The 56,304-nt window shown below is 71.2% G+C and carries 49 protein-coding genes, 1 tRNA gene, 4 pseudogenes and 1 riboswitch (2 of these 55 running past the window's edge); of the genes and pseudogenes, 22 read left to right on the forward strand and 32 right to left on the reverse strand.

Annotation, left to right across the window (positions count from 1 at the left end; all coding sequences use genetic code 11):
• From ACFYO9_RS07825 to ACFYO9_RS07835, 3 genes are all read left to right on the forward strand, one after another.
• Positions 1-540, forward strand: the 3' portion of a protein-coding gene (locus tag ACFYO9_RS07825) for an ABC transporter substrate-binding protein (protein ID WP_358774217.1). 603 nt of this gene lie to the left of the window's left edge; only the last 540 of its 1,143 coding nucleotides appear in the window; its start codon lies off the left edge, out of view; it ends in the stop codon at positions 538-540.
• Between the two features lie 214 nt (positions 541-754).
• Positions 755-2,353 carry an APC family permease gene (locus tag ACFYO9_RS07830; protein ID WP_388666076.1) on the forward strand — a complete coding sequence of 533 codons (1,599 nt, stop codon included), beginning with the start codon at positions 755-757 and terminating at the stop codon, positions 2,351-2,353.
• A gap of 151 nt (positions 2,354-2,504) precedes the next feature.
• The gene (locus tag ACFYO9_RS07835; RefSeq protein ID WP_358774215.1) at positions 2,505-3,704 is read left to right on the forward strand and encodes a PP2C family protein-serine/threonine phosphatase; all 1,200 of its coding nucleotides are present in this window, start codon (positions 2,505-2,507) and stop codon (positions 3,702-3,704) included.
• A gap of 123 nt (positions 3,705-3,827) precedes the next feature.
• On the opposite strand, the gene ACFYO9_RS07840 is transcribed toward ACFYO9_RS07835, so the two are convergent.
• From ACFYO9_RS07840 to ACFYO9_RS07880, 9 genes and pseudogenes are all read right to left on the reverse strand, one after another.
• Positions 3,828-4,589 carry a DUF6193 family natural product biosynthesis protein gene (locus ACFYO9_RS07840; RefSeq protein WP_358774213.1) on the reverse strand — a complete coding sequence of 254 codons (762 nt, stop codon included), beginning with the start codon at positions 4,587-4,589 and terminating at the stop codon, positions 3,828-3,830.
• A 408-nt stretch (positions 4,590-4,997) separates the two neighbouring features.
• A complete protein-coding gene (locus ACFYO9_RS07845; protein WP_358774212.1) occupies positions 4,998-5,438 on the reverse strand; it encodes a DUF3592 domain-containing protein in 441 nt (146 codons plus the stop codon).
• Positions 5,439-6,158: 720 nt separating this feature from the next.
• Entirely contained in the window at positions 6,159-6,953 is a 795-nt protein-coding gene (locus tag ACFYO9_RS07850) for an ABC transporter ATP-binding protein (protein WP_358774210.1), read from the reverse strand.
• Between the two features lie 5 nt (positions 6,954-6,958).
• The gene (locus ACFYO9_RS07855; RefSeq protein WP_358774525.1) at positions 6,959-7,924 is read right to left on the reverse strand and encodes an iron ABC transporter permease; all 966 of its coding nucleotides are present in this window, start codon (positions 7,922-7,924) and stop codon (positions 6,959-6,961) included.
• Positions 7,894-9,027 (reverse strand): ABC transporter substrate-binding protein, encoded by a 1,134-nt coding sequence (locus tag ACFYO9_RS07860; RefSeq protein WP_358774209.1) that lies wholly within the window; start codon positions 9,025-9,027, stop codon positions 7,894-7,896. The genes ACFYO9_RS07855 and ACFYO9_RS07860 overlap by 31 nt, the downstream gene beginning before the upstream one ends.
• 369 nt (positions 9,028-9,396) lie before the next feature.
• The gene (locus ACFYO9_RS07865) at positions 9,397-9,924 is read right to left on the reverse strand and encodes a copper chaperone PCu(A)C (RefSeq protein ID WP_358774207.1); all 528 of its coding nucleotides are present in this window, start codon (positions 9,922-9,924) and stop codon (positions 9,397-9,399) included.
• Positions 9,921-10,526, reverse strand: a pseudogene (locus tag ACFYO9_RS07870) (HAD-IC family P-type ATPase); the annotation flags it as partial. The gene ACFYO9_RS07865 and the pseudogene ACFYO9_RS07870, both read right to left, overlap by 4 nt.
• 161 nt (positions 10,527-10,687) lie before the next feature.
• Entirely contained in the window at positions 10,688-11,530 is an 843-nt protein-coding gene (locus ACFYO9_RS07875; RefSeq protein ID WP_358774205.1) for a hypothetical protein, read from the reverse strand.
• Positions 11,531-11,606: 76 nt separating this feature from the next.
• Entirely contained in the window at positions 11,607-11,789 is a 183-nt protein-coding gene (locus tag ACFYO9_RS07880) for a substrate-binding domain-containing protein (protein WP_358774203.1), read from the reverse strand.
• A gap of 754 nt (positions 11,790-12,543) precedes the next feature.
• On the opposite strand from ACFYO9_RS07880, the gene ACFYO9_RS07885 reads away from it, so the two are divergent.
• Positions 12,544-13,221 (forward strand): hypothetical protein, encoded by a 678-nt coding sequence (locus tag ACFYO9_RS07885; RefSeq protein ID WP_358774202.1) that lies wholly within the window; start codon positions 12,544-12,546, stop codon positions 13,219-13,221.
• 53 nt (positions 13,222-13,274) lie between these two features.
• Here the strand turns inward: ACFYO9_RS07885 and ACFYO9_RS07890 are convergent, their stop codons facing one another.
• Entirely contained in the window at positions 13,275-13,490 is a 216-nt protein-coding gene (locus ACFYO9_RS07890; RefSeq protein ID WP_358774200.1) for a hypothetical protein, read from the reverse strand.
• A 490-nt stretch (positions 13,491-13,980) separates the two neighbouring features.
• Between ACFYO9_RS07890 and ACFYO9_RS07895 the strand changes: the two genes are divergently transcribed.
• Both ACFYO9_RS07895 and ACFYO9_RS07900 read left to right on the forward strand, forming a co-directional pair.
• Positions 13,981-14,109 (forward strand): hypothetical protein, encoded by a 129-nt coding sequence (locus ACFYO9_RS07895; RefSeq protein ID WP_358774198.1) that lies wholly within the window; start codon positions 13,981-13,983, stop codon positions 14,107-14,109.
• Between the two features lie 154 nt (positions 14,110-14,263).
• Positions 14,264-15,706 carry a DUF4157 domain-containing protein gene (locus ACFYO9_RS07900; RefSeq protein WP_388666079.1) on the forward strand — a complete coding sequence of 481 codons (1,443 nt, stop codon included), beginning with the start codon at positions 14,264-14,266 and terminating at the stop codon, positions 15,704-15,706.
• On the opposite strand, the pseudogene ACFYO9_RS07905 reads toward ACFYO9_RS07900, so the two are convergent.
• Positions 15,592-15,916 (reverse strand): annotated as a pseudogene (locus tag ACFYO9_RS07905) (hypothetical protein); the annotation flags it as partial. The gene ACFYO9_RS07900 and the pseudogene ACFYO9_RS07905 sit on opposite strands and share 115 nt — an antisense overlap.
• A 21-nt stretch (positions 15,917-15,937) precedes the next feature.
• Between ACFYO9_RS07905 and ACFYO9_RS07910 the strand changes: the two are divergent.
• A pseudogene (locus ACFYO9_RS07910) lies at positions 15,938-16,510 on the forward strand (site-specific integrase); the annotation flags it as partial.
• 149 nt (positions 16,511-16,659) lie between these two features.
• On the opposite strand, the gene ACFYO9_RS07915 reads toward ACFYO9_RS07910, so the two are convergent.
• Positions 16,660-16,733, reverse strand: a tRNA-Pro gene (locus tag ACFYO9_RS07915).
• A 107-nt stretch (positions 16,734-16,840) separates the two neighbouring features.
• Here ACFYO9_RS07915 and ACFYO9_RS07920 point away from each other — a divergent pair.
• Together ACFYO9_RS07920 and ACFYO9_RS07925 are read left to right on the forward strand one after the other, a co-directional pair.
• Complete coding sequence (locus tag ACFYO9_RS07920; protein WP_358774196.1) at positions 16,841-17,380, forward strand: DUF309 domain-containing protein; 540 nt, start codon at positions 16,841-16,843, stop codon at positions 17,378-17,380.
• 204 nt (positions 17,381-17,584) lie between these two features.
• On the forward strand, positions 17,585-19,684 hold the full coding sequence (locus ACFYO9_RS07925) for an MDR family MFS transporter (RefSeq protein ID WP_358774194.1): 2,100 nt from the start codon (positions 17,585-17,587) through the stop codon (positions 19,682-19,684).
• A gap of 21 nt (positions 19,685-19,705) precedes the next feature.
• Here ACFYO9_RS07925 and ACFYO9_RS07930 read toward each other — a convergent pair whose 3' ends face one another.
• The 7 genes from ACFYO9_RS07930 to ACFYO9_RS07960 form a co-directional block, all read right to left on the reverse strand.
• Entirely contained in the window at positions 19,706-20,203 is a 498-nt protein-coding gene (locus tag ACFYO9_RS07930) for a hypothetical protein (protein ID WP_358774192.1), read from the reverse strand.
• A 45-nt stretch (positions 20,204-20,248) separates the two neighbouring features.
• On the reverse strand, positions 20,249-21,037 hold the full coding sequence (locus ACFYO9_RS07935) for a sulfite exporter TauE/SafE family protein (protein ID WP_358774190.1): 789 nt from the start codon (positions 21,035-21,037) through the stop codon (positions 20,249-20,251).
• 10 nt (positions 21,038-21,047) lie between these two features.
• Complete coding sequence (locus ACFYO9_RS07940) at positions 21,048-22,565, reverse strand: long-chain fatty acid--CoA ligase (protein ID WP_358774188.1); 1,518 nt, start codon at positions 22,563-22,565, stop codon at positions 21,048-21,050.
• A 191-nt stretch (positions 22,566-22,756) separates the two neighbouring features.
• On the reverse strand, positions 22,757-23,944 hold the full coding sequence (locus ACFYO9_RS07945; RefSeq protein ID WP_358774186.1) for a thiolase family protein: 1,188 nt from the start codon (positions 23,942-23,944) through the stop codon (positions 22,757-22,759).
• A 241-nt stretch (positions 23,945-24,185) separates the two neighbouring features.
• A complete protein-coding gene (locus tag ACFYO9_RS07950; RefSeq protein WP_358774184.1) occupies positions 24,186-25,406 on the reverse strand; it encodes an FAD-dependent oxidoreductase in 1,221 nt (406 codons plus the stop codon).
• Complete coding sequence (locus tag ACFYO9_RS07955; protein WP_358774182.1) at positions 25,403-26,818, reverse strand: FAD-dependent oxidoreductase; 1,416 nt, start codon at positions 26,816-26,818, stop codon at positions 25,403-25,405. The genes ACFYO9_RS07950 and ACFYO9_RS07955 overlap by 4 nt, the downstream gene beginning before the upstream one ends.
• Positions 26,818-28,278, reverse strand: coding sequence for an FGGY family carbohydrate kinase (locus tag ACFYO9_RS07960; RefSeq protein WP_358774180.1), 1,461 nt, complete (start codon positions 28,276-28,278; stop codon positions 26,818-26,820). The genes ACFYO9_RS07955 and ACFYO9_RS07960 overlap by 1 nt, the downstream gene beginning before the upstream one ends.
• 237 nt (positions 28,279-28,515) lie before the next feature.
• Here ACFYO9_RS07960 and ACFYO9_RS07965 point away from each other — a divergent pair, with 237 nt between their 5' ends.
• Together ACFYO9_RS07965 and ACFYO9_RS07970 are read left to right on the forward strand one after the other, a co-directional pair.
• Positions 28,516-29,508, forward strand: a complete 993-nt coding sequence (locus ACFYO9_RS07965; RefSeq protein WP_388666081.1) for a hypothetical protein — start codon at positions 28,516-28,518, stop codon at positions 29,506-29,508.
• 58 nt (positions 29,509-29,566) lie between these two features.
• Positions 29,567-31,093: an amino acid permease gene (locus ACFYO9_RS07970; RefSeq protein WP_358774179.1), complete on the forward strand. Its 1,527-nt coding sequence runs from the start codon at positions 29,567-29,569 to the stop codon at positions 31,091-31,093.
• 29 nt (positions 31,094-31,122) lie between these two features.
• Here ACFYO9_RS07970 and ACFYO9_RS07975 read toward each other — a convergent pair whose 3' ends face one another.
• The 11 genes from ACFYO9_RS07975 to ACFYO9_RS08025 form a co-directional block, all read right to left on the reverse strand.
• Positions 31,123-31,857, reverse strand: coding sequence for an SDR family oxidoreductase (locus ACFYO9_RS07975; RefSeq protein ID WP_358774177.1), 735 nt, complete (start codon positions 31,855-31,857; stop codon positions 31,123-31,125).
• 75 nt (positions 31,858-31,932) lie between these two features.
• A complete protein-coding gene (locus ACFYO9_RS07980) occupies positions 31,933-32,295 on the reverse strand; it encodes a hypothetical protein (RefSeq protein ID WP_358774176.1) in 363 nt (120 codons plus the stop codon).
• Between the two features lie 45 nt (positions 32,296-32,340).
• Positions 32,341-32,450: riboswitch (SAM riboswitch) on the reverse strand.
• A 77-nt stretch (positions 32,451-32,527) separates the two neighbouring features.
• Positions 32,528-33,886 (reverse strand): radical SAM protein, encoded by a 1,359-nt coding sequence (locus ACFYO9_RS07985; protein WP_355806401.1) that lies wholly within the window; start codon positions 33,884-33,886, stop codon positions 32,528-32,530.
• 106 nt (positions 33,887-33,992) lie between these two features.
• Positions 33,993-34,445, reverse strand: coding sequence for a MarR family transcriptional regulator (locus ACFYO9_RS07990; RefSeq protein ID WP_355806399.1), 453 nt, complete (start codon positions 34,443-34,445; stop codon positions 33,993-33,995).
• Positions 34,445-35,899 (reverse strand): MFS transporter, encoded by a 1,455-nt coding sequence (locus tag ACFYO9_RS07995; RefSeq protein ID WP_358774174.1) that lies wholly within the window; start codon positions 35,897-35,899, stop codon positions 34,445-34,447. The genes ACFYO9_RS07990 and ACFYO9_RS07995 overlap by 1 nt, the downstream gene beginning before the upstream one ends.
• A gap of 147 nt (positions 35,900-36,046) precedes the next feature.
• On the reverse strand, positions 36,047-37,057 hold the full coding sequence (locus ACFYO9_RS08000; protein WP_358774173.1) for a Gfo/Idh/MocA family oxidoreductase: 1,011 nt from the start codon (positions 37,055-37,057) through the stop codon (positions 36,047-36,049).
• Entirely contained in the window at positions 37,054-38,085 is a 1,032-nt protein-coding gene (locus ACFYO9_RS08005; RefSeq protein ID WP_358774171.1) for a Gfo/Idh/MocA family oxidoreductase, read from the reverse strand. The genes ACFYO9_RS08000 and ACFYO9_RS08005 overlap by 4 nt, the downstream gene beginning before the upstream one ends.
• 56 nt (positions 38,086-38,141) lie before the next feature.
• The gene (locus ACFYO9_RS08010) at positions 38,142-38,996 is read right to left on the reverse strand and encodes a carbohydrate ABC transporter permease (protein WP_355806389.1); all 855 of its coding nucleotides are present in this window, start codon (positions 38,994-38,996) and stop codon (positions 38,142-38,144) included.
• Positions 38,989-39,933 carry a sugar ABC transporter permease gene (locus ACFYO9_RS08015; protein WP_355806386.1) on the reverse strand — a complete coding sequence of 315 codons (945 nt, stop codon included), beginning with the start codon at positions 39,931-39,933 and terminating at the stop codon, positions 38,989-38,991. Before ACFYO9_RS08015 ends, ACFYO9_RS08010 begins: the two co-directional genes overlap by 8 nt.
• A complete protein-coding gene (locus ACFYO9_RS08020; RefSeq protein ID WP_358774168.1) occupies positions 39,930-41,192 on the reverse strand; it encodes a sugar ABC transporter substrate-binding protein in 1,263 nt (420 codons plus the stop codon). Before ACFYO9_RS08020 ends, ACFYO9_RS08015 begins: the two co-directional genes overlap by 4 nt.
• A 67-nt stretch (positions 41,193-41,259) precedes the next feature.
• Positions 41,260-42,393 (reverse strand): ROK family protein, encoded by a 1,134-nt coding sequence (locus ACFYO9_RS08025; protein WP_355806380.1) that lies wholly within the window; start codon positions 42,391-42,393, stop codon positions 41,260-41,262.
• A gap of 410 nt (positions 42,394-42,803) precedes the next feature.
• Between ACFYO9_RS08025 and ACFYO9_RS08030 the strand changes: the two genes are divergently transcribed.
• From ACFYO9_RS08030 to ACFYO9_RS08065, 8 genes and pseudogenes are all read left to right on the forward strand, one after another.
• Complete coding sequence (locus ACFYO9_RS08030; protein WP_355806377.1) at positions 42,804-43,895, forward strand: mechanosensitive ion channel family protein; 1,092 nt, start codon at positions 42,804-42,806, stop codon at positions 43,893-43,895.
• Positions 43,896-44,024: 129 nt separating this feature from the next.
• Positions 44,025-44,951: a cation diffusion facilitator family transporter gene (locus ACFYO9_RS08035; RefSeq protein ID WP_358774167.1), complete on the forward strand. Its 927-nt coding sequence runs from the start codon at positions 44,025-44,027 to the stop codon at positions 44,949-44,951.
• Between the two features lie 213 nt (positions 44,952-45,164).
• Positions 45,165-45,605: a hypothetical protein gene (locus ACFYO9_RS08040; RefSeq protein WP_388666084.1), complete on the forward strand. Its 441-nt coding sequence runs from the start codon at positions 45,165-45,167 to the stop codon at positions 45,603-45,605.
• Positions 45,606-45,736: 131 nt separating this feature from the next.
• On the forward strand, positions 45,737-46,366 hold the full coding sequence (locus tag ACFYO9_RS08045) for a class I SAM-dependent methyltransferase (RefSeq protein WP_358774163.1): 630 nt from the start codon (positions 45,737-45,739) through the stop codon (positions 46,364-46,366).
• 53 nt (positions 46,367-46,419) lie between these two features.
• Positions 46,420-46,905: a DinB family protein gene (locus ACFYO9_RS08050; protein WP_358774161.1), complete on the forward strand. Its 486-nt coding sequence runs from the start codon at positions 46,420-46,422 to the stop codon at positions 46,903-46,905.
• Positions 46,906-46,940: 35 nt separating this feature from the next.
• Positions 46,941-47,477, forward strand: a pseudogene (locus ACFYO9_RS08055) (GNAT family N-acetyltransferase); the annotation flags it as partial.
• A gap of 354 nt (positions 47,478-47,831) precedes the next feature.
• Positions 47,832-48,680 carry an aminotransferase class V-fold PLP-dependent enzyme gene (locus ACFYO9_RS08060; RefSeq protein WP_388666180.1) on the forward strand — a complete coding sequence of 283 codons (849 nt, stop codon included), beginning with the start codon at positions 47,832-47,834 and terminating at the stop codon, positions 48,678-48,680.
• A gap of 141 nt (positions 48,681-48,821) precedes the next feature.
• Positions 48,822-49,814, forward strand: coding sequence for an alpha/beta fold hydrolase (locus ACFYO9_RS08065; protein ID WP_355806362.1), 993 nt, complete (start codon positions 48,822-48,824; stop codon positions 49,812-49,814).
• A gap of 83 nt (positions 49,815-49,897) precedes the next feature.
• On the opposite strand, the gene ACFYO9_RS08070 is transcribed toward ACFYO9_RS08065, so the two are convergent.
• On the reverse strand, positions 49,898-51,280 hold the full coding sequence (locus ACFYO9_RS08070) for a phenylacetate--CoA ligase family protein (RefSeq protein WP_358774159.1): 1,383 nt from the start codon (positions 51,278-51,280) through the stop codon (positions 49,898-49,900).
• A 999-nt stretch (positions 51,281-52,279) separates the two neighbouring features.
• Here ACFYO9_RS08070 and ACFYO9_RS08075 point away from each other — a divergent pair.
• On the forward strand, positions 52,280-53,068 hold the full coding sequence (locus tag ACFYO9_RS08075) for a thioesterase II family protein (protein ID WP_388666182.1): 789 nt from the start codon (positions 52,280-52,282) through the stop codon (positions 53,066-53,068).
• Positions 53,065-53,862, forward strand: a complete 798-nt coding sequence (locus ACFYO9_RS08080) for an AfsR/SARP family transcriptional regulator (RefSeq protein ID WP_355806353.1) — start codon at positions 53,065-53,067, stop codon at positions 53,860-53,862. The genes ACFYO9_RS08075 and ACFYO9_RS08080 overlap by 4 nt, the downstream gene beginning before the upstream one ends.
• A gap of 81 nt (positions 53,863-53,943) precedes the next feature.
• Here ACFYO9_RS08080 and ACFYO9_RS08085 read toward each other — a convergent pair whose 3' ends face one another.
• On the reverse strand, positions 53,944-55,194 hold the full coding sequence (locus tag ACFYO9_RS08085) for a cytochrome P450 (protein ID WP_355806350.1): 1,251 nt from the start codon (positions 55,192-55,194) through the stop codon (positions 53,944-53,946).
• Positions 55,195-55,466: 272 nt separating this feature from the next.
• Between ACFYO9_RS08085 and ACFYO9_RS08090 the strand changes: the two genes are divergently transcribed.
• Positions 55,467-56,304 carry the 5' portion of a type I polyketide synthase gene (locus ACFYO9_RS08090; protein ID WP_388666087.1) on the forward strand. 4,112 nt of this gene lie beyond the right edge of the window, so only the first 838 of its 4,950 coding nucleotides appear in the window; it begins with the start codon at positions 55,467-55,469; its stop codon lies beyond the right edge, outside the window.

The raw sequence follows: 56,304 nt of genomic DNA on the forward strand, positions 1-56,304 counted from the left end.
ACGTCCCCCGCGGACCTGTGCGACCAACTCGTCGACCAGAGCGCCACGGTCCTCCTGCTGCTGGCGGGCCACCCGGAGCCTGCCGTTCCGATCGTCACGTCGGTCCGCCGCGACCCCCGCCTCGCCGGCCTCCTGATCGGGGCGCCGGCCGGACAGCCGGAACTCGCCGAGTGGGAGACGCTGCTGGGGGACGACGGCACTGCGGTGCCGTTCCTGCGCTATCTGCCGGAGCGCCTGACACCGCTCGGCACGCGCGTCGAGAGCGCGTTGTACCAACGGCTGGGAGGGACACCGTCCTTCGTCGCCTTCGAGGGGTACGACACGATCGCCGTCCTGGCCGACATGTTGCGCTCTTGCGGCACCGACCGGGCGCGCGTCGCCGGGGCCTGGCCGGACGTGGCCGTCGACGGCACCCGCGGGCGGATCAGCTTCTCCCGCGAGCCGGGCATCGGCGTCTGGCAGTGGGCCGGGCCGCCGATCCAGGTCGTCGATCGCGCCCCGCAGCAACGCACCCGCTTCCGGGTCCTGCACGCCGACTGAGCGGGCCGCCCGGGGGCGGAGTCGGCGCCGTGTTCCCAACGTCGGCCCGTGTTTCTCGCCATCCGGGCCGTGTTCCCGACACCGGGCCCTGTTCCCGACACCGGGCCCTGTTCCCGACACCGGGCCCTGTTCTCGACACCGGGCCCAACGCGACCCCGGCACCACGTGACACCCTGGCCCCCGAGTGTCCGTGATCGTCGAGGAGGTGTGCCACGTGGCGCAACAGCAGCCGCGGGAGACCACCGGTGCCCCGGATGTCCGTGCCGAGGAGAGCAGGCTGCGCAAGGACCTCGGGTTCTGGGGGCTCACCGCGATCGGCTTCTCCAACATCCTCGGCTCGGGCTGGCTGTTCGCCGCCATGTACGCCGCCCAGACCGCGGGCCCCGCCGCGCTGCTCTCCTGGGTCGCGGCCGGCCTGCTCTGCGCGCTGGTGGCCCTGGTCATGGTCGAACTCGGCGCCACCAGGCCGGAAGGCGGCGGCACGGTCCGCTGGCCGCTGTACGCGAACGGCCGGCTTGTCGGCACCGTCGTCGGCTGGTCCGTCCTGCTCTCCGTGGGCGGCACCGCGGCGGAGATCAGCGCGATCATGCAGTACGCCGCGCACTACCTGCCCGGCCTCTACCGCGGCGGCACCCTCACCGCGTCGGGCCTGGGCGTCGCGGCCGCGCTGAGCGTGCTGCTCACCGCGCTGAACTGGTTCGCGGTGCGGATGTTCGCGCGCGTCAACAACCTGGTCTCGGTGTTCAAGGTCGTCGTCCCGGTGCTCACGGTGGTCGCCTTGTTCCTGTCCGGCACTCACTCGGGCCGCCTCACGGACCACGGCGGATTCGCCCCGTACGGTTACGCGGCCTGCCTCACCGCGCTGGCCGGGGGCGGCATCGTGTACTCGGTGAACGGGTTCCAGGCCCCGCTGGACTTCTCCGGGGAAGCGCGCAATCCGCGCCGCAACGTACCCGCCGCCGTCCTCACCGGAATCGGCCTCGCGGTCCTCGTCTACCTCGGGCTCCAACTCGCCTATCTGTACACGGTGCCCGACACGCTGCTCGCACACGGCTGGCAGGGCGTCAACTTCGAGTCACCGTTCGGTCAGCTCGCCCTCGTCCTCAACCTGCACTGGCTTGCCACCCTGCTCTACGCCGACGCGGTGGTCTCCCCGGGCGGCTCCGCCTACGTGGGCGTCGCGATCGACGCACGCCACACCTACGCCCTCGCGAAGAACGGCCTGCTGCCCCGCTTCTTCATGCGCATCGATCCCCGTTCCGGCATCGCGCGCCGCGCCCTGGTCCTCAACCTCGCGGTCATCATCGTGTTCATGCTGCCGTTCGGCGGGTGGCAGGACATCGTGAGCGTGATGGGGGACATGTACCTGATCGTCTACGCCACCTCGGCGGTCGCTGTGGCGTCCTTCCGGGCCCACGACCGGGAGCGCGGTGTGCTCCACGCGGACGGCCGCATGCCGGGGGTCCACTGGATCGCACCGGTCAGCTTCGCCGTGGCGACCGAGTTCGTCTACTGGTCGGGCTGGGACGACCTGCGCCTCGCTCTGCCCCTCGTCCTCGCCGGTGTCCCGCTGTTCTGGCTGCAACGGCGGAAGGCGGCGGGCAGCGCCCCGGCCGCGGAGCTGCGCCAGGGCGCCTGGCTCGTGTTCCACCTGGCGGCGCTGACCCTGCTGTCGTGGCTCGGCACGTTCGGCGGCTCCGGACGTCTGCCTGCGCCGTACGACTCCGTCGTGGTGGGCGCCGTCGCCTTCGCGGTCTTCGGATGGGCGGTGCGTTCGGGCGCCGCCCACCTCCGCACGAACCCCGCCTACTAGGTGCCCGACCGCGTCCAGGCGCCGGGGGCCGCCGCGCTGCGCCGTATGGACCCCGGGTTCGCCGCCGCCCCATGAGTCCGTCCACCCGTCGGCGGTGACGGGCGAAAACTGTGGGAAGGAGATCACGGAACGGAACTGAAGGAGGCCATCCATGGCGCACGACCGAGTTGGACTGGCCGCGATCCTCGCGGCGGCGGAGGACGCCGCACCGGCCGCGTCCCTCGATGTGGTGGCGCGGGACCTTCGGGACCGTTTCCGGGCGGAGTACGTCTCGTTCCTGTTCGTCGACATCGTCGGCCGTCAGATGGTGCGGGTCAGCGAGGAAGGCCGGGTGCCGCGTGACGACCACGCGGAACAGATCCCGCTGGCCGGCAGCGACTACGACGAGGTGCTGCGCAGCCAGAAGCTGGTGCGGTACCCCGTCGGCCCGAGCGGTCATCACGTGATCGCACCGGTCACCAACCGGGGCGACACCATCGGTGTCCTCGAGCTGTATCTCCCGCACATCTCACCGGACACCCTGGAGCAGGTGGAGGAGACCGCGCACGCCCTGGCGTACATCGTCGTCACCGACCGCCGCTTCACCGACCGCTATTTCTGGGGCCAGCGCACCATCCCGGTCAGTCTGGCGGCCGAGATCCAGCGCCAGCTCCTTCCCTCGGCACCCTCCTGCGAGGCCGCCGAGTTCACCTTGGCCGCGGCGCTGCTGCCCGCCAACCACATCGCGGGCGACACCTACGACTACGCCCTCGACCACGACACCCTGCACCTGTCCATCACCGACGCCATGGGCCACGACGTCGACGCGGCCCTCATGGCCACGCTGCTGGTCAACGCCTCCCGCGGAGCCCGCCGCACCGGTCACGACCTGGCCGAACAGGCCCGCCAGACCCATCAGGCCCTCCTCGACCACGGCCGCCGCACCCTGGCCACCGGCCAGCTGCTGCGCGTCTCCCTCGACGGCAGCGGCGCCCAACTGGTCAACGCCGGCCACCCCCGGCCGCTGCGCCTGCGCGCCGGCACCGTCGAGGAGGTCGACCTCATCACCAACCTGCCCTTCGGCGTCCCCTCCCCCACCCCGCACCGCGTCGAGAACCTCGACCTGCGCGCCGGCGACCGGCTCCTCCTCTTCACCGACGGCGTGCAGGAGCGCCAGGCCCAGAACGTCGACCTGCTGGCCCTGCTCCACGACACCGCTGGCGAACACCCCCGTGAGGTCGTACGGATGATGACGGCCGCGGTCTCCGACGCCTGCGCCGGCAACCTCGTCGACGACGCCACCCTGATGTGCCTGGACTGGCACGGCGCCCACCCCGAAGGCCGCCGCTCCCGAGCCGGCGCCAACAACTAGCACCCGGCCCCGACGGCGTGGTCGCATTCCTGGTCTCGCCGGCACGCCCTGACCTTCACCGACCCCAGCCTCCGCACCGCGATCGTCGATCGTCGATCGGCTCACCTTCATCGGCACGACCGGTCAGACGGTGCTCTCGCCCTCCGGCCAACCTCCCTCGACGGCCGGGCCGCTGCCTTCGGGAATGCTCGCCGCCACCAGCGCTGCGGCCTCGCCGGCGCTGAGGCGGGTACCGAGCACACGTGACGGTGTCTGCGCAGATCGCTCTGCGACCACATCCCACAGCCCGTCCACGGTCGGAATCACACGCGGAAGCTCATTGTGGAACGGATCGGCGGTGCTGCTGAGCAGGCTGAACCGGCCATGCGACGGCCACGGGAAGAAGACCCGCAGGGCCGGCTGGGCATAAAGAGCCTCGGCAAGTTCGGCGTCGCCAAGCCTGATCACTCGCGAGCGTTCCAAGGTCAGTCGCCAGGCGGTCGACACGACCCTTCCGGGCGGTGCCGCCTCCAGCGGGTCGTCCGCGAGGAGCGTCCACTCGCGGCGCAGCTCACCGATCGACGCGCCCTCACACCATTCGTGCAGGATGTCGGCCACCACCGCGAGGCTGTCGGTGCTGCCGAAGGCGCCCCAGAGCCATCCGGATTCCTCGGAGATCTCGATACGGAACTCACGTTCGTCGTCGTTGGTCGCATATACCGCGAACCGCGCCTTTCCCCGAACACAGCATGCGGCTACCGCCGGGGCGAACCCCTCGACAGGTCCCATGGGTTCGACAGCGCACCCGCGACGAGCCGCTTCGCGAGCCAACGCTTCTCCCAAGCCGCCTGGCTCAGCCAACTCTGGGTAGAGGTCGATCGCCACGTCGTTCGAACGTTCCTTCATGCGCATACCGTAGGCCGTGGGGTGGAGGTCCCCGTCGAGGGCGGCAGCCTTGTCTTGGCGACTGGGTCGACGGCTGTTCGCGGTAGCGGCAATGATGGGGATGACGGCGAGAGACAAGAGGCCGTCCGCGAGGGCAAGTACGGGGAAGTCGGCGGCGGAGACGACAAGGCCGGAGGCGAGCCCACCAACGGCTCCGGCGATGGCAACGGCGACGTGCCCAGGCGGCTGGTAGGGGACGGACGACGGCGGGGGCCACCGCGTTGACGGGGATGCCGTGCGGGGGTCCCCCGCAGCCGGAGGAGACGCTCCGGACCGTGAAGGCCTCCGAACCGCCCCCGTCGGCCGCCGAACTCGCTCGCTGCTTCGGCTGAGGCGAATCGCATCGGCGCTCACGACGCGAGCGGTGACTCAGATGAGGTACAGAACAGCAAAAGGCAGGATCATCACGTTGACCACCGCCAACAACATGATTCCGCGCCACAGATCACGGCGAGCCTGAGACCTGCCGCCGAACAGCTCCATTTCCGTGCGCGCCCTACCGTGCGGCGCCTTGGGGTCATAAATTATTCGCACTTCTTCCCCGTCATGCGATATGCGCCCGTCGGCCAAGGGACTTCGGTACGACGACCGATCTCCGGCCACGGTCGTGAAGGAGAAGAATTCCAGCACCCGACCCTCGTCCCAAGAGGCTCCGGTGCACGTGGCGGGAACGGTCACGCCCTTCCTTCGGAGTCGACGCTCCACCAGGAGCGGGTACGCGCCGAACGGGATCACGTAAATCACAGTCGGAAGCAGAATGATGAACGCATACAAAATCCACAGAGAATTCTGGTAGATCCATCCGGCCACGGAACCCCCAATTTTTGAAGATCACAAAGTCGACGCAAAGTACCACGCGCGGCAGATCAAGATCAAGAGCCGAACCTTCGTTGATCTTCTTATTACAGGTGCTGTGCTCCTTCTCGGCGTCCTCGAATTTCCAGTTGAGACGCTGCGGCGTTTCATGTCGCCTAATGGCAGGCCCAAGAAAGGGTCCAGCAGGACACGGGGGCGGTCGGTCAGAGCGTTCAGGCCCCCGGAAACTTCCTCCATCACTGCGGATACCTGCAGTAGGGCCAGATCGGAATAAGACATGCCGCTAGTCCAGTCCCTCAGCAGAGCCTCCGGCTCACTGAAAGGGTTCAAGACGGGAATCGACGGTGCCGGCCGCTCCGCCGACAGCCTCGGTAAGCAGGCCGTGACCGCCAACAGTGGTGTGGGGCGGATCAAGGGTTCCGCCCGGCAGTCCGCCCGGGAGCTCAAGGGAATGAAGACCGCTGCCGACCCGGCGGCGAAATCCGTAGGGAAGGTCGGCAAGGAGGCCGGGACCCACGGCAACTCTTCAAGAGGGTCGCCAGCCGCCTCTCTATCGACAGCGACCTCCTTGCCCGCGCGGTGATCTGGAGACCCTCTGCGAACAGTCCGGCAGCGCACCCGGCATCCGCTGATCAGGACCCCATTCGAGGCTCGCCTACCGGCGCGTCATGACCAGTACGAACAGCACGCCACCGCCCGTGAGCTCACCGCCGGTCAGCTCACCGCCCGAGGGGCGACGCTCAGCGGATCGGCCGCGTACGTCAGCCGGAGCACACCGTCGGCATCACGCCGCGCCGACGCAGCCACGCCGAAGACCTTCGCGAGGACGGTCGGCGTAAGGACGTCGAGTACGGCACCGGCGGCCACCGCGGCTCCCTGGTCGAGCACCACGAGGTGGTCACAGAATCGGGCCGCGAGGTCGAGATCATGCAGCACCGCGAGCGTCGTGACACCGGTGGACCGGATGAGGTGCAGCAACTCGAACCTGGCACGGATGTCGAGGTGGTTGGTCAGCTCGTCCAGCACGAGGAGGTGTGGCTGCTGGGCCAAGGCCCGGGCCAGTAGCACCCGTTGGCGCTCACCGCCGGACAGTGAGCCGTAGTCGCGATGAGCCAGGTGCCCTGCATCGCACAGGTCGATGGCGTCCTGCACCGCTTGCCGGTCGCGCGGCCCGTCACGCTCGAGCAGCCCGTGGTGGGGTGCCCGGCCCAGCGCGATGGTCTCGGTGACCGTGAGCCCTCCGGTGCTGCCGGTCCCTTCCTGGAGAACGGTGGCGGTCCGCAGCGCGGCGGCTCGGGGTGCCAGCTCCCAGATGTCGTCCCCGCCGACCCTGACCACCCCCTCGGCCGGCCGCAGGGAACGGTACACGGCGCGCAGCAGGGTCGACTTGCCGCTGCCGTTCGGCCCGACCAGACCCACGAAGTCGCCGGGGCGTGCCTCGAGGTCCACGCCGTCGAGGATCGGATGGCGGTCCAGCGTCACGTGGAGCCGGTCGACGGTGAGTCGCATCGTGTTCAGTCCAGACCCTTGTTGCGGCGCAGTAGCCACAGGAAGAAGGGGGCGCCCAGCAAGGCGGTGAGGATGCCGAGCGGGAGTTCGTTGGGGCGGTCGAGGGTGCGGGAGAGCAGGTCGACCAGGACGAGGTAGACCGCTCCGAGCAGCGCGGACAGCGGCAGCAGTCTGCGGTGGTCGGCGCCGACGGTGAGCCGGACCAGATGCGGGATCATGAGGCCGACGAATCCGATGCTGCCCGCGACCGCGATCACCACGCCGGTGAGCAGGGCGCTCAGCAGGAGCAGCAGGGTCCGCAGCCGGTTGACGTCGGTGCCCAGCGAGGTGGCGGTCTCATCGCCTGCGAGCAGCACGTTCAGTCGGCGGCCGAACAGGGTCAGCAGCACCGTGCAACCGACGACGACCGCCGTGACGGCGGGTAGTTGGTGCCATTGGGCGCCCGCCACGCTGCCGAGCATCCAGAACATCACCGTGCGCAGTTCGGTGGGTGTGGCCTGCAGTTGTACGTAGCTGGTGGCCGACAGGAACACGTACCCGACCGCCACGCCGGCCAGGATCAGGCGGGTGGGTGCCATCCGGCCACGCCGTCGTCCCAGCCAGAACACCAGTGCGCCCGCGATCACCGATCCCGCGAAGGCCGCGGCCGAAACACCGAGGCCGAGCAGAGCTGTTCCGCCGCCCAGGGTGATGACGAGAACAGCACCGAGGGTGGCGCCGTAGGAGAAGCCGAGCACGATGGGATCGGCCAGGGGGTTGGCGACCACGGTCTGCAGCACGGCGCCGGACAGCGCGAGCCCCGCCCCGGCGAGCGCCGCGAGAACGACACGCGGCGTGCGGAACTTCCACACGATCTGGTCGAGCGCGATGTCGTCGGGTGCCCGCCCGAGCCCCGTGACATGGTGCAGCACGATCCGCCACACGTCGCCCAGCGGCACGTTCACCGCGCCGATACTGACGGCCACCAGCATGACGGCGACGAGCACGAACGGCAGGACTCCCAGGGCGAGGTTCGCGCGCCGTTGGGCCGGTGTGTGCAGAACGCGTCCGGGTGGAGCTTCTTCGCGATCCGCTCCACGGCCAGGTCGTTGTCGGGGCTCAGGTAGATGGAGTCGGACAGCGTCACGTACGTGTGGTTCTTCGCGGCCGGCCACTGGGGGAACTCCTTGAGCAGTTTCTTGGCGTAGGCCGCGGGGTTGGGATCCTTGTACGCGATGACGACGAGCGCGTCGACGTCCGTGGCCGCCACCTTCTCCTTGCTCAAGTCGGCGAAGGACGTCTTCGACGCCGAGGCGAAGGCGTTGACCGCGCCGGCCTTGTCAAGAATGTCGTTGTAGATGCCCTTGGACACCACGGAACTGAAATCGTTGCTGCCCATCGACATGTTCGTGAACAGCATCATGACTTTCGGCTTCTTCTTGCCCGACACCTTCGAGGCGACGTCGGCGATGTGCTTACGCGACGCGGCAATGATCTTTTCCGCTCGGTCGGACACATGGAAAATGCGGCCCATGTCGCGCAGGAGGCGGTAGCTGTCCTCGATGGTGAGTTTCGAATTCTCGTCGTGGCAGCCCTGCGGGGATATATAGCTTTGCGCGCCGATGTTCTTCAACTCCTCGCGGGTGGCGAATCCGTTCTTGGCGTCGAAGCCGTACGACGTTGTCGAAAGGACGAGGTCGGGACGCAGCCCGATCATCGACTCCCGGGGGACGTCGAAGGCTTCGTTCTGCTTGACTCCGCCGGTCGGCAGCTTCTTGATGGCTTCGGCGCGGCCGGGGGTCTCGGACATTCCATACGACTGCTGGTTCACCACGATCTTGTCTCCCAGGCCCAGCGCGAGGAGAGTGGAGACCTCGGCGACCGAGGCGCCGTTCATGACGACGACCCTGCTCGGTGCCTCCTTGAAGACCTGGGTGGTACCGCAGTTCTCGATCTTGACGGTAGAGCCGGAGCGTGCGGCAGCGGCGTCCGCACGGCCGTCGGATCCGTCGTCCGCCGTTCCCCCGCACGCTGCGGCACCAAGGTTCAAAGCAATGACAGCCGCGACCGCGGCCACTGGTCTTCTGACGGGCATTCGTACTCCTCGGATACGGAGGGCAGGGGCCGTTCGCCCGCCCCGAAGCAGTAGTCGGAACTTGTTGCCTGCTGGTTCCCGAGGAAAATGAAAAATTCCTGCCGACTGCTCCCCGCACCGAGTCGGGGTGTGGCGATCGCTGCAGCCGACAGGAGTTCGGAACGCGCTCGGGAAGGCACATTTCATCGCGTTCCGCAAGGCGGATGTTGACACAGAAAGCACCGCTTCAGAAGGCATGCGTGACCAGGACCGCTCGTGAGGATTGTCCTTTCCCCTCCCGGGAACTGCTCGGCAACTCCCGCCGACTAACTGGAATTCCGGTGCTTGAGGATTTGCCGTCATCGGCAGTGCACGTCGGGCAGGCTGCGGTCAGCCGAGAGAGCCCGGCCGCACGACCTCCGCGCTGACCCGGACCATGCGGCTGTGCTCGAATTGCAGGTCGAATGGCATCCGGTCACCCGCACGCCAGTCGCGGTCGGCGGGCGCCGTCACATCGCTCGGCATCGGCGTCATGTCCAACGTGCCTTGCGCGGGCACCTGAAGCCGGTCTGTGGCATAACGGTAGGCCGCGCTGTCCGGCGTCATCCGGTGCCGACCCAGGGCGATCCCGTCCGGCACGGCCGGCGAGGTCACCTCGGTCAACTCATCAGCTGAGCTGCCCTTGTTGGTGACACGGAAGAAGGCCGCCGTGTCGGGAGCCCCGCCCGTCGGCTGGAACACGTAGGCCCGGGTGACGCTCAGATCGGGCGGCGTCCCGGCGTGACCGAGGAAGGTCCAGGCGGTCAGCTCGCCCAGGGTAAGCAGGCACGCGGCTACCGGAGCGGCAGCGGCAAGCGCGGACTGCTTGAGACGCCGCACTACTCGGGCAGACCCGGCGGTGGATCCGGACAGGGTCACCAGTTGCTCCTCGCCCGTTGCCGGGGCTTGCGCGTACGGGCGGGGATGGGCCCGGGCCGCCAGGTCCGCAAACGCAGAATGTTGACGACGACAAGGACCGAACTGACGGACATGGCCGCGGCGGCCGGCATCGGGTTGAGCAGTCCCACCATGGCCAACGGCACCGTTACGACGTTGTAGCCGAACGCCCACACCAGGTTGGCCCGGATGGTGGCGAGCGTGGTGCGCGACAGCCGTACCGCGTCGGCCAGAGCCTCGATGTCGCCGCGTACGAGGGTCACGTCGGCAGCACCGATCGCCGCATCCGTTCCTGCCCCCATGGTCATTCCCAGGTCGGCCGACGCGAGGGCTGCCACGTCGTTGACGCCGTCGCCGACCACCGCGACCCGGCGGCCCTCAGCCGTGAGCACGGCGACCAGGGCCGCCTTGTCCTCGGGCGAACAGGCGGCGTGGACGGTGTCGATGGCCGGTTGCGCGGCGACCGCCCAGGCCGGGGCCTGGCGATCACCGGTGGCGAGAACCGGGCGCACCCCCAGTCGGCGCAGCCGGTCCACTGCCCGATAGCTGCCGGGGCGGATCACGTCTCCCACGGCGATGAGCGCCACGACCGCGGCAAGTACCAGCACAGCTGGTCCGACCTCGACGCCGTCGTGATCGCCACCCCGGACCGCACCCAGGGACTCCACCGGGTGTCTCCAGCGGCCCTCTGCGCGGGCTGCGCGGTCCGCCTCTCCTCGCCTCGGGAGGTACGGCGAGCGGCAGGCTAGAACGGCAGGGACACCAGCTCGGTGAGCCAGTTGATCGCCGGGACGCAGAAGAAGACGCCCCACATGCCGGCGAGGAGGAAAGCGGGCACGGCGTTTCCCAGCCAGGACCCCCGGGTGGTGCGCGCGTAGATGTGGGCGGGATCCCGGGGGTCGTACGTGATCTCGTCGTGGTCCTCCCGCGACGAGGTCGACTCCGCCATCTCCTGCCCGTCGAGCGTGCGGAAGTGGACGATGTAGACGCTGTAACTGGTGCCCGAGTCGCTGATCACGGTCCGATCGACCTCGTACCGGGCGTGGACGGTCACACCCCGCCGCCGCATCACCAACCGCGTGTCCAGGTCGGTCATCTGCACCCAGAGCCACAGCAGGCCGAGCCCGACGGGCAGCAGCACCCAGGCGACGAGGCCCAGGATGGTGCTGGGCGGGAGGAGCACGGCCAGGGGAGGTCCCAGGACCGTGTAGTAGAGCGCGCGCCGCCACCACGGGCTGCCGTGCAGCACCTGGTCGCGCAGGCGGGTCAGCACGCGCACGGGCCACACCCGCACCGTGTGCCGCTGTGGCTGCTGCCGTCGACTCCCCCGCGGGCCGGCGTCACCAATGATCGCTTCTATCTCCGCGCCGAGCGCGGCGATCACATCCCTGTTGCGATGAGTGACCGTCATCGAGGAGCCGCCTCCGGCATCCTCGACGAGGAACACGGTCAGCGACTTCCCGGCCGCCTCGACGCGGCGGATCCCCGTCCCCGGCACGACAACGGTCGTACGCCCCCGGATCCAGTGCAGCGCGCCGCGCTCCACCCACGCCCGGGTACGGCCGCCGGTCAGGACGACCCCGGTCATCGTCTCATTTTTCGATTCCCCCATACCGGTGGATCTTAGGTCAGGGGTGAGCGGAATATCACGGAGTCGGGTGCTCTCACGCGCTGGACGGGCGGACCTTCAACTCCGGCAGGATCGAGAGGTGGTGGCGCCCCTGGGCCGGGTCGGCGAGTCGCAGCGCCAGCATGTCCACCGCCGCGACCCCGCCCGCCCGCTTCGGCGGTGCGACCGCGGTCAGCGGGATGTCCGCGAGCGCCGCGACCTCGTCGCCGTACGCCACGATCGCGAGGTTGCCCGGCCACGGACAGGTCGCGTGCCCGCAGCCGGGGAAGGAGCACGATCGCGTCGTGGTCGTTGTGGACCAGGACCGCGTTGCGCAGCTCCGCCTCCACCGCCCCGGTGAACTCGTCGAGTTGGTGGCCGAGGTTCACGACGCGCTCGGGCAGGTGAAGCTCGGCCTGACCGTCCTTTCCCTCGGCGAGTGCTTCGCCAGGGCGTTCACCTCGCGACTGCTGCACGTGCTGACGCTGCTCGGCTCCGGAGCGCTCCAGCCGCAGTGGGCGCGCCCGGGGCTGGTCATCCCCGCGCCGCGGCTCGCCGACGACGGCGCCGCGAGCGTCAAGGCCGGCGTTCAGGCCGCGGTGGAGATCCGCCGCCAGCCCTCAAGGGCACACCAACCGGGCGACTTCCTCCCGAAGCCCTTCCACCCGCACGGGCCGCTGTCTCCCGCTCCTCCAGAATTCTGGAGATCTGTCGGCCTTCTGCGGCCAGAAGGCGGCCGGCATCCGGCCCGGAGGCGGCAGCGTGCCCCGCGCACGCACCAGCATCCGTGTAATCGGCGGAGTCAGCCCCCTCCCACCCACGCGGCAGGAGGCGAGCGGCGTATGACGGAGGAACCAGATGGTCGATCGAGGCGAGGCGGCAGGATTACCTCTTCCTGGCCCCGGTCATGGCGACACGCCCTTCGGGCACCCTTGGGGTGGGCCGGCGCGAAGCTTGGTTCGGCCCGCCTTCGTGCGCCATCATGTAAGGCCATGGAACTGAGCGGTATCGCAGCGCTGTTGGCGCTGGCGGGTATACCCGTGACCGTGGTGGTGGCACGTTGGCAGAAGCGCACGGCGCTGGAACAGGCGGAGGCCGCCCACCACACGGCTATTGAGGTAGCGGAGGCGAACCATCGCGCCGCGATGGAGCAGGCCCAAGCCAACCACCGCACCGCATTGAGCGTGGCGGAAGCGGCGCAGCAGACCGCCCTTGAGCTGGAAGCTGCCACGCACCGGAACGCCCTGCGCTTGGCCCAGAAACAGGCAGAGACAGAGCAGGAGCGCCTACGGTGGCAGGTGCGTCAGACCACATATACACAATTCCAGAGTGCGATCGACCGATTGCGTCGTGCGGTGCTGGCTGAAGAGGTCATGTCGGACGAGATGAAGGACGCTTATCACGACATCCACGAATTCCACCACGTCCTGGGCATGGTGGCCGGCGCGGAAGTGCGCGGCCTTGCGTGGAGTATCAAACTCGGCGCTGAGGGGGTCATGGATTCTGTTCACGGTCTGCCCTCAGAAGCTCGTGCTGAGCTGTGGCGTGAGGTCATCTCGCCACGACGGGCACAGCTTGACGAGGTGATCAATCGAGAACTCGACAGGCCGTTCCGTCCCGACTCGCCAGGAGCACGCTCACGTACTGGACGCGACGCAGGCAGTATTTAAGGCACCCTATGCGGCCCGGCCGCAGTGCTACGGCGACCTGCGGCCAGCCCCAGTCAGAGGATGCCCCCCTCCTGGTCCACGTCGACAACGAGCCGCGCTCCCTTCTCCTGGCGCAGCAATTCGCGAACGCGCCCAGCGCCGCCGACCAATCGCTCGTCCAGGTCCACCACCTCGGTCGGGCTGTTCTGACCATCGACGTACAACTCCACGCCCCGCTCGCTGAAGTCAGCGTGCCCCATGCACTGCTTCGAGTCTCTGGCCTCGAACACGGCGACCGCGTACCGGCAGCCCGCGCCCGGTACGAGGGCACCCGGCGGGCAACAGCACGGAGCGGCTCGGCCGCCTCGGCCGCAACGGCCGCCTCCCTCACCTCGGCCAAGCTGGTCAGGCCGCCAACCACGGCTGGCACGTCCGGTCAGGACTGCTCCTCAAATATCAGCGCGAGGCCCACCGTCTCAGTATCGGCCGCTACGAACAGGCGCTAGAAGAGCGCGACGAGCACCGCGACAAGGTGGTGGAGGCCGCCGGCATCCTGGCCACTCAGCCCCGCGCGTCCCGCGACTTCAAGCGGGCCGTCATGGACTTCAACTCGTCTCGGCCCCTTGCCGGAAGGCACAACGAGCGAGCCGAGAAACTGGCCGCCCCAGCCCAGACAGCGCAGGCCGCACTGGCCCAGGTCGACTTGACCGAGCCTTGCTGCCCATGTGGTCCGTTACCGTGCTCGGTCCCGTCCCACCGGCGTAAAAGACACAGGGGTGGATGGACCACGTCACCCAGGTCATGGCCTACCGGGTCGCCTACGGGATCACGGACCGGGCCATCCCTCTCGGCGCGGCGCCCGACGAGTACGTGCCGCGCCGCACCGAGGGGCACCGCGAGCTCATCTAGAACCTGCGCCGTTGATAGCCCGGGGCCGCGGGCCCCGACAGCCGGCATCAGTGCTCATTTGGGCAAGGCAGTGTGCCCTGCCGCTTCTACCGGGTGGTGGGGGGAGTTGGTAAGCAGAGTGGAAACGTCGGCACGTTTTCCCGAAGGGTCACTCATGCGCGCGCAGGATCCCGCGAAGAACCCCGACCGAGCAGCCTCCGATGGCTGTCTGCGGGCGGCCGCCCCTGCGGTGCCGCAACCTGCGGCCACTTCGGCGGCGCACATGCTCGCGCTTCAGCGCACCATCGGTAACGCCGCGACAGCCCGCCTGATAGAAGAGGCCCGACATACGCACGGACCCGCGTGCGGCCACCAGCAGGCACCGGTGCAGCGCTCCGCCGTCCACGAGACGCTGCGCGGCCCGGGACAGCCGATGGCGGAGCCGTTGCGTTCAGAGATGGAGTCGCGGCTGGGTGCGGACTTCTCCGACGTACGGCTGCACACCGACGCGGCCGCGCGCCGCTCCGCCGCCGGCATCGGCGCTCGGGCCTACACCTCCGGCAACCGCATCGTGGTCGGTGAGGGCGGCACGGACCGGCACACGCTCGCTCATGAACTGACGCACGTCATCCAGCAGCGCCAGGGGCCGGTGGCGGGAACCGATCACGGAGACGGGCTGGCCCTGAGTGACCCGGCGGACCGGTTCGAGCAAGCAGCGGAGGAGAACGCGGCGCGAGTCATGAGCGGTCCGGTGCCGCAGTCCGCGGAGCAGGCGGAACCGGCCGCGCGGCCGGCGCACGGGCCCGGCACGCCGCAGGTGCAGCGTCGGCTGTCGTACGGGCCGTGGTCGCGGAAGTACGTCCAGGACGGGGAGTTCATGTCGTTGCTGGAGGCGGCGGACCCGGGGGCGCGGGCGCAGGGCATTGAGGCACCGTTCGCGTCGCTGGTGCGGCAGGTGGAACAGGCCGGGCGGGAGGTGCACTTCCGGGAGGAGAAATCGCCCCGGGGCCGGGCGGCGTTCTCGGTGGTAGAGGGCGAAGGGATACTTGCGATCGATCCTCCGTCGCCCTCCGCGAACGCCACCGAGCTGCGGAATTTCGCCGCCACGCTTGCCCATGAACTGCAGCACGCTGTGGACTTCGTGGAAAAGCGGTTCCCGACCGATCGGCAGGCGGAGTACGAGGGGGACGACGACGCGAAGCGGAAGACCGGGATGATCTCGGCGGAGCTGCGGGCCTTCGGTGTGGAGGCCGCCGCCGCGGCCAAGCTGGCCCTCGGCGACCACTACGAGGAGGCTGAGAAGCCCTTCGGCAAGCTGGTGTCCGGACTGGGGCCGTCAGCGATCTCGCCGGAACAGCAGAAGTTGGTGACGGAGTTCCAGCAGATCGCGTCCTACAACGCGGCAGGGCAGGACCCGTTGCTCGCGCTGCGCAAGATCACGGCGCAGAGCCTGATCCTGGAACGCCTGGCCTCCTATCTCCTGCAATACCGCCTTCAGGTCGACTACGGACCCGACAAAGCCCTGGACTGGCTCGAGCAGAACCCGAAGGTGGTACAGCACGGGCTCGTCGAGGGCGCCAAGCTCTTCCTCGCCCGCCGGCCCCAGTTGAGGAAGTGAACGTGGGGTAGCCGCCGAAGGTATGCAGCGAGCAGGGCGAGGCCGACACCGGTGACGACCCAGACCGCCAGGACGAGAGCAGGCAGGCCGCCGCCCGCCCCGTCGAAGAAGGGGGAGCAGCTGGCCGACGGTGGCCCATCCGTCGGGGAGCCAGTGCGGGCCCGTGGCCAGGCCCGAGAGCGGGTTGCCGAGCAGCACCATGAGGGCGATAGGGCCAAGGCGCAGGTGTCGGTCCCCGCCCTGGGGCACCTCCCGGTACGGATGATCACCAACGGGGTCATCGACCGCACCGTGCAGAACTGGATCGCCGACGATCACAGCCGCTCCACGGTCAAGAACACGATCGCCGTCCTGGTCCGTGTCATGGAACAGGCGGTCCGGGACGGCATCTTCAAGGTCAGCCCCGCCCGGGTGACCGGCTGGCAGAAGCTCTACAAGCAGGCGGAGGACGAACTCCTCGACCCCCTGCTCTGGCCCTGCCCGACTGGGAGACTCTCGTCCAGCTGGCCGACGCATTGGTGGCCGCCTCCCACGACCAGTACCGCGGCTGGGGAGACGTCGTACTCTTCGCCGCCTGCACCGCCGCCCGGATCGGAGAGGTCTCCGGCTGCCGCGTCGGCGACGTCGACACCACCCGGTGGATCTGGACCGTGCGGCGCCAGACCACACCCGCACCCGGCGGGCTGACCGACAAGGGCACCAAAGGCAAGCGGGCCCGCAAAGTCCCGACCATCGAGGAGAACCGAGGAGATCCGCCCCCTCGCAGCCCGGCGCATCCTCTCCGCCGGACCTGACCCCGACGCCCCACGGCCGTCCTGCGCGATGCAACCACTGGGACGACCGCACACCGGCCTGACATGGTTCGCCGACGCCGGAGTCCAAGTGGTCCCCAAAACGATCAAGGGCCGGTTTCGGATTGCTCCGAAACCGGCCCTGACCTCGACTCTCTCAAGTCGGGACGACAGGATTTGAACCTGCGACCCCTTGACCCCCAGTCAAGTGCGCTACCAAGCTGCGCCACGTCCCGGTGTGTTCTGTGCGGTGCCCCGCGTGATCACAGGTAGAACTCTACCCCACACCGAAGGGTGCTCCGTTCTCCGGTGACCGCCGTCAGGCACGCGCGACAATCGGCGTATGAGCACTGCACCTGAACCGCACGACCCCGGCCGTGAGCGGGACCGCGACGAGGAAGGGCGGGCGCGCAACCAGCGGCCCCGCGACGGACTCGGCCGGCCGTTGCCCTATGGCTCCGACGGCGTTCCCCGGCAGCCCGAGGGGGTCGTCCGCGCCCCGGAGGAGTCCGTCGCCGAGGCGCAGGCGCTGCTGGACGCCGGGCGTCCCTTCCACGCGCACGAGGTCTTCGAGGACGCCTGGAAGTCCGGGCCCGAGACGGAGCGCGGCCTGTGGAAGGGCCTGGCCCAGCTCGCCGTCGGGCTCACGCACTCGGCCCGCGGCAACACCACGGGCGGGGCGCGGCTGCTGCTGCGCGGGGCCGGGGCCGTCTCGGCGTGGAGCGCGGAGGCCGGGCAGGAGCGGCCGTACGGGATGGACCTCGCGGAACTGGTCGCGTGGGCGGAGGCGTTGGCGGAGCTTCTGGGGCGGGAGGGTGCCTCGGTGGACGCGGCGGCCCACGCGCCGCGGCTGCGGGGTGGCTCGACGGGCCTGGGCCGGTAGCGCAACGGGGGGGCGGTCGGGCGGAGGGTGCGCCTCTCGTTCCGTCGCGGTTGAGCGGAGGGTGCGCCTCTCGTTCCGTCGCGGTTGAGCGGAGGGTGCCCCTCTCGTTCCGTCGCGGTTGGGCGGAGGGCCCGCCTCCCGTTCCGTCACCGAACCGGCCTCGCCCCGCATGCACACGCCCGGCGCCGGTGTGAGGGTGGCCGTGTGACCACCACCGATCAGCCGGCCGCGTCCGCTCCCGCCGAGGCCCAGGCGCCGCCCGTCCTCGACCGGCGGCGCCGCAACGTCGTCTTCGTGACGATCATGCTGGGGATGCTGCTCGCCGCCCTCGACCAGACCATCGTCGGCACCGCGCTGCCGACGATCGTGTCGGACCTGGGCGGGGCGGAGCACATGTCGTGGGTGGTCACCTCGTATCTGCTGGCGGAGACCGTGGCCACGGTCCTCGTCGGCAAGTTCGGTGACCTGTTCGGGCGCAAGGTCGTCTTCCAGCTGTCGGCGGTCATCTTCATCACCGGCTCCTTCCTGTGCGGCCTGTCGACCAACATGACGCTGCTCATCGCCTGGCGGGCGATGCAGGGCATCGGCGCGGGCGGGCTCATGGTCACGTCCATGGCGTTGATCGCCGACGTCATCCCGCTGCGCGAGCGCGGCAAGTACCAGGGCGCGATCGGCGCGGTCTTCGGGGTGTCCACGGTGATCGGTCCGCTGCTCGGCGGTCTGTTCACGGACCATCTGACCTGGCGCTGGGCGTTCTACGTCAACGTGCCCATCGCGATCGTCGTGGTCATCGCCGCGGCCCGCACGATCCCCGTGGTGAAGTCCGCCGTGCGGCCCGTCATCGACTATCTGGGCATCGCGCTCGTCGCGGTCGGTGCGAGCGCGCTGATTTTGGCGACGAGTTGGGGCGGCAACCAGTACGCGTGGGGGTCGCCGACCATCATCGGGCTCTTCGTCGGAGGTCTCCTCGCGCTGGCGCTGTTCTGTGTCGTCGAGACGCGGGCGGCCGAACCGATGCTGCCGATGCGGCTGTTCGCGAACCCCGTCTTCACGGTCTGCTCGATCCTCAGCTTCATCGTGGGGTTCGCGATGCTCGGCGCGATGACGTTCCTGCCGACGTATCTCCAGTACGTCGACGGGGACTCGGCGACGATCTCGGGGGTGCGGACGCTGCCCATGGTCATCGGGCTGCTCATCGCGTCGGTCTTCAGCGGCAACGTGGTCAGCAAGACCGGCACGTACCGTATCTTCCCGATCGTCGGCGCGCTGGTGATGGCCCTCGGGCTCTATCTGCTCTCGCTGATGGGCAGCGCGACCAGCACGTGGCTGGAGTCGCTGTACATGTTCGTGCTCGGCACCGGCATCGGGCTGTGCATGCAGGTCCTGACGATCGCCGTGCAGAACACCGTCCCGTACGCCGATCTGGGCACCGCGACCTCGGGCGTGACCTTCTTCCGTACGCTGGGCAGCTCCTTCGGCACGGCCGTGTTCGGGACCATCTACGCCAACACCCTCGCGCCCAACCTCAAGGACGGGGTGGCCGAGGCGACCCGGGCGAGCGGTGGTGATCCGGCCGCGATCGGGCGGGCGGCGCAGAATCCGGGCGGGGTGCACGAGCTGCCCTCGGCGGCTTCGGGGCCGATCGTCGAGGCGTACGCGGACACCCTGCACACCGTCTTCCTGTGGACCGTTCCCGTCGCCCTCGTCGGGTTCCTGGTGGCGCTCTTCCTCAAGCAGGTCCAGTTGCGCGACAGCGCCCGTATGGGCGCCCCGGACATGGGTGAGGGGTTCGCGCAGCCGATGAGCGGCGACTCCGGTCATCTCCTGGAGCGCGGCGTGGCGCACATCATCCGCAACGTCGGCATGAACACGGCGCGCGGCATCATCCGCGGCTCGGACACCCGTCTTGACATCGCGGGGGCCTGGGCGGTCATGCAGGTCTCGCTCTTCACCCGAATGGTCGGGCACGCCAGTCTCGGGCTGATCGCGGCCCGCCACCGGATCCCGCCCGAGGTGCTGGTACCCGTCTTCGACCGCATGACGGACGAGGGGTATCTGACCCGAACGGGCACGTACTTCTCCCACACGCCCGCCGGGGAGCGCGAGGCGGAGGTCATCTCCCGGGCGTGGGCCTCCTGGCTGGGCGAGGAGATCGAGAAGGACCTGGGCAGACCGCCGGACAAGGAACTGGTGGCGGCGGTCGACGTCATCGCGAAGCGGCTCCTCGCGGAAGACCTGGAACACGGCCTCACACCGGAGACGCTCTCCCCGGACTTGGCGGGCGCCTCGCTGGCCGGACGCTGAGTTCCGGCCCCTGACCGGCTGTCACTCCGCCGCGTCGGGACGCCGTCCGGACCCGCCGATACTGGAACCCGGCTTGCGCGGGTGCCGGTGGCCACTGATGCCCGCGAGGACGAGGGACAGGATCAGGACGACGGCACCCGCGGCGGCCATGACGTTCGAGAAGTTGACCGTCAGCACCTCGGGGTGCAGCCGCCCGCCGTCCAGCAGCCCGTCGTCGAGCGTGTACGCACCGCCGAGACCCGCGAGGTCGGCGCCCGACAGGACGGCCACGAGAAAACCGTCCCGCGCCCGCAGCCAGAGGACGGCGGCGACGCTGATCGCCAGGGCCACGACCGTACTGCCCGCCGTGGCAAGCTCACCGGAGTCAATGACGATCTTGGAGTCGGCCCACGCCCCGGCTACGGTCGCCGCACAAGCGGCCAGGAGCATCAGCGCCCAGCGCCACAGCGATCCCAGCACCGTGCGGGGCACGGGCTCTGCGAAGGCCGGGGAGAGGGTTGATGGCGCGCCAGAAGTCATGCCCACATCATGGCCCACTCCTCTCAGGGAGCCTCCGAGGGGCCGTCACCGCAGGAGCAGTTGGAGGCCGCCCAGGATCGTCGCTGCGATTACCAGGCGTTCGAAGAGTTGCTGGTTGATGTGGTGCACCGTGTGCTTGCCCACGATCGCGCCCGGCACCACGAAGAGCGCCAGGAGCGCGTCCAGGGCCAGTGAGTGGGCGTCGATCAGGCCGAGGCTCACGCTGAACGGCACCTTCGAGGCGTTGACGATCAGGAAGAACCAGGCGGACGTGCCCAGGAAGCCCAGTTTCCGGAAGCCCGCCGAGAGCAGGTACATCGACATCACCGGGCCGCCCGCGTTGGCGACCATCGTGGTGAAGCCGCCTAGTACGCCGTAGGAAGGGGCCTTGAGGCGGCTTGCCGGAGGGGGGTCGGGGAGTTCGTGGGTCTCCGTACGCGCCGTCGCTCTGCGGCGGGCCACCGTGACGCCCGCCATCAGGAGCAGGATCGCGCCGATGGACGTACGGACCACCGCGTCGTCGGCCCACGTCAGGAAGAGCGTGCCGATGACCACTCCCCCGGCGACCGCCGGGAACAGCCGCCACAGGGTGGGCCAGTGGGCGTGTCTGCGGTACGTCAGCACCGCCAGGACGTCGCCCGCGATCAGGACGGGGAGCAGGACGCCGGTCGACGCGCGGGCCGGCAGGACGGCGGCGAAGACCGCGAGGCTGATCGTGTTAGCGCCGCTGACGGCCGTCTTCGAGAAGCCCACCAGCATCGCCGCCGCGGCGAGCGCGGCGAACTGGCCGGCCGACAGGTCCCACGCGTCCCACACATCCCGCACACCCCACATACGGGCATTCTCACGTGCCGTAGTGGGCGCGCAGTTCCCGTTTGAGGACCTTCATGCTGGGGCCGAGCGGAAACGCGTCGATGAACTCGACGAGCCGGGGGTACTTGTGGCGGCCGAGGTGCTCCTTGGACCACGCGATGATCTCGCCCGCCGTCTCGGGCGTCGCCTCTGCGGCCGGGACGACCACCGCGCACACCTCCTCGCCGTGCACGGGGTCGGGCAGGCCGATCACGGCGGTCTGGGCGACCGCCGGGTGACGCATCAGGACCTCCTCGACCTCGCGCGGGTAGACGTTGAAGCCGCCGCGGATGATGACGTCCTTCTTGCGGTCGACGATGGTCAGGAAGCCGTCGGCGTCCTTGGTGCCGAGGTCGCCGCTGCGGAACCAGCCGTCCACCAGGGCCTCGGCGCTCGCTTCGGGGCGGCCCAGATAGCCGGAGAAGACGTTGTGGCCGCGGACGACGACCTCGCCGAGTTCGCCGGTCGGCAGCAGTTCGATGCGGTCGTCGACGTCCGCGCGGGCGATCTCCACGTCGACGCCCCACGGCGGATGGCCGACGCTGCCGGGCCTGGTGCCGAAGTCGGGCTGGTTGACGGCTGCGGTCGGGGAGGTCTCGGAGAGCCCGTACCCCTCGTAGACCGGGGTGCCGAAGGCCTTCTCGAACCGTTCGAGGACGGCGACGGGCAGCGAGGCGCCGCCGGAGATGCAGATGCGCAGCCGGGGCAGCCGCTCGGCGGTCTCGGCCGCGGCGGCCAGTCCCACGTACATGGTGGGCACGCCGTGGAAGGTGTTGACCTCTTCCTCGACCATCAGCTCGATGGCCCGCGCGGCGTCGAAGCGCGGCAGCAGGACCAGCGTCGCGCCGGCCCGCCACGTCGAGTTCATGGAGACGGTCTGGCCGAAGGCGTGGAAGAGCGGCAGGGCGCCGAGGGCGATGTCGTCGGGGCGGACGTCGTTGGCGTCGAAGGCGTTGACCGTCGCGTTCATCACCAGGTTGAAGTGGCTGAGCACGGCGCCCTTGGGGACGCCCGTGGTGCCGCTGGTGTAGAAGACGACGGCCGGGTCGTCCGCGTCGCGGGTGGCGTACGAGGCGAGGGGTTCGGTGGCGCGGGCCATCGCCTCGAGCTCGCCCTCGTCGCCGAGGCGCAGCATGCGTACCCCCGCGGCCTCGGCGGCGGCCGCGCCCGTCGCCGCCTGGGCGGGGTGGCAGAGCAGCAGGGTCGCGCCGCTGTCCCGCAGGACGTGTTCGACCTCGTCCGCGGAGAGCAGCAGATGGACGGGTACGACGACGCCGCCGGCGGCGAGGATCGCGAAGTAGGCTCGAGGGAACTCCGCCGTGTTGGGGGCCATCATGGCGACGCGGTCCCCGGGCCGCACACCGAGCTCCGTGAGGGCGGCTCCCTGGGCGCGTGCCTGATGCCACAACTCCCGGAAGGAGAGCCGCAGATCCCCCTCGACGAGCGCGATGCGGTCCGGGTGGCGGCGGGCGGGCTCGGCGAGGATCGCGGCGAGGGAGAGCGTGGCCATGAGGGAGGGTGCTCCGTTTCCGTGGGCTTGCGGTGGATCACATTCCGGGAGAGGGGGGCTTGCGGTGGATCACTTCCGGGAGGGGGCACCCGGTGCGGCACGTCGTTCCTGACGGTGGCGGCGGCGCGCACTCGCCGCCGCCACCGTCAGATCAGATCGTGCCGTCGCATCGGCGGCGCGCGGGTCCGGCGTCAGTCGCGCTCGACCAGGAGCGCGCTGCCCTGCCCCACGCCCACGCACATGGTCGCGAGGCCGCGGGTGGCGCCGGTGCGGCGCATGCGGTGCAGCAGGGTGGTGAGGATGCGGGCACCGGAGCAGCCGAGGGGGTGGCCGAGCGCGATGGCCCCGCCGGACGGGTTGACCAGCTCCGGGTCGATGTCGAGGGCGTCGACGCAGGCCAGCGCCTGGGCGGCGAACGCCTCGTTGAACTCCGCCTCGTGCAGGTCGTCGATGCTCCAGCCGACCCGGTCGAGCACCTTGCGGGTGGCCGGGACCGGTCCGATGCCCATGACGTCCGGGTGGACGCCGGCGGAGGCGCCCGCCGCGTACCGCCCGAGGGATTCGAGGCCGAGGTCGTTCAGCGCCTCCTCGCTGACGAGCAGCAGCCCGGCGGCCCCGTCGTTCATCGGCGAGGCGTTGCCCGCGGTGACGGTGCCGTCCTTGCGGAAGACCGGCCGCAGACCGCTGAGCTTCTCGTACGAGGTGTCCTCGCGCACGCACTCGTCGGTGTCGACGACGGTGCCGTCCAGCCGGGTGACGGGGAGGAGTTCGTCGTCGAAGTGGCCGTCCTTGCGGGCGGCGGCGGCCCGTTGGTGACTGCGGAGCGCGAACTCGTCCTGGCGCTCGCGGGCGATGCCGTACCGTGCGGCGACCTCCTCGGCGGTCTCGCCCATCGCGAGGACGCCGTGCAGGTCCTTCATCGCCGGGTTCGTCAGGCGCCAGCCGAGGCGGGTGTCGGCGGTCTCCATGCGGTGCGGCAGTGCCTCGTCGGGGCGGGGCAGGACGAAGGGCGCGCGGCTCATCGACTCCGATCCGCCCGCGAGGACGATGTCCGCCTCGCCGGCGGCGACGGTGCGCGCGGCGGCCGTGACGGCTTCGAGGCCGGAGGCGCACAGCCGGTTCACGGTCGCGCCGGGCACGGACTCCGGGAGGCCCGCGAGGAGGACGGCCATCCGCGCGACGTTGCGGTTGTCCTCGCCCGCCTGATTCGCGGCGCCCCAGTAGACGTCGTCGATCCGGGCGGGGTCCAGCTGGGGGATGTCGGCGAGGAGGCCCTTCACGACGCCCGCTGCGAGGTCGTCGGGGCGGACGGAGGAGAGGGCGCCGCGGAGTCTGCCGATGGGGGTGCGGCGGGCGGCGGCGAAGTGGACGGTGCGCACGATACGGCTCCGGATCGTTCTGCGGGGTCTCGTTGCTTCGGTCTCGCGGGGTCTCGCGGGTGGATCGAGTCGCTTCGGGTGTGGATCGAGTCGCTACGTAAATTAGCGCTGCTAGTTTTGGAGTGTATGCGGGAGGCGGGGGCGATGGGAAGAGGGGTTCGGGCACGCCGGGCCCCGGCGGGGGCGAGGCGCCCATCCGTACCGCAGCGCGAGCCACCCATCCGTACCGCAGCGCGATCCGCTACCCCAGTGCCACCCGCACCGCGCCGCCCCTGGCGTCCACCCGTGCCGTCCAGCTCCCGGAGATGCGGAACGGGCGGTTCGGGAGGGCCGGGCGGCGCAGGCCCGCGCGGTGCAGGGTCCTGCCGTCCTGCGTGATCACCAGAGCCGGGCGCGCGACGAACGCGGAGGTCCGCAGGACGAACCCCTCGCTCGGCTCGTCCTCGGTCAGCCGGTTCGGGGCGACCCAGGCTAGCGGCGCCGCGACCCGCAGCGGCACCGTCGTCGACGGCCAGTCGCCGTCGTGGAGGTAGCGCCGCACGGCCGCAGCCGCCACGCTCCCCTCGTGCGCGACGGCACGGGCCGGCTCGGCGGCGTGCAGTACGTTGCCCACCGCGAAGACGCCGCGCGCGTCGGTGCGGAAGGCGCCGTCGACCGCCGGACCCCGGGTGCCGGGGTCCATCGACAGGCCGCCGCGCCGGGCCAGTTCGTGGTCGGGAACGAAGTCACCCGTGAACACGACGGTGTCGCAGGCGACCTGCGCGGTCCTGCCGTCCCGGTGCCGCAGCGCGACGCCCGAGAGGCGGCCTCGGCCGAGGAGTTCGGTGACCGTGGCGTCGGTGAGCAGCGGGACGCCGTGCCGCAGCCGGGCGTCGAGGGCGCGGGCCCGCGCCGCCTGGTGGCGCGGATGCTCGGTGACCAGCGCGGCGACCGTGACCCCGGCCCGCCGCAGCGTGTCCAGGGCGGCGAAGCTCACCGGCTCGGCGCCGACCACGACGGCCCGGCTGCCGATCCGCTGTCCGTGCAGGTGGACGGCCTGCTGCAGCTCGCCGGTGGTGAAGACCCCGGCGGGCCGGGTGCCCGGCACGAGGCGTGCGGCGCGGGGCCGTTCGCGGGCGCCGGTGGCGAGGACGACCGCGCGGGCGGTGATGCGTTCGAGGCCGCGCGGGCTGGTGGTGTCGACGGTGAGCGGCGCCGCCCACGCAGTCACGCTCACCCCGGTCCGCAGGACCGCGCCGTGGCCCACGGCCGCCGCCACGCAGCGCTCCGCGTACTGCGGCCCGGTCATCCCGAGGCGTCCGAAGCCGCCGTGCAGACAGTGCCGCGGGACCCCGCCCGCCTGCCGTTCCCGGTCCACGACCTCGACCTCGCCGACGCCCGACGCGGCAAGCCCGGCCGCGGTGGCGAGGCCCGCGGGCCCCGCGCCGACGACCAGTACGTCGACGATGCGCTCGCGCCTCATCCGGTACCCAACTCCGCACCCCGTTCGTAGAGTTCCCGTACCTCGGCACCGCAGTAGAAACCCTGGCAGCGGCCGCTCCGCGCCCGGGTGCGACGGCGCAGCCCGTCGAGCGAGCCGGGCGGCACGGTCGACGCGAGCGCGTCGCGGATCTCGCCGCGGCTCACGCGTTCACAGTGACAGACCACGTCGCCGTACGCGGGATCGGTCGCGATGAGGTCGGCGCGCTCGAAGGGGCGCGGAAAGGCCTCACCGAGGTTCGGCATGCGGACGACCGGCAGCTCACGGGGCTCGGGCAGGCGCAGTCCCGTGGCGCCGAGGAGTTCGGTGACGTGGGCCGCGATGGCCAGTGATGCGGTGAGGCCGGTGGAGCGGATGCCGCCGACGGTGACGCGGCGCTGTTCCTTGTGGGCGCTGATGCGGTAGTCGTCGTGCTCGGTGGCGGCGCGCAGTCCGGCGTAGACCGCGGTGACCTCTTCGTCGAGCAGCTCGGGGAGGATCCGGCCGCCCTGTTCGCGCAGGGCGGCGATGCCCTCTGCCGTCGAGCCGGTGGCCGTCTTGTCGTCCAGTTCCTCGGCGGTGGGTCCGAGCAGGACGTTCCCGTACACGGTCGGCGCCACCAGGACGCCCTTGCCGAGCGCCGTGGGGACCGGCAGCAGGATGTGCCGCACCAGGTCGCGGGCGAGCTTGTCGAAGACGAGGAGCTGGCCGCGGCGCGGGGTGACGGTGAAGTCGTCGTGGCCGAGGAGCCGGTCGATGGAGTCGGCGTGCAGCCCTGCGGCGTTGACGAGGTACCGGGCGCGCACCGGGCCGCGCGCGGTGATCAGCACGTGCGGGTCGGCTGTCGGACCGACGTCCTCCACGCGGCAGTTGAGGAGCAGGTCGACGCCCGCGCGGACCGCCTGGGTGGCGTAGGCGAGGGTGGTGGTCCAGGGGCAGATGATGCTCTCGCCGGGGACGTCGAGGGCGCCGCGGGCGCCGGGACCCAGGTGCGGCTCGCGGGCCCGGACCTCCGCGGGGCCGATGATGCGCGCGTCGGTGTAGCCGTTGCGCTCCGCCTTCGCCAACAGCCCCGGCAGCGCGTCGAGTTGCTCGGCGTTCCAGGCGACAAGCAGCGCGCCGACGGGTTCGACCGGAATGCCCGTCTCGGCGGCGTACGCGGCGAGCAGCCCGCTGCCCTCGCGGACCAGGCGGGCCTCCAGGGAGCCGGGCACGGCGTCGAAGCCGGTGTGCAGGATCGCCGTGTTCGCCTTCGACGTGCTCTCGCCGACGTCGTTCGCGGCCTCGACCAGGGCGATGCGCAGGCCGGGGTGGCGGGCGAGGTCGCGGGCGACGGCCGCGCCGACGACTCCCGCGCCGACGACGGCCACGTCGTACGTCACGTCGGGCAGCGCGCCCCGCCTGACCACGGCCATCAGGGCGTACGTTCCGTCAGGGCGGTCACGGCGGAGCGGAAGCCCGCGAGGCGTTCGGCCGCACGGTCCGCGCCGATCCGTGGTTCGTAGACGGCGGCGGGCCGCCATGCGGGGACCGCGTCCGCGACGGCGAGGGAGGGGTCGAGGCCGATCCGGGCGACGGCGGCCGCGCCGAGCGCGGTGACGTCGGGCAACGCCGATACCTCGACGGGGAGTTGGAGCAGGTCGGCCTGGGTCTGCATGAGGAGCGCCGAGCGCGTCAGGCCGCCGTCGACGCGCAGGCTCGTCAGGGGCTCCCCCAGGTCTGCGGCCACCGCGTCGGCGAGCGCGGCGACCTGTGCCCCGATGCCCTCGCACAGGGCGCGCACCAGGTGGCCCGGGGTGGTGTCGAGGCCGAGCCCGGTCAGCGACCCGCGCACGTCGCCGCGCCACCACGGCGCGGCGAGCCCCGCGAGGGCCGGTACGAAGGTGACGCCGCCGGTGTCCGGTACGGCGGAGCCGACGGGGTCGATGTCCTCGGCCCCCGCGATCACGCCGAGGTCGGTGAGCCAGCGGACGGCGGACGCGACCGTGTACACCTGCCCGTCGAGGCAGTAGCTGCTGCGCCCCGCGAGCCGCCAGGCGACGCAGCTGACGAGCCCCGAGGCGCCGCGCCGGGGCCGCGGTCCGGTCTGCGCGAGCAGGAACGCCCCCGTCCCGTACGTGCACTTGGCGCTGCCCGGTGTGGTCACGTCCTGGGCGAGCAGAGCGGCCTGCTGGTCGACGAGGAGGCCGGTGACGGGGAGTTCGGGGCCGAAGGCTGTGGTCGTCCCGACGGGTCCTGCCGCGTCGACGACCTCGGGCAGCCGCTCGTCGCCGAGTCCGTAGAGCTCAAGCGCGCGCGGTGACCACTGGACCGTGTCGAGGTCGAGGAGCTGGGTGCGGCCGGCCGTCGCGGCGTCGGTGACGTAGGCGCCGGTGAGCCGGTGGACGAGCCAGGCGTCGCTGGTCGTGACGACGCCGCGCCGGGTGCGGTGGCGGCGTATCCACGCCATCTTGGGCGCCGCGAAGTACGGGTCGAGCGGCAGCCCGGTGAGCTGGTGCAACTCCTCGGCGTGCTCGGCGAGTCCGGCGCAGACCGATGCGGCGCGGCGGTCCTGCCAGACGAGGGCGTCGGTGAGCGGCTCCCCGGTCGCCGGGTCCCAGGCGAGGACCGTCTCGCCCTGGTTGGCGAGGCCGACGGCGGCGACCGGCTCGCCCGCGTCGGCCAGTGCCGCGCGGCCCGCCTCGACGACGGAGCCGTAGAGCTCGGCGGGGTCGGCCTCGACCAGGCCGCCGGGGAGGTGGCGGGGGCGCACCGCGGCCGTGCCCGCGCCGATCACGCCGCGTTCCGGGCAGACCACGAGGGCCTTGGTGCCGGACGTGCCCTGGTCGACGGCGAGCACGGGCCGCTGCGCCGAAGGCCGCTCATAGGTGATCACCGCGGCAGCGTGCTACAGCGGTACGGAGGGCGTCAAGGGACCTGAATGACACGTTCTGCACACCAAATGACCGTTCGGCGTGCCGTGTTGACAAATCAAGGTCACAAAAGATCCACGAATGGCCTTGGCACCGGAAGGGCCGGATCTACACTGTCGGCCATGTCACATCCTCAACTCCCGTAACACCCGCATCGTTTAACCGTTCAACCTCCGCCCTCTTCCCCCAACAGAGGACTCATGCCCATGGCGTTAGGCCGCCCGGTGTACCACCCGGCAGGCCACGACGAAGCGCTGCGCGCGGTGCTCCAGGACCTCAGGACCGGTCGCTGGGTCTCCACGCGCAACCTGCTGACCGAGACACCCGACTGGGGGTTGTGGACGCAACGCACGCAGGTCCTCGGCGCCGCCGTCGCCGGTTCCGACGTGGTGCGGGCCTGGCGTGCCGAGGAGCCGCACAGCGCTTCGGCCGCGGTGCTGCACGCCCGCGTCCTGGTGGAGCGCGCCCTGCGCGCGCACCGCACGGGGCACCACAAGACCAACGACCTGTGGCGCGAGGCCGTCGCCGCGTGCGGCGACGCGTCGGCCCTGTCGCCCGAGGACCCGGTGCCGTGGATCTGTCTGCTCGCCCTGGCCCAGCTCGACGTGGGCCAGCGCTGGGACGAGCACCGGGCGGCGCCGCCCGAGCCGATGCTCTTCCCCGGCCCCTGGCAGCTGCTCGCCGAGGCCGACAAGCGGGATCCGGGCAACCGCGAGGCGTACCACCGGATGCTGCAGTTCGTGTACGGGCGCCGCACGGGAGGCCCGCTCACCGAGGCGTACAACTTCGTGCAGTGGGCGTCGGCCGCGGCGCCCGCGGGATCCGCGCTGCACCTGTTGCCGCTCTATGTGCGCGTCGAGCGGTACCGCCGCGAGTCCGGGCAGGAGCAGGCCCTCGACCTGCACTGGATATCCGAGGACGCCACCCGCTCCGCGCTGCTCGCCCTGCAGCTGTGGTTCGACCACGCGACGCCCGCCGCGACCTCGCTGCTCGACCTCAACTACCTTGCGCACGCCTTGTGGGGCGCGCACCAGTTCCACGACGCCTCACGGGTCTTCCAGGCCCTCGACCCGTTCTTCACCACGGTCCCGTGGGCGTACCGCACGCACTCCCCCGGCGACGCCGACGCCGCCGCCGAGGTCTTCGTCCAGGCCCGCGCCCGCTGCTTCAGCGCGTCCCGCGGCCCCGGCTAGCCCGCCCACCCGTCCCTTCTCCCCGCGCTCCCCCGCCGCTCCCCCCGGAGGTCCCACCGTGTCCCGCACCACCTGGTCGTCGAGCACCGTCCCAGCGCCACGCCAGGACGAGGAACAACGCCTGAGAGAACTCGGCTACCAGCCCGTCCTGGCCCGCCGCATGGGCGGCTTCGGCAACTTCGCCATCAGCTTCTCGGTCATCTCCATCCTGTCCGGCTGCATGACGCTGTACGGCTTCGGCATGAACACCGGCGGCCCCGCCGTGATGCTCTGGGGCTGGGCGGGCGTCGGCCTGTTCGTGCTCTGCGTCGGCATGGCGCTCGCCGAGGTCACCAGCGCGTACCCGACGTCGGGCGCCCTGTACTACATGGCCGACCGGCTCGGCGGACGCCGGTGGGGCTGGTACACGGGGTGGCTGAACCTGCTCGGTCTTCTCGGCGCGATAGCGGGCATCGACTACGGCGCCGCGCTGTTCACCGGCGCGTTCCTGAACCTGAAGTTCGGCTTCACGCCCAGCACCGAGAAGACCTTCCTGATCTTCCTGTGCATCCTGCTCCTGCACGCCGTCCTGAACCTGTTCAACGTGCGGCTGGTCAGCCTGCTCAACTCGATCAGCGTGTGGTGGCACGTGGCCGGCGTCGCCGTGATCGTCGGCGTCCTCGTGATCGTGCCGGACCACCACCAGTCGGCGTCGTCCGTCTTCGGCACGTTCGTGAACGACACGGGCTGGGACAACCCGCTCTACGTGACGGCGATCGGCCTGCTCCTCGCCCAGTACACGTTCTGCGGTTACGACGCGTCCGCGCACCTGTCGGAGGAGACCTCCAACGCATCGGTCACCGCGGCGCGCGGCATCGTGCGCGCCATCTGGGCGTCGTGGATCGCCGGCTTCGTCCTGCTCGCCGGACTGAGCTTCGCCATCCAGGACTACGTGGGCGCCCAGAACAGCTCGACCGGGGTGCCGCCCGCGCAGATCATGATCGACGCGATCGGCGAGTCCGGCGCGACGGCGCTGCTGCTCATCGTCATCGTGGCGCAGCTGTTCTGCGGCAACGCGGAGACGGCCGCGGCCAGCCGCATGGTGTTCGCGTTCAGCCGCGACAACGCGCTGCCCGGCTCGGCGATCTGGCGCAAGGTCAGCTCCCGTACCCAGGTGCCGGTGCCCGCCGTGTGGCTGTCGGTGGGGCTCGCCGCGGTCATCGCGCTGCCCTCCCTGTACTCGACGACCGCGTACACGGCGGTGACCGCCATCAACGTCATCGGCATCACCCCCGCGTACGCCATCCCGATCTACCTGCGCCTTCGCGCGGGCGACCGCTTCCAGCCCGGTCCGTGGAACCTCGGCCGCTGGAGCAAGCCGGTCGGCTGGATCGCGGTGGTCTGGGTGGTGTTCGTGACGGTGCTGTTCTGCCTGCCGCAGGTCTCCCCGGTGACCGTCGACTCGATGAACTACGCGTCGATCGCGCTCGCCGCGGTGCTGCTCCTGGCCACCGTGTGGTGGTTCGTGGCGCGACGCTCCTACAGCACGCCGCAGGCGTACGGCTCGGACCGCGAGCAGGCCGAGGTCGCGGAGAACATCGTCTGAGTCACGGCCCCGGCCCGCTCCGCGGCGCGTCAGCGGCCGCCGGCCACCCGTACGACCGTGCCGGTCGCGTACGACGCGTCGTCCGAGAGCAGCCAGGAGACGGCCGCCGCGATCTCCGACGGCCGGCCCGAGCGCCCCAGCGGGATGCCCGCGGCGAGCTTCGCGGGGCGCTCGGGGTCGGCGTGGAACTCGGTCCAGATCACGCCGGGGGCAACGGCGTTGACGCGGATGCCGTCGCCCGCGACCTCCTTGGAGAGGCCGACCGTCAGCGTGTCGACGGCGCCCTTGGCCGCCGCGTAGTGGACGTACTCGCCGGGGGCGCCGAGGGTGGCCGCCGCGGACGAGATGTTCACGATCGCGCCGCCGCCGTTCGCCGTCAGGTCCCGCACCGCGCGCCGGGCGCAGAGCAGATAGCCGAGGACGTTCACTTCGAGCGCCCGGCGCATGCCCTCGGCGTCGGCCTCCGCGAGGGGCCCGACGGGGCCGCTCACGCCGGCGTTGTTGACCAGACCGGTGACCGGGCCGAGTTCGGCGGCGGCGGTGTCGAAGAGACGGTCGACGTCGGCCTCGTCGGCGGTGTCGACCTGGACGGTGACGCAGCGTCGTCCTGCCGCGCGGACCGCGTCGGCGGCCTCTTCGGCGGCTGCCTGATGGGAGCGGTAGCCGATGACGACGTCGTGGCCGTCCTCGGCGAGACGGGCGCTGACGGCCGCGCCGATACCGCGGCTGCCGCCGGTGACGACGGTGACGGGGTGGTGCTGCACGGGGGACCTCCGGCTCTGGGTGGCTGACTGTCGCGCCGCCCGGCCGCGGGGGTCGCCCGCGTCCGGATCACGCCGTCATCCTACGAAGCGGTGACCTTGACCGGTGGGCAGGGCGGGACGACCGGTGGGCAGGTCCGCGTCGAGCGGGATCAGGGTGGCGCGGCCGGTGCCGTGCCGCAGCCGCAGCAGATTGCGGCCGGGCTCCCACTGGACGACGCCGTGGTGGGCGCGCAGCTGGGCCCGCAGCCGTTCCGGGTCAAGGGTGCGCAGCGCGGCGGGGGCGCCCAGGGTGGGGCCGAGGAGGTGGAGCGGGATCAGACCGTCGTCGCGTACGTCGTACGAGGAGAGCAGTACGTCGACCCGCTCGGCGGGCTCGACCCGCTGGCCGTGCTCGACGTCGTCGGCCGTAGAGGTGGGAGTGGCGTGCTGGTGCGTCATGGTGCGCCTCCGGAGTCGTGGACCCCGGGTGTCGCCGACCCCGGTGATCCGCCGTTCCCCGTGCACGTCGCACGGGGCGGGTCGTCACCCGGGGCACCCGCGACGGAGCGGGGTGCCGTCCAGCGAGCCGGGGCTTGGCGCTGGAACTCGTGACCCGCACCGACCGTAACACGGTGCCGCGGAGGCCTGCCCGGGGTTATTCGTGCCCCCCGGGCCGGCCTCCGGGCGGTGCCTACGGAGCCTCGGCCGGGACGACCGCGTCCTCCGGGGCGGCCGCCTCCGCGGGCAGGCTGTCCATGAACGAGCTGACCGAGAAGACCGCGTTGCCGGGGCCCGCGGGACCGTAACCGGGGGGCGACGACAGGCCGTTGGACTCCATCGTGGCGCGGTAGGCCTCCAGGAGCCGCACGTGGTACTCCAGCGGGGCGCCCTGCGGGTTGGCCTTGCCGAGCGGCGTCGTGGGCTCGGGGCACCACGTGGTGAAGCGGGGCGTGATGCCGCGCGACATGAAGTACTGCAGGCCCTCGACGGTGGAGTCGATGGCCTCGTCGACCGTCTTGAAGCCGAACGGCTCCGCCATCTCCACGCCCGCGACGAAGTTGGGGATGACGTTGCGCGGCCCGAACACCTCGGCGGAGTCCAGGATGCGGCGGTGCCACTCGTCACGGCCGACGTAGCGCTCCTTGCCGGGGCAGTACCGCTCGAAGAGGTAGGGGTCCCACACCTCGTAGTTGGGGTGGTAGATCCGCACGCCGTAGTCGTGGAAGCGCTGCACGTCCGCCTTGGGCAGCGCCTGGGCGACGACCTTGCCGATCCAGCGGCCCGGGAAGCGCTCCTCGATGGCCTTCGCGTACTGGCCGTAGAAGTCGGCCTCGTCCTTGCCCTGGAGCCGCGTGGTGATGGCGCCGCCGGTGAGGGTGTACGCGGTGGACGACTTGTTCGTGTCGTACTTGTCGATGATGGCGAGGGCTTCGAGGACCTCGTCCATCGGCTTCACGCCCGTGTAGGGGCGGCCCGCCGCCTTCTGCTGGCGCCAGTTGTGGTTGATGTCGCAGTACTGGCACTCCTCCTTGGCGCCGAAGTACTGGCAGACCCGGAAGACCGTCAGGTAGATGAGGTAGCCCCACTGGATGGTGGGCGCCACCTCCATCACGGACTTGCCGTTCTCCAGCGTGTGCCGGTAGTAGTCCGGCATCGGCGGCAGGCCGACGTCGGAGATGCGGGCGCCGTCCAGGTAGAGGCCGAGCACGCCGTGGTCGTCGGCGGCCACGCGGTAGGGCGAGGACGGGTTCACGCGGACCGAGACGACGGTGCGGCGCAGCTCGTAGGGGCCGCCGGTGAGGACGATCTCCTCGGGCGGGCGGCGCAGGGCCGCGGCGCCCAGTTCGGGGAGCGTGCCGTGGTCGAAGGAGAAGATGAAGTACGACTTCGGCTTGACCTCGCCGCCTTCGTTGTCGCTCAGCGCCGACTCGTCGAAGGCGATGCCGCCGCGCAGCAGATCCTCCTTGATGACGGCTTCCCGCGGCACGTGCGGGAACCGCTCCATGAGTGACTCGATGAGCTCGGTACGGCTCTCGCTGCGGCTTGGCATGGGCCGGGCACCTCGGATCCTGTCGGTCGATCTGTCCCGTCCACGCTAATACCCGGCCGTTCCGTTCGGGATCGGGCTCCGGTCGTAGGGCGGCCGCGCCGCGCGGCTATGCTTTCAAGAGTTTCGCCAGAACGCGGTCGAGCGCCTCGATGTCCTCGTCCGGCAGCCCGAGGAGCGCGTCGGGCGGTGTGGTGAGGATCGCGGTGGCGCGGGCGGCCGCGGCCCGGCCCTCCTCGGTGAGGTGGACCAGTTTGGACCGGCGGTCGTCGGGGTTGGTGATGCGTTCGGCGAGGCCGCGGCGGACCAGGTCGTCGACGATGACGGTGGTGTAGGGCGGGTCGCTGCCCAGCCGCTCGGTCAGGTCCCGCAGCGTGATCGGGTCGCCGGTGAGGCGGCGCAGCGCCCTGATGCGGCTGAAGCTCATGCCGAGGCTCTCGGCCACCGCCTTGCGGCGGTTGTGCCGGTCGAGCACCAGGGTGTTCAGGCCCTGCCAGACGCGGGTCGCCGTCCTGAGGGTCGCGTCGTCGGCAGCCGGCTCGGTGTCGTGTGCGCGCTCCATCAGGCCTTCACTGTCTCCTTCGTCCCCTCCGCGTCCTCGGCGGCGAGCGTCCGCGCGGTGCGCCGGGCCGTTTCCCTGGCCCAGCGGCCGGAGGTGAGCGTACCCGTGACCAGCACGGCGGCGCCGCAGCCCGCGATGATCCACCAGGCCGTGCGGCCCGCGTCGGTGAAGCCCGCCGCGCCCGCGTGCACCCCGCCGGCCATGAGGGCGCCGATGACGGCGACGCCGAGGGACTGGCCGACCTGGCGGCTGGTGGAGGCCACGGCGGCGGCGAGGCCCGCCTGCGAGCGGGGCATCCCCGATACGGCGGTGTTGGTGATCGGAGCGTTGACCAGGCCGAATCCGGTGCCGAAGAGCAGATACGCGACGACGAGCAGCGCCGTCGGCATGTGCGTGGAGTAGGTGAGGGCCTGCAGTACGGCGCTGGCGCACAGCGCGGCGCCCGCGAGCAGCAGCGGTGTGCGGGGCCCGCGGGAGGCCACCATGCGGCCGGAGACCGGCGCGGTGAGCAGCGCCATGAGGGCCATCGGCAGCATGAAGAGGCCGGCGTGCAGCGGGTCGAGATGGCGCACGTTCTGCAGATACAGGGAGCTGACGAAGAGGAACCCGCCGAGCCCGGCGAAGGTCGCGACCGCGATGACGGTGGCGCCTGCGAACGGGGCGGAGCGGAAGAACCGCAGGTCGATGAGGGGGTCGGTGCGCCTCGGTTCGTACCGGAGGAGGCCGAGGAGCGCGCAGAGCGCCGCGGCCGCGCTGCCGGCGACGACGGGCGAGGTCCAGCCGCGGCTCGGCGACTCGATGATGGCGTACGTGAGGGTGAGCAGCAGGACGATGACGAGTGCCTGGCCGACCGGGTCGACCCGGCGGGGGCGGGCCGCGCGCGATTCCGGCACGTATCTGCCGATGAGGAAGAGCGCGGCAAGCCCGATCGGCACGTTGATCCAGAAGATGGAGCGCCAGCCCGCCGACTCGACGAGCGCTCCGCCGATGATCGGCCCGGCGGCCATGCTGATGCCGACGACGCCGCTCCACACGCCGATGGCACGGGCCCGCTGGCGGGGGTCGGTGAAGGTGTTGCTGATGATCGACATGGCGACGGGGTTGAGCATCGAGCCGCCGACGGCCTGCAGGATGCGCGCGGCGACGAGCCAGCCGAGGCCGGGGGCGAGTCCGCAGAGCAGGGAGGCGGCGGTGAAGATCGCCAGTCCCGCCCTGAGCGTGCGGCGGCGGCCCACGCGGTCGGCGGTCGAGCCCGAGAGCATCAGCAGGGCGGCGAGGACCAGCGTGTAGGCGTCGACGGTCCACTGCAGCCCGGAGACCGAGGTGTGCAGGTCACGCTGGATGGAGGGCAGGGCGATGTTCAGGATGGTGTTGTCGAGACTGACGATCAACATGCTCATGCAGCAGATGGCGAGCACGAGCCAGGGCCGCGGGCGGGCGGCGTCCTCCGGCATGACGGGACTCCTCGGGTGGGTGCGCGGGCGGGTGCACGGGCGGGTGCACAAGCGGGTGCGCCTCATTTGTTTGTGTTGTCACAACCATTGTGAGGCTACAACTAATACCCGGGAGCTGTCATGCGAGGTTGCGAGGCCGGCAAATTTCTACAGAGCCACCGGCGCCCCGCTGCGGGCCGACGCGTAGCCCGCCTCCACGATGCGCAGGCCGCGCAGGCCGCCCTCGCCGTCGGCGACCGTCATGCCACCCTCCTCGGGGCCGAACAGGAAGGCGCGCAGCATGAGTTCGTCCAGGTCGACGCCGAACGGCACCTCGGTGCCGCGCCCTTGCCGTTCGCTGAAGCCGTGCACCTTCTGGTCGAAGGCGTCCATCTCCAGGGTGGCCCGCTCGCCGACGACGGTGAGTTCGAGGCCGCCCCAGGAGTGGTGGGAGCGGGGGTGGGACCAGCTGCAGTCGATGGTGGCGACGGCGCCGTCCGCGTAGGTGACGCTGACCAGGCCGCCGGTCTCGGCGGCGACCTCGTCCGCGTACAGGAGGTTGTTGGTCTGGGCGTACACCTCCACGGCCCGTGCCTCGCCGAAGAGGTCGTCGAGGAGGTCGGCGATGTGCACCGTGTGGTCCATCAGGGCGCCGCCGCCGGAGAGTTCGGGCTCGGCGAACCAGCGGCGGGCGCGGGTCGGCATGGCGCCGTTGTTCGCGCCCGACACGGCGAGGATCCGCCCCGCCCGGCCCGAGGCGACGGCCGCCTTCACGGCGGCGTACGCGGGGCTGAACCGCACCGGGTAGGCGACCGCGAGCCGCACGCCCGCGGCGCGGCAGGCGGCGACCATGGCCTCGCCGTCCGCCACCGAGGCCGCGAGCGGCTTCTCGCAGAGGACGGGCACGCCGTGCGCCGCGGCGAGCTCGACCAGCGGCCGGTGCCGGGCGTTCTCGGAGCAGACGATCACCGCGTCCGGGCCCCAGGCGAAGGCCTGCTCGTACGTGTCGGCGTACCCGGCGCCCGCTGCGTCGGCGACGGCGCGGCCGCGCACCTCGCCGGGGGCCGCGCGGTCCGTGTCCGGGTCGCAGCCGAGCACCTCGGTGCCGGGCATGCGGGCGAGGAGACTCAGATACCCCGCGGCGTGGACGTGGGCGAACGACAGGACGGCGACCTTCATCGCGCTGCCTCCTCGATCTCGATGACGCGGCCGGTGCGGCTGGACTCCACCGCGGCCTCGGCTATCCGCACGGCCTCGACGCCGTCGCGGGTGCTCACGCGGGGTGCGGGTCCGCCGTCGACGGCCCCGCCCTGCCGCCAGGACGCGGCGAAGTCGCGGAGCTCGGTGTGGAAGGGGCTCTCGGTCATGGGGCTCGACGGGATGCCCTCGTCGGCCGCCCGTACGCCCTGCGCGGTGATGCGGAAGCCGGGCACGGCGGTGGAGTCGTGGTGCAGCAGGCCGTCCCGGCCCGCGACCCGGAAGGTCGTACGGAACCGCTGGTCCGGCAGGCCCCACAGGCCGTTGATGTGGCTGACGGCGCCCGAGGCGTGAGTGAGGACGGCGGTGGCGGTGACGACCTCGGGCGGGGTGCCGGTGGCGCGTTCGACGCCGCGGGTCCGTGCGTGCACGCGGACCACGTCGCCCGCGAGCCAGCGGGCGATGTCGATGTCGTGCACCATCAGGTCCATGATGACGCCGCCGGACTGGGCCGGGTCGCCGAACCACGGCGCCCACTGGGGCCTGGCCCCGCCGCGCGTGAAGCGCAGCACGGCGAGCTCGCCGAGGTCGCCCCGGACGACGGCGCGCCGCAGGGCCGCGTAGGCGGGGAAATACCGCACCACGTGGGCGGGGTGGAGCCGCACGCCCGCCGCGTCGGCTGCCGCCGCCATCTCCTCGGCGTCGCGGGCGGTGAGGGCGAGCGGTTTCTCGCAGACGACGTGCCGGCCGGCGGCGACGGCGGCGAGGACGAGGTCCTTGTGGGTGGGGGTGGGGGTGCAGACGTCGACGGCGTCCGCGTCCGCGAGGAGCGCGTCGGGGCTGTCGACGGGCCGGACGTCGTGCCCGCGCCCGGCGTACTCGGACGCGAGCTTCTCGGCGGAGCCGTCGACGGTGTACATGCTCACCCGGGCGCCGAGCGCGAGCCAGCCGGGCAGATGGGCACGGGCGATGCCGCCTGCGCCGAACAGGCCGATGTGGAGCGGTGGCATAGAGGGGCTGCCTTTCCTTGCCGTGGGCGGGGCTGTGGACGTGCCAGGGGGGCGGGTCAAGTCTTGGAGCCGGAGAGGGCGACGCTCTGGACGAAGTGCCGCTGCAGGACGACGTAGACGAGCAGCATCGGCAGGCTCGCGATCAGCGAACCGGCCATCATCACCGGATAATTCGTCTCGAACTGCCCCTCCAGGGAGGTCAGTCCGGCGCTGATCGGCATCTGCTGCGGATCGGTGTTGACGATGAGCGGCCACAGCAGGTCGTTCCAGGACCACATGGCGGTGATGACGGCCAGGGCCGCCAGCGCGGGCCGGATCAGCGGCAGCATGATGGACCAGAAGATGCGGAACGCCCCGGCGCCGTCGATGCGGGCGGCCTCCTCCAGCTCCCTGGGCAGCGAGAGGAAGAACTGCCGCAGCATGAAGGTGCCGAAGGCGCTGAACATGCCGGGCAGGAAGAGCGCGGGCGCGGTGTTGAGCAGGCCGAGCCACTGCACGATGTCGTACTGCGGAAGGACCAGCAGCGAACTCGGCACCATCAGGACGGACAGGAAGAGCGCGAACAGCGCGTTGCGGCCGCGGAATTGCAGGCGGGCGAACGCGTAGGCGGCGAGCGAGCAGAAGACGAGCTGACCGAGGGTGCGCCCGACGGTGTTGATCAGGCTGTTGGTGAGCATCTCGCGGAACGGCAGCGAGGAGAACACCTCGTCGAAACTGGACCAGTTCCAGGTGTCGGGCAGGAAGGTGGGCGGCACCCGCGAGGTCTCCGCGAGGGTCTTGAGCGCGGTGAGCAGCTGCCACAGGAAGGGGAAGACCATCACGAGCGCGCCGAGCGAGAGGGCGGCGTGGGTGGCGAGGGATCCGGCGTCGAAACGCCGCCGTCCGGCCGGTTTTCCGGTCGCGTCAGGCATAGTGCACCCACCTTTTCTGGAGCCGGAACTGCAGGAAGGTCAGACCCGCGATGACGACCATCAACAGGAAGGCGAGCGCGGCCGCGGCGCCCTGTGCGTTCTCCACGAAGGCCCATTTGTAGAAGAGGCCGACGATCGACTGGGTGTCTCCGATCGCGGGGTTCTTCTCGGCCATCATGATGTAGATGAGGTCGAAGGTCTGCAGTGAATTGATCATGCAGATGATCGAGGCGAAGAAGAGGGTGGGGCTGAGCAGCGGCAGCGTGATGGTGAAGAACCTGCGCAGCGCGCCCGCCCCGTCGATCTCCGCGGCCTCGTAATAGTCGCGCGGAATTCCCTTGATGCCCGCCATGAAGATGATCAAGTAGTAGCCGGTGGTCGACCAGACGATGACCGTGCCGATCGCGTAGACGGCCGTGGAGGGGTCGGAGACCCAGTAGTGCCGGTCCACCCCGAACCAGCTCAGGATTTCGTTGAGCAGCCCGAAGTCGCCGTTGTAGAGCCAGTTCCAGACCAGGCCGACGGCGACCGGAAGGGTCACGAACGGCACGAAGTACAGGGCCCGGTAGACCGCGACGCCGCGCAGGCCGCGCCGGTTCAGGAGGGAGGCGACGACGATCGCGACCGGCAGCGCGGTGAGCCCGATGAGGGTGTAGATCAGGGTGTTGCCGAGGGCCTGCCAGACGGTGACGTCCTTGACGACGCGCACGTAGTTGTCGGTGCCGATGAACGTGTGGCCGCCGAACGCCCCGAATTCGGTGAAGCTGAAGTAGAACGTCTGCAGCAGCGGCCAGAAGTAGAAGACGGCGAAGCCGATGCCGAGCGGCGCGACGAACAGGTACGCGGCCTTCTCGTTGCGGGAACGGGGGCGGGGGCCGGACGCGGTGGCGCGGCGATCGGCCGCTTTCGCGGCGGCCGTGGCGGGAAAGACACTCATGAGTCGCGTTCCTCCTTCAGGACCCGGTCCATCTGCTCGCCCAGCGTGCGGGCGGCGCTCTCGATGCCGCCCTTGCCGCTGAACGCGGCGCCGAGCAGCGGGTATTGGAGGTTCTCCCAGACGGCGGTGTTCCTGGAGCTCGGATAGGGAACGCCGTACTTCTGCATCTCGATGAAATGCTTCAGGTCGAATTCGGGCATCGAGGTGAGCCAGGCGTCCTGCGTTCCCTCGTACGAGGAGATGGTGACGCCCGCCTTCGCCTGGATCTCGGCGGCTTCCCGGCCGGCCATGAAGTGCACGAACTTCCAGGCCGCCGCCTTCTTGCGGCTCTTGGCGGAGATCACGTTGGCGAGGCCGTGGATGATGGTGGCCCGGCGCCGTCCCTTGGGCAGCACGGCGATGCCGCCGTGGTCCTTGAGCGCGGGCACGGCGTACATCTGGCCGGCCATCGCGGACAGGTCGTAGTTCATGGCGACCTTCTCCGACCAGTAGCGCACCCGGCCGACGGACTCGGTCATCGCGCTCTGCGGCGGCGACCAGCCCCGGTCGATCATGTCGGTCAAGAAGCGCAGGCCCTCGATGGACCGGTCGTCGCCGAAGCCCGATCGGCCGTCCTCGATGACGTATCCGCCGGCGCCGCAGACGGCCGGGTAGATCTTCATCTGCCGGTCCATCTCGGCGGCGAAGCCGTGCACGCGCCGGTGCGGGTCGGTGAGTTCGGCCGCGGCGTCGCGCACGTCGTCCCAGGTCCAGTCCGCGTCCGGGTAGGAGATGCCCGCCTTGTCGAACAGCTGCTTGTTGTACCAGAGGCCGATGGTGTCGAAGTCCTTGGGAAGGCCGTACTGCGTGCCGCGGTAGGAGTAGAGCCGCACCAGGGCGCGCGGGTGGCGGTCGACGGGGGTGGCGTCGGCCTTGATGTGGCCGGACAGCGGTTCGAGGACACCGCTCGACGCGTACAGCTGGATGTTGACGGCGTTCATCCAGAAGACGTCAGGGGCGGTGCCGCCGCGCATCGAGGTCTTGAGGGTGGTCCAGTAACTCGCCCACGGGGTGAGCTCGATCCGTACGGAGATCCGCGGGTTCACCTTCTCGAACGCGGCGATGATCTTCTCCATGCCCGGCACCTGCGCCGGGTCCCACATCCCGTACGAGAGCGTCGTGCGGCCCCCGCCCCCGTCGTCCGGGCCGCCGTCCCCGCCGGAGCAGGCGGCGAGCAAGGGGGCCGCGAGCGCCCCGCCGAGCAGTGTCCTTCTGCGCATCCGCGCCTTCGCCTCCCAGGAAGTCGTCGGGCGCCGCCGCGGTCCGCTCCCGTCGCCGGGCGCGCCGTCAGGACGCCGTGTCCGCGAGCAGTTCCTCCTCCACGTGGTCGAGCGCCTTGCGTACGGCGCCGATGGCCACGCCCCGCTCGCCGAGCGAGCTCAGCGCGATGCGCGGGCCGTGCAGGGTCAGGGGGCGCAGCCTCTCCTGAAGCAGGGGCACCAGGTGCCGGCCGACCGGGGTGGCGCCTCCGGTCAGCACGACCAGTTCCGGATCGACGGCGAGACAGAGCGCGGCGACGCCCGGGGCGAGCCGGTCCGCGAACTCCGCGACGGCGGCCAGGGCCCGCGGGTCCGCGGTGTCCGCGGCGCGGGCCAGCGCGGCGACCTCGGACTCGCCGGCGCGCCGGGCGCCCGGCCACCGCAGGGCCTCCTGGGCGGTGTTCAGGCCGAGCAGCGGCAGCAGGCCGAGTTCGCCCGCTCCGCCGCGTCTGCCCCGGTGCAGCCGGCCGCCGATGGTGAGGCTGCACGAGACGCGGTGCCCGGTGAGGACGCAGACGACGTCGGCGGCGAGGGTGGCCGCGCCCTGCCACCGCTCGGCGAGGACCGCGAGGTTCACGTCGTTCTCGACGAGGGTGTGGCCTGGCCCGTCGTCCTCGATCAGCCGTCCGAGGTCGACGCCGGACCACTCGGGCACCACGACGGAGGTGACGACCCCACCCGTGTCCACCACGCCGGGCACGCCCACGCAGCGGGCGAGGACGGTGGCGCGGCGCGGCGCGTGGGCGTCGAGGAAGCTCTCCACCGCGTGGCGCAGCAGTTCGAGCCGGGCGGCGCCGCCCGCTTCCGGGTCGATGTCGCGGCGGTGGGCTGCGAGGACGGTGCCGCCGAGGTCGGCGAGGAGCAGCACGACCTTATGCAGTCCTATGTCGACGCCGAGCACGTGTCCGGCCTCGGTGCGGAAGCGGAACCGGCGGGCGGGCCGCCCCGGTGTGCGTCCGCCCGGCTCGTCGGCCGCCTCACCGACGAGCCCGCGCTCGGCGAGCTCCTCGACGGCGGCTTCCACGGTGGGCCGGGACAGGCCGGTGGCCGCGGCGAGTTCGGCGAGGGTGCGGGGGCTGCGGCGGTGCAGGGCGCGCAGCACGACGGTGGTGTTGAGCCGCCGCAGCGCCACCAGGTCGTGCCCGCGCGCCGTGTTCCGCATCAGTGCTTCACCTCATGTCCGTGCGACGGCAGCCCTGTTGACGGGCCGCGATGTCCGGCGGCACACGGAATTGGAAAGGAGACTTGCATAACTCGCCGGGCCCGGGAACCCCTTCGACGGGACGGGTTCGGCGCGGGGTGCGCGCGGCCGCGCGGGCGGCTCCGGAACGGCTCGGTCCGCCGGTCGGCGGGCGTGGCCGGTTCGTGAAGATCCAGGTGGGGGCACGTGTGCCCGGCGGCGCCCGATGGGGCAGGATGACGTCCGCGCGGGGCCGGGTCGGCCGGCCCGGCGTGAACCGAACTCCCTGAATCGAGCAGGTATCTCAAGGTGACGTCACATCACATGCGCCGCGTCACGGGGCCGTCGCCCCGTACGGCGGCTCGCACGTCCCGTACGACGGGAGCAGTCCGATGACCCGTGCCCTCACACTGCACGACTGGATAGCCGCCGGGATCGCGGTGGCCGCGGGCGTCCTGGCCGGGCTGCTGCTGCGGGCCCTGCTGCGTTGGCTGGGCGAGCGGGCCAGCCGCACCCGGTGGAGCGGCGACGACGTCATCGTCGACGCCCTGCGCACCCTCGTCCCCTGCGCGGCCATCACGGCCGGCCTCGCCGCGGCGGCGGGCGCGCTGCCGCTCGCGCCGCGCACCGGACGCAACGTCACCATGACGTTGACCGCACTGCTCATCATCGCGGCCACTCTCACCGCGGCCCGGATCGTCACCGGCCTGGTCAGGGCCGTCGCGCAGTCCCGCTCCGGGGTGGCGGGGTCGGCCACCATCTTCGTGAACATCACGCGGGTCGTGGTGCTCGCGATGGGCTTCCTGGTCGTCCTGCAGACCCTCGGCGTCTCCATCGCGCCGCTGCTCACCGCGCTCGGTGTGGGCGGTCTCGCGGTGGCGCTCGCGCTGCAGGACACGCTGGCCAACCTCTTCGCGGGCGTGCACATCCTCGCCGCCAAGACCGTCCAGCCCGGCGACTACATCCAGCTCAGCAGCGGCGAGGAGGGGTACGTCGTCGACATCAACTGGCGCAACACCGTGGTCCGGCAGCTCTCCAACAACCTCGTGATCATCCCCAACGCCAAGCTGGCCGGCACCAACATGACCAACTTCAGCCGCCCCGAGCAGGAGATGTCGATCACGGTCCAGGTCGGGGTGAGCTACGACAGCGACCTGGAGCAGGTCGAGCGGGTCACGACCGAGGTGGTGGACGAGGTGATGACCGAGATCACCGGCGCCGTCCCCGACCACGAGGCGGCCATCCGCTTCCACACCTTCGGCGACTCGCGGATCAGCTTCACGGTCATCCTCGGCGTCGGGGAGTTCAGCGACCAGTACCGGATCAAGCACGAGTTCATCAAGCGCCTGCACCAGCGCTACCGCGCCGAGGGCATCCGGGTCCCGGCCCCGGCGCGCACGGTCACCGTCCAGCAGGGCGAACTGCCCCCGCCGCTCGGCATCCCGCACCAGCGGGACGCCTCGGTCTCGCCGCGCCTGCACTGACCGGCGCCCGCCGCCGCATCCGGGTGGCTCGTCGCACCGTCCGGCCCACCGCGCCGGACGGTCGCCCGCTGCGCCGAGTGGCCGACCGCTCGGTGGCGGCCCGCCGCGCCGCGTGATCCGATCGCGGGCATGGGGCACGACCACGGCCCGGCCGCGGCGACGGCGGGCGGCACGCTCAGCGGCACGTACCGCAACCGCCTGCTGTGGACCATCGGCATCAGCGGTGCGATCACGCTCCTCCAGGTCGTCGGCGCGCTGCTGTCCGGCAGCCTCGCGCTGCTCGCCGACGCCGCGCACAGCCTGACCGACGCGGTGGGCGTCTCGCTGGCCCTCGGCGCCATCACCCTCGCGCAGCGCGCGCCGACACCGCGGCGCACCTTCGGGTTCTACCGGGTGGAGATCTTCTCCGCGGCCTTGAACGCGCTGCTGCTCGTCGCCATCTTCGTCTGGGTCCTGTGGTCGGCGATCGGCCGGTTCAGCGAGCCGGTGGAGGTCAAGGGCGGCCTGATGTTCGTGGTCGCGGTGGGCGGCCTCCTCGCCAACCTGGTGGGCCTGTGGCTGCTGCGGGACGCCAAGGACAAGAGCCTCAATCTGCGCGGCGCGTACCTGGAGGTGCTGGGCGACGCGCTCGGCTCGGTCGCGGTGATCGTGGGCGGCCTGGTCATCCTGCTCACCAGGTGGCAGGCCGCCGACCCGATCGCCTCGATCGTCATCGGCCTGCTGATCGTGCCGCGCGCGTACGGGCTGCTGCGGGAGTCCGTGCACGTCCTCCTGGAGGCGACGCCGCAGGACGTCGACCTCGGCGAGGTGCGCCGGCATCTGCTGGAGGAGCCGGGCGTGGTCGCCGTGCACGATCTGCACGGCTGGACGGTCACCTCGGGCATGCCGGTGCTCACCGCCCACGTGGTGGTGACCGAGGCGGCCCTCGCGGACGGATACGGGGAGCTGCTCGGCCGCCTGCAGCGGTGCGTCGGCGGCCACTTCGACGTGGCCCACTCGACGATCCAGCTGGAGCCCGAGGGGCACGTGGAGGACGAGGGGGCGCTGCACACGTGAGCGGGTCCCGCGGCACGACGCCGTGACGCGCACGCCGATCGAGACACCGCCGCCAAGGCGTCCTGCGCGTCGAATCGCCATAATGCGGGGCGAGTTGCCTATGTTGATCCGGCGCGGCGCGTGCAGTGCCGCGCGACTCACCCTCCCCCACCGGGATCGACACTGCGGGCTCAACGCCCAGACACGGATGCCACGTTGAAGTCAAACCTGAGCATGAACCGCTTGAAGTACGTATCCACCGCCGGGCTCGTCGCCCTCGCCGGTCTCGCCGCCGGGGTGCTGTTCCTGGGCCCGGCTCCGGCCACCGCGTCCGCGGCGACCCGCCCACCCGCGCACGCCGTGGCGCCGACCACGCCGCCTCCCCCTCCCGCGGCCCCGGGTCCGTCGCTCACGGCGAACGTCTCGGCTAGCAGCGTGCGGACCGCGGAGGAGTTCCGCATCCACGGTGAGGCCCGCGGCCTGCCCGCCGGGACCCCGGTCACCCTGCAGCAGCGACAGGGCGCGGTGTGGGTGACGCTGCCCGCCACGGTCGGCACCACGCCGCGAGGGACGTACTCGATGCGCGTCAGACTCGCCTACCAGGGGCGCAACGCGCTGCGCATGAGTGCGGGCGAGACGCTCTCGCCCGTCGTGTACGTCACCGTCCTGCCCTGACCCCGGGCGGCGCGCTCCGTCGTTTTGCAGATCCCGCAAGAAGGCATGCCGTTTCGCCACCCGTCGGCCCAGACTCGGCCCCAGGGAGTCCGGAGAGCCGGACTCCGACGGGACCGAGGGAGAGGCATCCGATGGAGCAGACCGACGCGGCCACGTACTGGGACAAGGTGTACGCGGAGCGGCCCGCGCCCGACGCGCCGCGGCCGAACGCCCGCCTCGTGGAGCACGTCAGCGACCTGACACCCGGGGACGTGCTGGACATCGGCTGCGGTGGCGGCGGCGACGCGCTGTGGCTCGCGGGACGCGGGTGGCAGGTCACCGCCGTCGACGTCTCGGAAGTGGCGGCCACCCGGCTCGGCCGGCTGGCCCGCGCACGCGGCCTGGGCGACCGGATCACCGCCGCGCGGCACGACGTACGCGCGTCGCTGCCCGGGACGGCGTACGACCTGGTCACCGCACACTACTTCCACGCCCCCTACGAGCAGGACCGGGCGGCCGTCCTGCGCTCCGCCGCCCACCTGCTGCGCCCGGGTGGACGGCTCCTGGTCGTCGACCACGGGTCGACCGCGCCGTGGTCGTGGAACCAGGACCCGGACGTGCGCTTCCCGACGCCCGAGGAGGTCGCGGCGTCGCTGCGGCTCTCGCCCGCTCAGTGGGCGACCGAACGCGCGGAGAAGGCGCGCCGCGTCGCGGTGGGCCCCGACGGGACGACCACGGCCGAGGTCGTCGACCACGTCCTGCTCATCCGCCGGAACCGGTGACGTCCCAGCGCAAGGAGCCGGAACCGGTGACGTCCCACCACAAGGAGCACGCCATGCCCACCCCCTCCCGCCGCCCCGACGCACCTCCGCCCCGCACCGGGAACAGCGAGGCCGAGGTCCTGCGGGGCTTCCTCGACTACCTGCGCGCCTCGGTCGCGGCAAAGGTCGACGGAGCCCCGGAACCCGACGTCCGCGCGGCAGCCGTGCCCTCGGGCACCAATTTGCTGGGCCTGCTGAACCACCTGACCGCCGCGGAAGGCGCGACGTTCCTCGGCGAGAAGGTCACCGATTGGCAGGCGACGTTCCTGGCCGACCCGCAGGACGGTGTCGCCGAGGTCGTCGCCCGCTACCGGGCGACCGTCGACCGCGCGAACGAGGTGCTCGACACCTGCGCCGACCTCGGCGCACCGCTCCCCCGGCCCGGCCGCCCGGGGCCGAGCGTCCGCTGGGCGCTGACCCACCTCATCGAGGAGACCGGCCGCCACGCGGGACACGCCGACATCCTCCGCGAGCTCATCGACGGCAGCACGGGGCGCTGAGCGAGGCGATACTCGTACGCCCATACGATCGCTGGATGGCACCCACCACACCCCCCGCCGCCTACCTCCGGCACGGCCCGCGCGTGGCCGTGCGCCGTATCCGCCGCGAGGACTACGAGGAGATCACCGCACTCCGCGCGGAGAGCGCCGACCTGCTGCACCGCTGGCTCGGCGCCCGCGCGGAGTCGGTGGAGGCCTTCGAGGCCTCCCTCGCCCGGTTCCAACAGCCCACCCACGAGGGCTTCGTGGTCTGTCTGCGCGACACCGATGCGATCGTGGGCGGCGTCAACGTCGACAACATCGTCCGCGGCTCGCTGTCCAGCGGCACGCTCGGATACACCGCCTATGCCTCCACGGTCGGCCGGGGTTACCTGACCGAAGGGCTCGGACTGGTGGCCCGGTTCGCCTTCGAGGAGCTGGAGTTGCACCGTCTGGAGGCGAACATCCAGCCGGACAACGTGGCGTCGCTGAACCTAGTGCGGCGCCTCGGGTTCCGGCACGAGGGCCGCTCGGAGGCCTTCCAGTTCATCGGCGGCGCGTGGCGGGACCACGAACGCTGGGCTCTCATCGCCGAGATGGCGGCAGCACAGGCGGACGGCGCCCCGCCCCGGCAGTCGCCCCGCCGCACGGGGGGCGTGCACGAGCGGTACGGGCTCACGCGGGTCGTCAACGCCCGGGGCACCTACACGCCGCTGGGCGTGTCACGGAGCGCGGAGTCCGTCGCGGCGGCCGCCGCCGAGGCGTTGGGCGAGTTCTTCGTCATGGCGGAGCTGCAGGACGTCGCGGGCCGTACGGTCGCCGCGGCGACAGGGGCGGAGGCCGCGACAGTGGTGCACTGCACCTCGTCCGCCCTCACGCTGTCCGTCGCGGCGTCCATGACGGGCGACTCCGTCGAGCGGGTCGCGGCGTTGCCGGACACGACCGGCATGCCCACGCGCGTGGTGCTCCCCGCCGGGCACACCGTCGACTACGGGCACCCCCTGCTGCAGGACATCCGCCTCGCGGGCGCCGTTCCGGTCCCGACGGGGACGGAGGCCGGCTGCACGGTCGCGGACCTGGAGGAGGAACTCGCCCGGCCCGGCACGGCATGTCTGCTCCTCGTGTCGTCGCGGCTCGTGCGGGGCGCGGACATCCCGCTCGCGGAGGCCGTCGCGGCCGCGCACCGGCACGGGGTGCCCGCCGTCGTCGACGGGGCGGCGCAGGACCTGCGCATCGCGGAGCTGCTCGGCACCGGCGCGGATCTCGTGCTGGTCAGCGGCCAGAAGTATCTGGGCGCCCCGACGGCGGGGCTCGTGATCGGGCGCGCCGGGATGGTGCGCGCGGTCCGGGCGCAGGAGAAGGGCATCGGGCGGGCGATGAAGGCGAGCAAGGAGGCCGTGTGCGGCGTGCTCGCGGCAGTGCGTGCGCGGCAGGAGACGGATCTGCGCGCCTGGCGGCGGGAGCAGGAGGAGAAGGTCGCGCGGTTCACCGCGAGGGCGGGCGCGCTGCCGGGCGTCGACGCGGTGGCCGTGCCCGACCCGACGGGGCTGCCCTTCCCCCGCGCCCGGCTCCGCTTCGATCCCGCGGTGTCCGGCGTGGACGCCGCCGCTGCGGCGGCGTCGCTGCGGGCGGGCTCCCCGCCGATCTGGCTCATGGACGACGCCCGGGACCGGCGCGAGCTCACTCTCGAACTCGTCCCGTTGACGGACGAGGAGATCGACGTCATCGTCGACCGGCTGGGTGCCGTCGTGGCGGCGGGGCGGGCTCCGCACACCGGGCCGGCCGACGGCTCATGACGCGGCGTCTGGAGTTCTGCGGCCCCTGGAGTTCCGCTCAACTCATGTGTCCCGTACGGGCGTTGACGTATAGCGTGGCACGCTCCACGATGCGGAGCTCCCGCGGCAGGGCGCTCCTCCCCCACCCCCACGGAGGTCCCTGTGCGCACGTCCTCTTGGCTCGGCGGTCTCGCGGCGGCCGTGCTGACCCTGTCCGTCCTGCCCGCCTCCGCCGCCCGGGCGGCGGCCGATCCGTCGCCGCCGCTGGAGATCCCGACGGCCCAGCTCGCCGCGGCACTGCACTGCCAGACGGACCTCGACGACCTGCGCGAGGCGAGCGACAAACCGACGGTCGTCTTCGTGCCGGGCACCGGCCTCAAGGGCGAGGAGAACTACGCCTGGAACTACCTGGCCGAGCTCAACAAGAAGGGCTATCAGGGCTGTTGGGTGGACTCGCCGGGACGGGGGCTCAGGGACATGCAGGAGTCCGTCGAGTACGTGGTGTACGCGGCGCGCACCGTGCAGGAGCACACCGGCCGCAAGGTCGACCTGGTCGGGCACAGCCAGGGTGGGCTCCTGACGGCCTGGGCCCTGCGGTTCTGGCCGGACCTCGCGGGCAAGGTCGACGACATGGTGACGCTGGGCGCCCCGTTCCAGGGCACGCGGCTCGCCAGTCCGTGCCGGGTGATCACCGAGATCGCCCGCTGTCCCGCGTCGGTCCTGCAGTTCGCCCGTGACTCGAACTGGACGAAGGCGCTGAACGCCGGGGACACCCCGATGCCCGCGGGCCCGTCGTACACCACCGTCTTCTCGTACGCCGACGAGTCCGTGGTCGCCGACGGGCGGGCCCCGTCGCTGCCGGGCGCCCGGCGCGTCGGCGTCCAGGACATCTGCCCCGGGCGGCCCTGGCCCACGCACATCGCGATGGTCGTCGACCAGGTCAGCTACGACCTGGTCGCCGACGCGGTCGAGCACGCGGGCCCGGCCGACTCCGGCCGGATCGACCGCGCGCACTGCGCCAAGCCGATCATGCCGCTCAACAGCGAGGAGGCCGTCAACGCCCTGCCCGGCCTGCTGAATTACCCCATCGAGCTGCTCATCCACAGCCAGCCGTGGGCCGACGCGGAACCGCCGCTGCGCGAGTACGCGCGGTAGGACGCGGTGACCTGGGCCGGCCGGTGTCGTACGTCGTGGGACCGGTCGGGCGTAGGACCGGTCGGGCGGCGGCGTGGGACCGGTCAGACGGCGGCGTGCGGGATGATCGTCCGGTACTTGCCGCCGTCCCCCTGCCGGGGCGGTTCCTCGGCCCGTTCCACGGTGACGTTGTCGAGCTTGTTGTCGGCGAGCAGGCGGGTCAGTCCGTCGTGGGCGTTGCGCCACACGTGATCCGCGTCGGCGCCGGGGGCCTTGACCATGCGGACCCGCAGCGTCGACGGCTCGGTCTGCTCGATCTGGAACAGCTCGACGCCGGGCATCCGGTCGAAGAGGCTGCTGAAGGCCAGCGGGGCGAGCCTGACGTCGTCGCCTCGGCCGGAGGGGAAGCTGAGGATGTCCCCGGCCCGGCCCTGGACGCGGATCGCGGGTGACGTGGCGCCGCAGGGGCAGGGGTCGGGGCGGACCATGACGCTGTCGCCGAGGTCGTACCGCAGGAACGGCTGGACGCGGTTGGCGAGGTTGCTGATCAGGACGGTGCGCGAGAACTCTCCGGCCGGCGTGGGCCGCAGGTCGGCGTCGACCGGTTCGAGCACGGCCCAGTCGTCGTTGACGTGGTACCAGCCCTCGACGCAGCCGTGGCTGAGATAGGTGCACTCCGTCGCGCTGTACATCGTGCGCACCTTGGCACCGAAGGCATTCGCGATGCGGTCGGTGTCGCTCTCGCTCATCGTCTCGCCGGCCGGTTCGACGAGGACCGGGTCGATGTGCAGCCGGCCCGCCTCCTGTTCGGCGGTGAGCAGCATGATCGTACTGGCGTAGCCGATGACGAACGCCGGGCGGTAGTCGTTGAGTTCGGCCACCAGCCTCGCCATCGGTTCGTGCACCGAGAAGGCGCGGAGCAGTTTGCTGCGCCCTCCGCCCTCCAGGGCCATCCGGGAGTAGCCGGCGAAGCCGACGTAGTGCCCTTCGGTGGCGACGAGTTGGGCGAAGCGGCCGCCGCGGGCGACCGCCCGGGCGATGCCGAGGGGGCCCAGCCAGGAGGCGAGCACCCGGGAGGAGACGGCGGAGGACACGGACATGTACCGGTCGTCGAGCACGAAGAGGCCGCGCCTGCCGCTGGTCCCCGAGGTGGTGGCCACCAGATAACGGCCGAGGAAGCGCCGCCCGATCAGGTCGGGGTCATCCGTGAACGCGCGTACCTTCTCGAAGGTGATGTCCCGGTCCGTCGGCCAGTCGTCGAAGTGGTCCATCAGCTGCTTCTTGTCGGTGACCGGCAGCAGCGTGGGGTCCTCGATCCGCTCGGGCAGACCCCGGTAGAGCTCCCGGTAGTACGGGGATGCGGAGCGGGCGTGGGCGACCAGGTCCGCGAGCCGGTCACCTCGGCGCCGCGCGACCGCGTCCGGGCCCTGCTTGCGGGCCCGGCGGATGTCCCGCATCAGCCACGACATGCTCTCGCTCTCGCTCATCGTCTTGTGCTCCTTCGTGTGGCGGGCCCGTCCGGTGGGGCCCGCCGGGGGCGGCGGGGGGTGCCCGAGCGCCTTCGATACGGGTGGTGGGGGGTGACGGGCGTCCGTGGGACCGGCGGGCCGGCTTCCGACCGACCGCTTTCCCGCGGGCGGTGCCCTTCATCCATGGCACGACGATCGCCGATGGCCCGTCGGCCAGGGCCCCTTGAACGAGGCGAGTCACCCCAAAAGGTGACAACCCCGCCCCGATGTCCACGAAGCCGGGTAGCCAGGCCACCGCCCCCGCACACGGGAGCGGATCCGGCCACGCGACTCCCGCCAACGACCCGCCGCCCCACCCTCCGCGGCCGTGACACGGCGGCCTACCGCGCTTCCCGACCGGCGCCGACCAGCACGGGAGCCGCCATCAGGGCCCGATCCGGAGCCGTCGACACCGCAAGAAAACAACCGGCCACAATCGGCGTCGTACGTTATTCACGCACCGGCCATGCGGGGAAAACAGATCATTTCCTCGCGCTGGCGCGGAGGCCGAGAAACGGCACAGGCCAGCTGATGCGATAAAGGGTAAAACCAGGGGCGCGTAATATTCGCGCAAAGAACGGCGCGCGCGCGGGTGGAGCCAGAGTCCACGGCGGCTCCACCCGGGTTCAAGGGCCACCGACCGGACCCTTGGGCGCCGAAGCCCAACCCGGGCCGCACACCGGCCCCTTGGGGACACCCCGCGGGCCGCACCACACCTGCCGGGCCGCGCGCCCTCCCAGGCCCATCGCCCGGCATTCATATTCAAATTCACCTTAAACCGTCCACTTGTGATTCGATCACGAAAGAATCCGAACAGAAAGTAAAGGGAATGTCCGATTCCGCGCTGTTGCGATCTAACGCACGTTGCCCTTTAAACTTTGAGCTGCGCATGATCAGGAGCTGCAATGCGATGTGGCGACACCGTTGTCAGCGTTCCTGGCGAAGGGAAAGATCTTGTCTGCCTCCCCCACACCCGATATGTCGGACCCCTGGATACGCCGTTTCCGGCCCCGCCCCGAGGCCGCCGTTTCGCTGGTCTGCTTCCCCCACGCGGGCGGCTCGGCCACCTACTTCCACCCCCTGGCGCAGTCCCCCACGCTGCTGCCGGACACCGAAGTCCTGGCCGTGCAGTACCCCGGCCGGCAGGACCGGCGCCGCGAGCCGCTCATCGACGACATCCCGACGCTCGCCGACCTGGTCACCGAGGCCCTCGCGCCGTTCGACGACAAACCCCTGGCCTTCTTCGGCCACAGCATGGGCGCTGTCCTCGCCTACGAAGTCGCGCAGCGGCTCGGTGAGCGCACGGGCGCGCGGCCCTGCCACCTGTTCATGTCGGGGCGCCGCGCCCCCTCCCGGTTCCGGCCGGGCACCGTCCACCTCCTGAACGACCGCGAGTTGGCCGCGGAGCTGCGCCGCGCGGGCGGCACGGACCCGATGTTCCTGGACGACCCGGAGCTGCTCGCGGACATCCTCCCGGTCGTCCGCAACGACTACCGCGCGGTCGAGCTGTACCGGTGGAAACCCGCGCCACCCCTGGACTGCCCCATCACCGCGCTGGTCGGCGACCAGGACACGCAGGCCCCGCAGGACGACGTCGCGGCCTGGCGGGAACACACCGCGGGCCCCTTCGACCTCAAGGTCTTCCCCGGGGGCCACTTCTACCTCAACACCCATCAGAGGGACGTCTCGCGGATCATCGCCGGCGCCCTGGCGGACCGCACGCGCCGGCCCGCGGCGGCGCGGACGGCAGGGGGGACGGCCCGATGAGGTACGAGATCCTCGGCCCGCTCCGCATCAGGAACGGCAGCACGTACGGCACCATCAACGCGCAGAAGGTCGAAGTCGTCCTCACCGTGCTGCTCATCCGGGCCGACCAACTGGTCTCCCTGGAGCAGCTGATGCGGGAGATCTGGGGCGAGGACCTGCCCCGGCGGGCCACCGCGGGACTCCACGTGTACATCTCCCAGCTCCGCAAGTTCCTCAAGGCACCCGGCTCGACCGGCAACCCGGTCGAGACCCGCGCGCCGGGGTACGTGCTGCGCAAGGGCGACGACCGGATCGACGCCCAGGTCTTCCCCGAACTGGTCGACTCGGGACGCTCGTTGCTCAGGGAGCAGCGGTACGACGAAGCGGCCTCCTGCTTCGGACAGGCCCTCGCGCTGTGGCGCGGACCGATCCTCGGACAGGGCGGGAACGGGACCGTCGCCAACGGCCCGATCGTGGACGGGTTCTCCACCTGGCTCAACGAGATCCGCCTGGAGTGCCAGGAGATGCTCGTCGAGTGTCAGCTGCAGCTCGGCAGACACCGGGAGGCGGTCGGCATGCTGTACGCCCTGACCGCGGAGAACCCGATGTGCGAGGCGTTCTACCGCCAGCTCATGCTGGCGCTCTACCGCTCCGAGCGGCAGGCGGACGCGCTCAAGGTGTACCAGTCGGTCCGCAAGACGCTCAACGACGAACTGGGCCTGGAACCGGGGCGCCCGCTCCAGGAGCTGCAGCGGGCCATTCTCTCCGGTGACACACACCTGATGTCCCCGCCCCTGGCGATGTCCGGCCGCTGACCGGCCCCGACGGCCCGTCGCACGGCGTGCGCGCACGGAGGAGGCGTACGTCTGCGGCCGGCCCGCGGCAGGCCCGGTGCTTCAGAAGGCACAGTGCAGGTGCTTGATGCCCTCGATGAAGCTGGAGTCGAGGCGCCGCGGCTGCCCCACGGCGTGGATCTGGGGCAGCGCGGTGAGCAGCTCCCGATAGAGGGCGGTGATCTCCATCCGGGCGAGGTGCGCGCCGAGACAGACGTGCGGGCCCACCGCCCCGAACGTGACGTGCGCGTTCGCGCCCCGCGTGATGTCGAAGCGGTACGGGTCGGGGAAGACGTTCTCGTCGCGGTTGCCGGACCAGTAGAAGAGGAAGATCCGGTCGCCCCTGCGGAACCGGTGGCCGTTCATGTCGCAGTCGCGGGTGGCGACCCGGCGCATCCAGTTGATGGGCGTGGAGACCCGGAGGATCTCCTCGACCGCGTCCTTGGCGTACCGGTCGAAGTCCGACACGAGCAGCTGCTTCTGCTCGGGGTGTTCGGTCAGCAGCACCAGGGCGTGCGAGATGGCGTTGCGGGTGGTCTCCATCCCGGCGATGACGAGCAGGATGAAGAAGGAGACGAGCTCCTGGCGCGTCAACTGCTCGCCGTCCGCCTGGACTTGCACCAGCTTGGTGATCAGGTCGTCGCCGGGCGAGGCCAGCCGCTCCTCCCGGAGACCGGCGATGTAGTCGCCGAGCTCCCGTGACGCCTCGATCACCGCGCGCTCGGAGTCGGCGCGGTCGGGCACGTAGTCCGGGTCGAGGGGGCCGACGATCGTGTTGGACCGCTCGAAGAGGAAGTCGTAGTCCTTCTCGGGGATCCCCATCATGTCGCTGAGCACCGCGATCGGCATCTCCGCTGCGACGGGCCTGATGAAGTCCCCGGGCCCGCGCTCGACGAGTTCGGCGATGATGCGCCGCGCCGTACGGGTCGCCACGGCCTCGAACTCCGGCACCATGGTGCGGCCGAAGGAGCGCGAGACGATCCGGCGCAGCCGGGAGTGCTCGGGATTGTCCATGTTGATCATCGAGCCGTAGTACTCGTCCAGCTCGGGCGGCAGGCCGATGATGGTGGTCGCGCCGTTCGAGGAGAAGTCCTGCGGCCGGCGGCTCACCTCCGCGATGTCCGCGTACTTCACCAGCGCGTGGTAGCCGAACGTCCAGGGCACGCCCGGCATGTTCTGCCGGATGAACGCCGGTTGCGGCAGCCCGCGCAACTCCTCGAACAGCGCGACCCGTTCCTCGTGCGACCGACCCCAGAACGACGGGTCGACCAGGTCCGGGAGTGGGGCGGCCGGCTTGCTGTTCGTGATGGACACGATGCCTCGCTTCGCGTGATCGGAGCGTGACGACGTCTCGCTTCGCGTGATCAGAGCGTGACGACCTGACACCGGATCACCTTTGCAGGCATCGCTTAAGCGGCCCTAAGAAGCGGCGTGCACAGCCGAGTATTAGGAGGGCTTTAGCGGCGTCGAGGAGTCTGCGGACCGGCGGGGCTCCGCCTGCCCGATGCACATGCCGACCCCGCGGCCGTCCGGCCATCGGGTCAGGGGCCCGGCCGTTCTCGCGGAGAGGAGCGGTTGTCACCGGGATGGCGCACAACGAAGAGAAGCTTCTTGAGTATCTCAAGCGGGTCACAGCGGACCTGCGTCAGACGGAACGCCGGCTGCAGGACGTCGAGTCGGCGGGCCACGAGCCGATCGCGGTCGTCGGCATGGCCTGCCGGCTGCCGGGCGGGGTCCGGTCTCCCGAGGAGTTCTGGGAGCTGATCTCCGCGGGCGGCGACGCCGTCGCCCCGCTGCCCGGCAACCGCAACTGGGACCTCGACGCGCTCTACGACCCGGATCCCGAGAGCACCGGCACCAGTTACGTCCGCGAGGGCGGCTTCGTCTACGACGCCGGCGACTTCGACTCCGCCTTCTTCGGCATCGGCCCGAGCGAGGCGCTGGCCATGGCACCGCAGCAGCGGCTCGCCCTGGAGACGGCGTGGGAGGCGGTCGAACGCGCCGGCATCGACCCGCTCACCCTGCGCGGCAGCGCCACGAGCACCTTCATCGGCTGCGACGGCCTCGACTACGCCCTCGGCGCCTCCGAGGTGCCCGAGGGCACCGCCGGCTACTTCACCATCGGCAACTCCGGCAGCGTCACCTCGGGCCGCGTCGCCTACACCCTGGGGCTCGAGGGCCAGGCGGTCACGGTCGACACCGCGTGCTCCTCGTCGCTCGTCTCCCTCCATCTGGCGGCACAGTCCCTCCGCGCCCAGGAGTGTTCGCTGGCCCTGGCGGGCGGCACGTACGTGATGTCGTCGTCGGCCCCGCTCATCGGCTTCAGCGAATTGCGCGGCCTCGCCCCCGACGGCCGCTGCAAGCCGTTCTCGGCGAACAGCGACGGCATGGGCATGGCCGAGGGCACCGGCGTGCTGCTCCTGG

Origin of the sequence: Streptomyces sp. NPDC005863 (assembly GCF_042871345.1) — a bacterium.
Classification (GTDB): domain Bacteria; phylum Actinomycetota; class Actinomycetes; order Streptomycetales; family Streptomycetaceae; genus Streptomyces.

What these genes read in the sequence shown, in the direction of transcription:
- ACFYO9_RS08060 (WP_388666180.1), top strand. Translation starts at nt 47,832, where the DNA reads ATGCCCACGCGCGTGGTGCTCCCCGCCGGGCACACCGTCGACTACGGG.
- ACFYO9_RS08040 (WP_388666084.1), top strand. Translation starts at nt 45,165, where the DNA reads ATGAACCGCTTGAAGTACGTATCCACCGCCGGGCTCGTCGCCCTCGCC.
- ACFYO9_RS07840 (WP_358774213.1), bottom strand. Translation starts at nt 4,589, where the DNA reads ATGAAGGAACGTTCGAACGACGTGGCGATCGACCTCTACCCAGAGTTG.
- ACFYO9_RS08030 (WP_355806377.1), top strand. Translation starts at nt 42,804, where the DNA reads ATGACCCGTGCCCTCACACTGCACGACTGGATAGCCGCCGGGATCGCG.
- ACFYO9_RS08050 (WP_358774161.1), top strand. Translation starts at nt 46,420, where the DNA reads ATGCCCACCCCCTCCCGCCGCCCCGACGCACCTCCGCCCCGCACCGGG.
- ACFYO9_RS07860 (WP_358774209.1), bottom strand. Translation starts at nt 9,027, where the DNA reads ATGCCCGTCAGAAGACCAGTGGCCGCGGTCGCGGCTGTCATTGCTTTG.
- ACFYO9_RS08025 (WP_355806380.1), bottom strand. Translation starts at nt 42,393, where the DNA reads ATGCGGAACACGGCGCGCGGGCACGACCTGGTGGCGCTGCGGCGGCTC.
- ACFYO9_RS07855 (WP_358774525.1), bottom strand. Translation starts at nt 7,924, where the DNA reads ATGCTGGTGGCCGTCAGTATCGGCGCGGTGAACGTGCCGCTGGGCGAC.
- ACFYO9_RS07835 (WP_358774215.1), top strand. Translation starts at nt 2,505, where the DNA reads ATGGCGCACGACCGAGTTGGACTGGCCGCGATCCTCGCGGCGGCGGAG.
- ACFYO9_RS07900 (WP_388666079.1), top strand. Translation starts at nt 14,264, where the DNA reads ATGCGCGCGCAGGATCCCGCGAAGAACCCCGACCGAGCAGCCTCCGAT.
- ACFYO9_RS07955 (WP_358774182.1), bottom strand. Translation starts at nt 26,818, where the DNA reads ATGGCCGTGGTCAGGCGGGGCGCGCTGCCCGACGTGACGTACGACGTG.
- ACFYO9_RS08045 (WP_358774163.1), top strand. Translation starts at nt 45,737, where the DNA reads ATGGAGCAGACCGACGCGGCCACGTACTGGGACAAGGTGTACGCGGAG.
- ACFYO9_RS07930 (WP_358774192.1), bottom strand. Translation starts at nt 20,203, where the DNA reads ATGACTTCTGGCGCGCCATCAACCCTCTCCCCGGCCTTCGCAGAGCCC.
- ACFYO9_RS07965 (WP_388666081.1), top strand. Translation starts at nt 28,516, where the DNA reads ATGCCCATGGCGTTAGGCCGCCCGGTGTACCACCCGGCAGGCCACGAC.
- ACFYO9_RS07850 (WP_358774210.1), bottom strand. Translation starts at nt 6,953, where the DNA reads ATGCGACTCACCGTCGACCGGCTCCACGTGACGCTGGACCGCCATCCG.
- ACFYO9_RS08000 (WP_358774173.1), bottom strand. Translation starts at nt 37,057, where the DNA reads ATGAAGGTCGCCGTCCTGTCGTTCGCCCACGTCCACGCCGCGGGGTAT.
- ACFYO9_RS08070 (WP_358774159.1), bottom strand. Translation starts at nt 51,280, where the DNA reads ATGAGCGAGAGCGAGAGCATGTCGTGGCTGATGCGGGACATCCGCCGG.
- ACFYO9_RS07940 (WP_358774188.1), bottom strand. Translation starts at nt 22,565, where the DNA reads ATGGCCACGCTCTCCCTCGCCGCGATCCTCGCCGAGCCCGCCCGCCGC.
- ACFYO9_RS07885 (WP_358774202.1), top strand. Translation starts at nt 12,544, where the DNA reads ATGGAACTGAGCGGTATCGCAGCGCTGTTGGCGCTGGCGGGTATACCC.
- ACFYO9_RS07875 (WP_358774205.1), bottom strand. Translation starts at nt 11,530, where the DNA reads ATGACCGGGGTCGTCCTGACCGGCGGCCGTACCCGGGCGTGGGTGGAG.
- ACFYO9_RS07980 (WP_358774176.1), bottom strand. Translation starts at nt 32,295, where the DNA reads ATGACGCACCAGCACGCCACTCCCACCTCTACGGCCGACGACGTCGAG.
- ACFYO9_RS07935 (WP_358774190.1), bottom strand. Translation starts at nt 21,037, where the DNA reads ATGTGGGGTGTGCGGGATGTGTGGGACGCGTGGGACCTGTCGGCCGGC.
- ACFYO9_RS08020 (WP_358774168.1), bottom strand. Translation starts at nt 41,192, where the DNA reads ATGCGCAGAAGGACACTGCTCGGCGGGGCGCTCGCGGCCCCCTTGCTC.
- ACFYO9_RS07950 (WP_358774184.1), bottom strand. Translation starts at nt 25,406, where the DNA reads ATGAGGCGCGAGCGCATCGTCGACGTACTGGTCGTCGGCGCGGGGCCC.
- ACFYO9_RS07985 (WP_355806401.1), bottom strand. Translation starts at nt 33,886, where the DNA reads ATGCCAAGCCGCAGCGAGAGCCGTACCGAGCTCATCGAGTCACTCATG.
- ACFYO9_RS08080 (WP_355806353.1), top strand. Translation starts at nt 53,065, where the DNA reads ATGAGGTACGAGATCCTCGGCCCGCTCCGCATCAGGAACGGCAGCACG.
- ACFYO9_RS07920 (WP_358774196.1), top strand. Translation starts at nt 16,841, where the DNA reads ATGAGCACTGCACCTGAACCGCACGACCCCGGCCGTGAGCGGGACCGC.
- ACFYO9_RS07895 (WP_358774198.1), top strand. Translation starts at nt 13,981, where the DNA reads ATGGACCACGTCACCCAGGTCATGGCCTACCGGGTCGCCTACGGGATC.
- ACFYO9_RS08015 (WP_355806386.1), bottom strand. Translation starts at nt 39,933, where the DNA reads ATGAGTGTCTTTCCCGCCACGGCCGCCGCGAAAGCGGCCGATCGCCGC.
- ACFYO9_RS08005 (WP_358774171.1), bottom strand. Translation starts at nt 38,085, where the DNA reads ATGCCACCGCTCCACATCGGCCTGTTCGGCGCAGGCGGCATCGCCCGT.
- ACFYO9_RS07995 (WP_358774174.1), bottom strand. Translation starts at nt 35,899, where the DNA reads ATGCCGGAGGACGCCGCCCGCCCGCGGCCCTGGCTCGTGCTCGCCATC.
- ACFYO9_RS08035 (WP_358774167.1), top strand. Translation starts at nt 44,025, where the DNA reads ATGGGGCACGACCACGGCCCGGCCGCGGCGACGGCGGGCGGCACGCTC.
- ACFYO9_RS08075 (WP_388666182.1), top strand. Translation starts at nt 52,280, where the DNA reads ATGTCGGACCCCTGGATACGCCGTTTCCGGCCCCGCCCCGAGGCCGCC.
- ACFYO9_RS08010 (WP_355806389.1), bottom strand. Translation starts at nt 38,996, where the DNA reads ATGCCTGACGCGACCGGAAAACCGGCCGGACGGCGGCGTTTCGACGCC.
- ACFYO9_RS07990 (WP_355806399.1), bottom strand. Translation starts at nt 34,445, where the DNA reads ATGGAGCGCGCACACGACACCGAGCCGGCTGCCGACGACGCGACCCTC.